At 70.2% G+C, this 51831-nt stretch carries 45 protein-coding genes and 1 pseudogene; 21 read left to right on the top strand and 25 right to left on the bottom strand.

The features are described 5' to 3' along the window. Positions 1-516: 516 nt before the first annotated feature. Both AB0M47_RS22225 and metH read right to left on the bottom strand, forming a co-directional pair. Positions 517-843, bottom strand: a complete 327-nt coding sequence (locus AB0M47_RS22225; RefSeq protein WP_363416779.1) for a hypothetical protein — start codon at positions 841-843, stop codon at positions 517-519. Between the two features lie 37 nt (positions 844-880). After that, complete coding sequence (gene metH, locus AB0M47_RS22230) at positions 881-4414, bottom strand: methionine synthase (RefSeq protein ID WP_363416782.1); 3534 nt, start codon at positions 4412-4414, stop codon at positions 881-883. A gap of 124 nt (positions 4415-4538) precedes the next feature. On the opposite strand from metH, the gene AB0M47_RS22235 reads away from it, so the two are divergent. The 3 genes from AB0M47_RS22235 (at position 4539) to AB0M47_RS22245 (ending at position 6802) form a co-directional block, all read left to right on the top strand. Further along, complete coding sequence (locus tag AB0M47_RS22235) at positions 4539-5420, top strand: PAC2 family protein (RefSeq protein WP_253761825.1); 882 nt, start codon at positions 4539-4541, stop codon at positions 5418-5420. A gap of 115 nt (positions 5421-5535) precedes the next feature. Then, positions 5536-6360, top strand: a complete 825-nt coding sequence (locus tag AB0M47_RS22240; protein WP_363416785.1) for a GntR family transcriptional regulator — start codon at positions 5536-5538, stop codon at positions 6358-6360. A gap of 49 nt (positions 6361-6409) precedes the next feature. Next, complete coding sequence (locus AB0M47_RS22245; RefSeq protein WP_363416788.1) at positions 6410-6802, top strand: Hsp20/alpha crystallin family protein; 393 nt, start codon at positions 6410-6412, stop codon at positions 6800-6802. On the opposite strand, the gene AB0M47_RS22250 is transcribed toward AB0M47_RS22245, so the two are convergent. Further along, a complete protein-coding gene (locus AB0M47_RS22250; protein ID WP_363416791.1) occupies positions 6803-7984 on the bottom strand; it encodes an MFS transporter in 1182 nt (393 codons plus the stop codon). A 202-nt stretch (positions 7985-8186) separates the two neighbouring features. Beyond that, the gene (gene mshC, locus AB0M47_RS22255; RefSeq protein WP_363416794.1) at positions 8187-9425 is read right to left on the bottom strand and encodes a cysteine--1-D-myo-inosityl 2-amino-2-deoxy-alpha-D-glucopyranoside ligase; all 1239 of its coding nucleotides are present in this window, start codon (positions 9423-9425) and stop codon (positions 8187-8189) included. A gap of 100 nt (positions 9426-9525) precedes the next feature. On the opposite strand from mshC, the gene AB0M47_RS22260 reads away from it, so the two are divergent. Further along, positions 9526-10098, top strand: coding sequence for a DUF3090 domain-containing protein (locus tag AB0M47_RS22260; protein ID WP_253761819.1), 573 nt, complete (start codon positions 9526-9528; stop codon positions 10096-10098). Beyond that, positions 10079-10846, top strand: coding sequence for an SCO1664 family protein (locus AB0M47_RS22265; RefSeq protein ID WP_363416797.1), 768 nt, complete (start codon positions 10079-10081; stop codon positions 10844-10846). The genes AB0M47_RS22260 and AB0M47_RS22265 overlap by 20 nt, the downstream gene beginning before the upstream one ends. On the opposite strand, the gene AB0M47_RS22270 is transcribed toward AB0M47_RS22265, so the two are convergent. Beyond that, entirely contained in the window at positions 10824-11345 is a 522-nt protein-coding gene (locus AB0M47_RS22270; RefSeq protein ID WP_363416800.1) for a GNAT family N-acetyltransferase, read from the bottom strand. The genes AB0M47_RS22265 and AB0M47_RS22270 overlap by 23 nt on opposite strands. Positions 11346-11397: 52 nt before the next feature. Between AB0M47_RS22270 and AB0M47_RS22275 the strand changes: the two genes are divergently transcribed. Beyond that, positions 11398-11934 (top strand): helix-turn-helix domain-containing protein, encoded by a 537-nt coding sequence (locus AB0M47_RS22275; protein WP_363416803.1) that lies wholly within the window; start codon positions 11398-11400, stop codon positions 11932-11934. Positions 11935-11936: 2 nt separating this feature from the next. Then, positions 11937-12770 carry an MOSC N-terminal beta barrel domain-containing protein gene (locus AB0M47_RS22280; RefSeq protein WP_363416806.1) on the top strand — a complete coding sequence of 278 codons (834 nt, stop codon included), beginning with the start codon at positions 11937-11939 and terminating at the stop codon, positions 12768-12770. Here AB0M47_RS22280 and AB0M47_RS22285 read toward each other — a convergent pair. From AB0M47_RS22285 to AB0M47_RS22335, 11 genes are all read right to left on the bottom strand, one after another. After that, on the bottom strand, positions 12763-13701 hold the full coding sequence (locus tag AB0M47_RS22285) for a trypsin-like peptidase domain-containing protein (RefSeq protein WP_363416809.1): 939 nt from the start codon (positions 13699-13701) through the stop codon (positions 12763-12765). The two genes, AB0M47_RS22280 and AB0M47_RS22285, sit on opposite strands and share 8 nt — an antisense overlap. A 61-nt stretch (positions 13702-13762) precedes the next feature. Further along, positions 13763-14446: an MSMEG_4193 family putative phosphomutase gene (locus tag AB0M47_RS22290; RefSeq protein WP_363416812.1), complete on the bottom strand. Its 684-nt coding sequence runs from the start codon at positions 14444-14446 to the stop codon at positions 13763-13765. Between the two features lie 19 nt (positions 14447-14465). After that, entirely contained in the window at positions 14466-15305 is an 840-nt protein-coding gene (locus AB0M47_RS22295) for an undecaprenyl-diphosphate phosphatase (protein ID WP_363416815.1), read from the bottom strand. Next, entirely contained in the window at positions 15306-16373 is a 1068-nt protein-coding gene (locus tag AB0M47_RS22300) for an LLM class F420-dependent oxidoreductase (RefSeq protein ID WP_253761811.1), read from the bottom strand. A gap of 76 nt (positions 16374-16449) precedes the next feature. Beyond that, on the bottom strand, positions 16450-16641 hold the full coding sequence (locus AB0M47_RS22305) for a DUF5703 family protein (protein WP_253761810.1): 192 nt from the start codon (positions 16639-16641) through the stop codon (positions 16450-16452). 40 nt (positions 16642-16681) lie between these two features. Next, on the bottom strand, positions 16682-17635 hold the full coding sequence (locus tag AB0M47_RS22310) for an aldo/keto reductase (protein ID WP_253761809.1): 954 nt from the start codon (positions 17633-17635) through the stop codon (positions 16682-16684). 79 nt (positions 17636-17714) lie between these two features. Beyond that, complete coding sequence (locus AB0M47_RS22315) at positions 17715-18356, bottom strand: hypothetical protein (RefSeq protein WP_363416820.1); 642 nt, start codon at positions 18354-18356, stop codon at positions 17715-17717. A 42-nt stretch (positions 18357-18398) separates the two neighbouring features. Beyond that, complete coding sequence (locus AB0M47_RS22320) at positions 18399-19688, bottom strand: M20/M25/M40 family metallo-hydrolase (protein ID WP_363416823.1); 1290 nt, start codon at positions 19686-19688, stop codon at positions 18399-18401. 67 nt (positions 19689-19755) lie between these two features. Continuing rightward, positions 19756-20583 (bottom strand): SGNH/GDSL hydrolase family protein, encoded by an 828-nt coding sequence (locus AB0M47_RS22325; RefSeq protein WP_363416826.1) that lies wholly within the window; start codon positions 20581-20583, stop codon positions 19756-19758. 88 nt (positions 20584-20671) lie between these two features. Next, entirely contained in the window at positions 20672-20803 is a 132-nt protein-coding gene (locus AB0M47_RS22330; RefSeq protein WP_363416829.1) for a hypothetical protein, read from the bottom strand. A 153-nt stretch (positions 20804-20956) separates the two neighbouring features. Then, positions 20957-21769, bottom strand: a complete 813-nt coding sequence (locus AB0M47_RS22335; RefSeq protein WP_363416831.1) for a DUF6042 family protein — start codon at positions 21767-21769, stop codon at positions 20957-20959. Between the two features lie 311 nt (positions 21770-22080). Here AB0M47_RS22335 and AB0M47_RS22340 point away from each other — a divergent pair, with 311 nt between their 5' ends. Beyond that, entirely contained in the window at positions 22081-24021 is a 1941-nt protein-coding gene (locus tag AB0M47_RS22340; RefSeq protein WP_363416834.1) for a cellulase family glycosylhydrolase, read from the top strand. Positions 24022-24101: 80 nt separating this feature from the next. Here the strand turns inward: AB0M47_RS22340 and AB0M47_RS22345 are convergent, their stop codons facing one another. Further along, entirely contained in the window at positions 24102-25160 is a 1059-nt protein-coding gene (locus AB0M47_RS22345) for a LacI family DNA-binding transcriptional regulator (RefSeq protein ID WP_363416837.1), read from the bottom strand. 186 nt (positions 25161-25346) lie between these two features. Here AB0M47_RS22345 and AB0M47_RS22350 point away from each other — a divergent pair, with 186 nt between their 5' ends. From AB0M47_RS22350 to AB0M47_RS22370, 5 genes are all read left to right on the top strand, one after another. Continuing rightward, on the top strand, positions 25347-26993 hold the full coding sequence (locus AB0M47_RS22350; protein ID WP_363416840.1) for an ABC transporter substrate-binding protein: 1647 nt from the start codon (positions 25347-25349) through the stop codon (positions 26991-26993). A 68-nt stretch (positions 26994-27061) separates the two neighbouring features. Continuing rightward, positions 27062-28057: an ABC transporter permease gene (locus tag AB0M47_RS22355; protein ID WP_253761800.1), complete on the top strand. Its 996-nt coding sequence runs from the start codon at positions 27062-27064 to the stop codon at positions 28055-28057. Further along, the gene (locus AB0M47_RS22360; protein WP_363416843.1) at positions 28054-28932 is read left to right on the top strand and encodes an ABC transporter permease; all 879 of its coding nucleotides are present in this window, start codon (positions 28054-28056) and stop codon (positions 28930-28932) included. The genes AB0M47_RS22355 and AB0M47_RS22360 overlap by 4 nt, the downstream gene beginning before the upstream one ends. A gap of 70 nt (positions 28933-29002) precedes the next feature. Then, on the top strand, positions 29003-29974 hold the full coding sequence (locus tag AB0M47_RS22365) for an ABC transporter ATP-binding protein (RefSeq protein WP_363416846.1): 972 nt from the start codon (positions 29003-29005) through the stop codon (positions 29972-29974). Further along, the gene (locus AB0M47_RS22370; RefSeq protein WP_363416849.1) at positions 29971-30912 is read left to right on the top strand and encodes an ABC transporter ATP-binding protein; all 942 of its coding nucleotides are present in this window, start codon (positions 29971-29973) and stop codon (positions 30910-30912) included. The genes AB0M47_RS22365 and AB0M47_RS22370 overlap by 4 nt, the downstream gene beginning before the upstream one ends. A gap of 179 nt (positions 30913-31091) precedes the next feature. Here the strand turns inward: AB0M47_RS22370 and AB0M47_RS22375 are convergent, their stop codons facing one another. Further along, entirely contained in the window at positions 31092-31346 is a 255-nt protein-coding gene (locus tag AB0M47_RS22375) for a Smr/MutS family protein (RefSeq protein ID WP_253763911.1), read from the bottom strand. A gap of 75 nt (positions 31347-31421) precedes the next feature. Between AB0M47_RS22375 and AB0M47_RS22380 the strand changes: the two genes are divergently transcribed. The 6 genes from AB0M47_RS22380 to AB0M47_RS22405 all read left to right on the top strand — a co-directional run bounded on the left by AB0M47_RS22380 (position 31422) and on the right by AB0M47_RS22405 (position 41564). Continuing rightward, on the top strand, positions 31422-32996 hold the full coding sequence (locus AB0M47_RS22380) for a tetratricopeptide repeat protein (RefSeq protein WP_363416852.1): 1575 nt from the start codon (positions 31422-31424) through the stop codon (positions 32994-32996). Positions 32997-33171: 175 nt separating this feature from the next. Next, positions 33172-35742, top strand: a complete 2571-nt coding sequence (locus AB0M47_RS22385; protein WP_363416855.1) for a fibronectin type III domain-containing protein — start codon at positions 33172-33174, stop codon at positions 35740-35742. Positions 35743-35777: 35 nt separating this feature from the next. Continuing rightward, complete coding sequence (locus AB0M47_RS22390; protein WP_363416858.1) at positions 35778-36773, top strand: MoxR family ATPase; 996 nt, start codon at positions 35778-35780, stop codon at positions 36771-36773. A 14-nt stretch (positions 36774-36787) separates the two neighbouring features. Next, a complete protein-coding gene (locus AB0M47_RS22395) occupies positions 36788-38011 on the top strand; it encodes a DUF58 domain-containing protein (RefSeq protein ID WP_363416882.1) in 1224 nt (407 codons plus the stop codon). Then, complete coding sequence (locus AB0M47_RS22400) at positions 38005-40275, top strand: transglutaminaseTgpA domain-containing protein (protein WP_363416861.1); 2271 nt, start codon at positions 38005-38007, stop codon at positions 40273-40275. The genes AB0M47_RS22395 and AB0M47_RS22400 overlap by 7 nt, the downstream gene beginning before the upstream one ends. 14 nt (positions 40276-40289) lie before the next feature. Then, entirely contained in the window at positions 40290-41564 is a 1275-nt protein-coding gene (locus AB0M47_RS22405) for a protein kinase (protein ID WP_363416863.1), read from the top strand. Positions 41565-41570: 6 nt separating this feature from the next. Here AB0M47_RS22405 and AB0M47_RS22410 read toward each other — a convergent pair whose 3' ends face one another. Further along, positions 41571-41978, bottom strand: coding sequence for a roadblock/LC7 domain-containing protein (locus AB0M47_RS22410; protein ID WP_308197842.1), 408 nt, complete (start codon positions 41976-41978; stop codon positions 41571-41573). Between the two features lie 31 nt (positions 41979-42009). Further along, positions 42010-42972: an ATP-binding protein gene (locus tag AB0M47_RS22415; RefSeq protein ID WP_363416866.1), complete on the bottom strand. Its 963-nt coding sequence runs from the start codon at positions 42970-42972 to the stop codon at positions 42010-42012. A 357-nt stretch (positions 42973-43329) separates the two neighbouring features. Here AB0M47_RS22415 and AB0M47_RS22420 point away from each other — a divergent pair, with 357 nt between their 5' ends. Both AB0M47_RS22420 and AB0M47_RS22425 read left to right on the top strand, forming a co-directional pair. Beyond that, positions 43330-45174 (top strand): chorismate-binding protein, encoded by a 1845-nt coding sequence (locus AB0M47_RS22420; RefSeq protein ID WP_363416869.1) that lies wholly within the window; start codon positions 43330-43332, stop codon positions 45172-45174. 183 nt (positions 45175-45357) lie between these two features. Continuing rightward, on the top strand, positions 45358-46179 hold the full coding sequence (locus AB0M47_RS22425) for a metal-dependent hydrolase (RefSeq protein ID WP_363416872.1): 822 nt from the start codon (positions 45358-45360) through the stop codon (positions 46177-46179). A 252-nt stretch (positions 46180-46431) separates the two neighbouring features. Here the strand turns inward: AB0M47_RS22425 and AB0M47_RS22430 are convergent, their stop codons facing one another. From AB0M47_RS22430 to AB0M47_RS22450, 5 genes and pseudogenes are all read right to left on the bottom strand, one after another. After that, the gene (locus AB0M47_RS22430) at positions 46432-48096 is read right to left on the bottom strand and encodes a bifunctional 3'-5' exonuclease/DNA polymerase (protein ID WP_363416875.1); all 1665 of its coding nucleotides are present in this window, start codon (positions 48094-48096) and stop codon (positions 46432-46434) included. 77 nt (positions 48097-48173) lie between these two features. Next, positions 48174-48971, bottom strand: coding sequence for a carbohydrate ABC transporter permease (locus AB0M47_RS22435; RefSeq protein WP_363416885.1), 798 nt, complete (start codon positions 48969-48971; stop codon positions 48174-48176). 138 nt (positions 48972-49109) lie between these two features. After that, complete coding sequence (locus tag AB0M47_RS22440) at positions 49110-50024, bottom strand: sugar ABC transporter permease (protein WP_360000969.1); 915 nt, start codon at positions 50022-50024, stop codon at positions 49110-49112. Positions 50025-50042: 18 nt separating this feature from the next. Next, on the bottom strand, positions 50043-51470 hold the full coding sequence (gene ngcE, locus AB0M47_RS22445; RefSeq protein WP_363416879.1) for an N-acetylglucosamine/diacetylchitobiose ABC transporter substrate-binding protein: 1428 nt from the start codon (positions 51468-51470) through the stop codon (positions 50043-50045). 169 nt (positions 51471-51639) lie between these two features. Continuing rightward, a pseudogene (locus AB0M47_RS22450) lies at positions 51640-51831 on the bottom strand (RpiR family transcriptional regulator); the annotation flags it as partial.

The following is a 51831-nucleotide window of genomic DNA, read 5'->3' on the forward strand; positions in this document are numbered from 1 at the left end:
CGCTGAACGCGTTCGCCATCACCTTCAGCGACCGATTCCCGGCAGCTGAAACCTACTGAGGAAACCGCCGGAAACACCGTTAACGAGATAGTCCCCGCATGGTCGGCACAGTCTGGAATGGCGAGGTCTGCCCCGTGTGCGGCGGCGCACTCCGTCTTCTTGGCCTCTTCCTCTGCGGTCGGGAGGAAGACGGGCGGAACGTCTGCAAGACGCCGCTGCACTGTCAACCGTGTGGACGAACGTGGAGCCGTTGGGCCGACCGCCCGGAGGACCGCCTCGAGGAGGAGGGGGTACTCACCCCGGAGATGCTTTCTCCCTCCAAGAAGCACCGTCGAGGGCGAACTGAACCCTGATGCGTTCGATGTGAACGAACGATCATGGAACGTGGACCTTGGTTCTCAGCTCAGATGAGCTGCGACGCTAGGCCGTCGGCGTTCGCAGCCATTCGCCGATGTGCGGGCCGATTGTCACTCAGTTGGACGCTCAACCAGGCCGGTGTATCCGCACGACGAAGCCTTAGGCATGGTGCTCGGCCGCATGCGTCTCGGCCCATGTAACGGCTGCCTCTTGGCTCGCTGCTGGCGCAGAGTCTCGTAGGCAGGCTGGACATCTCGCAAACCAATGCCCATCCCATAGCCAGCTGTGCGGTACGCCAGGCGGAAGCCAGCTCGGGGACCAATCTACAGCGAACGCATACATGACGTTCGCGGCCACGGCCTCAGCCAGCGTTTCGATCGTGCGATCGTCCATCTCAAGTTCGTGCAGCGCGCGGAAGGCGGCCATCTCGGCATGAACGTTATCGGTCAGCAGCTCGGTGATCCGCTGCCCTCTCTCGTCGATCACACCGTCACCTTGCAGTGTCGGGCTGGCTGGAAGCCGCTCACTTGGCGTTGTAGTAGTTCGCCTCCGGGTGGTGCACGATGATCGCGTCCGTCGCCTGCTCCGGGTGCAGCTGGAACTCCTCGGACAACTCCACCCCGATCCGGCTGGCGTCCAAAAGCGACACGATCTTCGCGCGGTCCTCCAGGTCCGGGCAGGCCGGGTAGCCGAAGGCGTACCGGCAGCCGCGGTAGTCGTTGCGCAGCACGCCCGCCAGGTCGGCCGGGTCGGACGAACCGACCGTGTCGCCCGAGGGCAGCACCAGCTCGGCGCGGATCCGGGCGTGCCAGTATTCCGCGAGCGCCTCGGTCAGCTGCACGGACAGGCCGTGGACTTCGAGGTAGTCGCGGTATTGGTTGCCGGCGAACAGCTTGTTGGCGTACTCGCTGATGGTGTGGCCGACCGTCACCAGTTGCAGCGCCAGGACGTCGAGGCCGAGGTCGCGCGGGCGGAAGAAGTCGGCCAGGCACAGGCGACGCTCTTGGCGCTGGCGCGGGAACGTGAAGCGGGCGCGTTCGCTGTGCCCGTTCTCGTCCAGCACGATCAGGTCGTTGCCTTCCGAGTACGCCGGGAAGTAGCCGTACACGACGGCGGATTCCAGGACCTGCTCGGTGGCGAAGCGCTCCAGCCAGTAGCGCAGCCGGGGCCGGCCTTCGGTTTCGACGAGTTCTTCGTAGGACGGTCCTTGGCCGGCACGGGCGCCCCGCAGGCCCCACTGGCCCAGGAACAGTGCTCGCTCGTCCAGCATCGACGCGTAGTCGGCGACCGGGATGCCCTTGACGACCCGGGTGCCGAAGAACGGCGGCTTCGGCACGTCCACGTCGGTCGCGACGTCACTGCGTACCGTGTCGTCGTCGAGACCGGGCAGCTCGGACGTGACCACCGCGCGGTGCTTGGCCCGGCGTTCCCGGCGGGCCGCCAGCGCGGCTTCGCGGGCCGGGTCGACCACGGCGGTCCCCGTACGCTTGGCGGTCATCACCCGGTCCATGAGGGCGAGCCCTTCGAAGGCGTCGCGGGCGTAGTGGACCTCGCCGCCGTCGAACAGGTCGCGCAGGTCGTCCTCGACGTAGGAGCGGGTCAGCGCCGCTCCACCGAGCATGACCGGCCAGCGGCTGTGCAGGCCGCGGGCGAGCATCTCGGCGAGATTCTCCTTCATGATGACCGTGCTCTTGACCAGCAGCCCGGACATGCCGATGACGTCGGCGCCGTGCTGCTCGGCGGCGTCGAGGATCGCGTTGATCGGCTGCTTGATGCCGAGGTTGACGACCGTATAGCCGTTGTTGGACAAGATGATGTCGACGAGGTTCTTGCCGATGTCGTGGACGTCGCCGCGCACGGTCGCGAGCACGATCGTGCCCTTGCCGGACGAGTCCGACTTCTCCATGCGCGGTTCCAGGTACGCCACGGCGTTCTTCATGACCTCGGCGGACTGCAACACGAACGGCAGCTGCATCCGGCCGGAGCCGAACAGGTCGCCGACGGTCTTCATGCCTTCGAGCAGGATCTCGTTGACGATGTCCAATGCGGACTTGTACGCGAGCGCGGCGTCGAGGTCGGCTTCCAGACCGTTGCGCTCGCCGTCGACGATCCGGCGCTGCAGGCGCTCCTCCAACGGCAGCGCCGCCAGCTCCTCCGCGCGGGTGGCGCGGGCCGAGGCGGCGTCCACTCCTTCGAACAGGTCGATGTAGCGCTGCAGCGGGTCGTACTCCACCGAACCGTCGGCGGCGAAGCGGCGGCGGTCGTAGACGAGGTCCAACGCGACCTGGAGCTGCTCCTCCGGGATGCGGGCGATCGGCAGGATCTTCGACGCGTGCACGATCGCGCTGGTCAACCCGGCCTGCTGGCACTCGTTGAGGAACACCGAGTTCAGCACCTGCCGGGCCGCCGGGTTGAGACCGAACGACACGTTCGAGATGCCCAGCGTGAAGTTCACCCCGGGATACCGGACCGCGATCTCCTTGATCGCCTCGATCGTCTCGATGCCGTCGCGGCGAGTCTCCTCCTGACCGGTCGCGATCGGGAAGGTGAGCGCGTCGATGAAGATGTCCTCACGACGCAGTCCCCACTGGCCGGTCAGGTCGTCGATGAGCCGCGCCGCGATCCGGACCTTCCAGTCCCGCGTACGCGCCTGGCCCTCCTCGTCGATGGTCAGCGCGACCACGGCGGCGCCGTGCTCCCGGACCACCGGCATGACCCGGGCGTAGCGGGAGGTCGGGCCGTCGCCGTCCTCGAAGTTCACCGAGTTGATGATCGAGCGGCCGCCCAGCATCTCCAGACCCGCCTCGAGCACCGCCGGCTCGGTCGAGTCCAGCATGATCGGCAGCGTCGACGCGGTGGCGAACCGGCCCGCCAGCTCCCGCATGTCCACCGCGCCGTCCCGGCCGACATAGTCGACGCACAGGTCGAGCAGGTGCGAACCGTCGCGGGCCTGCTGCCGCGCGATCTCGATGCACGCGTTGTAGTCACCGGCGAGCATCGCCTCACGGAACGCCTTGGAACCGTTCGCGTTGGTCCGCTCCCCCACCATCAACAGGCTCGCGTCCTGCTGGAACGGCACGTGGTGGTAGAGGCTGGCCAGGCCGCCCTCCGGCTGCGGGCCGCGCTCCGCCGGCGCCGTGCCGTGCAGCTCGTCCACGACCGCCGCCAGGTGCTCCGGGGTCGTGCCGCAGCAGCCACCGATCAGCCGCGCGCCGTAGTCGTTGACGAACCGGCCCAGCGCCTCGGTCAGCTCCGCCGGGGTCAGCGGATAGCGCGCGCCGTCGGCGGTCAGCTCGGGCAGGCCCGCGTTCGGCATCACCGACAGCGGCACCCTCGAGTGCTGCGCCAGATACCGCAGATGCTCGGTCATCTCGGCCGGGCCCGTCGCGCAGTTCAGACCGATCAGGTCGATGCCCAGCGGCTCCAACGCGGTCAACGCCGCGCCGATCTCACTGCCCAGCAGCATGGTCCCGGTCGTCTCGACCGTCACCTGGCAGACCAGCGCGACCGCCCGCCCACTCGCGGCGATCGCCCGCTTCGCGCCGATCACCGCGGCCTTCGTCTGCAACAGGTCCTGACACGTCTCCACGAGGATCGCGTCCGCGCCGCCGTCCACCAGTCCGCGCACATTCTCCTGGTACGCGTCCCGCAGCGTCGCGTACGGCACGTGGCCGAGGGTGGGCAGCTTCGTGCCCGGTCCGACGGAGCCGATCACGAAGCGGGGGCGGTCAGGGGTGCTGAACCCGTGCGCCACCTCCTTCGCGATCTGCGCACCGGTCAGCGAGTACTCGTAGATCCGCTCGCTGATCCCGTACTCGCCCAACGCCGCGAAGTTCGCCCCGAACGTGTTCGTCTCGACGCAGTCCGAGCCCGCCGCGAAGTACGCCTCGTGCACCGACCGGACGATGTCGGGCCGGGTCACGTTGAGCACCTCGTTGCAGCCCTCGAACCCGGAGAAGTCGTCCAGCGTCGGGTTGGCCGCCTGCAGCATGGTCCCCATCGCACCGTCGGCGATGAGAATCCGATCACGCAGAGCAGCAAGGAAGGCGTTGGTCACCCGGCAAGCCTAGCCAACCGTCCAGACGACTCCGAGCAGGGCACAGGACGCTCCCACAGAGCGAGCAGCCCGCGACACGATCACGACAGGGTGCCGCGTCGGTCCCGCGGACTAGGGTGTAGGGGTGAGCGAGTTCGACGGACTGCCGACCCTGCGCAACCCGGTGGCACTGGCCGCCTTCGAGGGGTGGAACGACGCGGCCGACGCGGCCAGCAGCGCCCTCGACCACCTCGAACAGGTCTGGGACGCCAAGGAGGTGGCGGCGATCGACCCCGAGGACTACTACGACTTCCAGGTCACCCGGCCGCACATCAGCCTGATTGACGGCGACACCCGGCGCATCGAGTGGCCGACCACCCGATTCCTCGTGGCCAGCCCGCCCGGGGCCGACCGCGACGTCGTCCTGATCCGCGGGATCGAACCCAACATGCGCTGGCGCGGCTTCTGCGCCGACGTGCTGGAGCTGTGCCACAGCCTGGAGGTCAGCCGGATCGTGCTGCTCGGCGCGCTGCTGGCCGACGTGCCCTACAGCCGGCCCCTGCCGATCAGCGGGAGCTCGCCCAACGCCGAGGCCATGGAGCGCTACAACCTGCTGCCCACCCGCTACGAGGGCCCGACCGGCATCGTCGGGGTGATGCACGACGCCGCGCAGACGGCCGAGCTGGAGTCGCTGTCGTTCTGGGTGCACGTCCCCCACTACGCCAACAATCCGCCCTGTCCCAAGGCGACCCTCGCGCTGCTGCACCGCATCGAGGAGGTGCTCGACCTGCCGGTGCCGGTCGGCGACCTCGCCGAGGAGGCGGCCGAGTGGGAGGACAAGGTGCGCGCCGCCGGCGAGCAGGACGCCGAACTGGGCGAATACCTGCGGGAGCTGGAGGAACGCGCCGGCGACGCCGGCCTGCAGCCGCTGTCGGGTGACGAGATCGCCAGCGAGTTCGAGAAGTATCTGCGTCGCCGCGGCGGCGGCAACTCGGGCCCGGCCGGCCCCACCGCAGGACTGTTCTGACACATCCGTTCTAAAGCGCGTACTCGCCGTTGGGCGAATTGCGTGCTTTAGAACGCCACGCCTAAAGAATCCTAGGAATCTAGGTATTCGGACATTAGTGCGGCACAATCCGGTTGTGACAGAGGTGAGCACTTCCGGGATCAATCCGGGCGTCGCCGAGTACCCGCATCGGCAGATCGCCGACGCGTTGCGCGCCCGCATCCGCCGCGGTGACTGGGCCGCCGGCGAACGGCTGCCCAGCATCCCCGCCATGGCGACGATGTTCGGCGTGGCGAAGCAGACCATCCAGCGCACCGTCGACCAGCTGCGCGTCGAAGGGCTGCTCATCACCAAGCCCGGCTCCGGCACCTACGTCCGGGGCACACGCCGCCGGCTCAACCGTCTCGCGCGCGGCCGCTACGGCGCGCACCGCGGCTACCACGCCGACCTGGCCGCGCGGTACCGCCAGCAACTCGTGTCGGTCGGTCGCGAGGCCGCGCCGGCCGAGGTCACCGACGCGTTCGGGGTCCCCGACAACACGATCCTGGTGGTACGCCGTTATCTCGTCCGTACGCTGGACACCACGGTGTCGCAGGTGACCGTCGAGGTCGGCGCGTCCTGGTTCCTGCCGTCCGATGTCGACGGCTCCGGGATCGAGCGCGCGGAGGCCTTCGGCCGTCCCCTCTATCAGGAGGTCGAGGAGGTCACCGGGCGGCGGTACGCCACCGCCACCGACGTGCTCAGCGCGCGGCTGCCCACCCGGGACGAGTCGGAGCTGCTGGCGATGCGGCCCGATACGCCGGTGCTGCACCTGCTGCACATCGCGTACGACGACAAGCACCGCCCGATCGAGGTCGCCCAGTCGACCTGGCCCGGACCGATGACGACGCTGACCGAGGACTACCAGATCCCGGCGCCCCGCCCGGAGCCCGACGACGATCCCGGCCTGGTCCTGGGCTGAGTTACGGCTTCCCGCCCGCCGGGTACAGGGTCGTGCGGAGGTGGGAACGATGACGAACGAGACCGTGGAGGTACGCCCGACCGAGCGCGGCTGGGAGGTGGTGGCCGCCCTGCCCGGGGTCGCGCCGGAGGAGGTCGCCGTCGAGGTGGCCGACCGTGAACTGCGCATCGTCGTGGCGTCCGAGGACGACACCACGCCGGCCGCCCTCGACCACCGGGTGAAGCTGCCCGGCGACGTGGACCCGGACCACGTGGACGCGACGATGGACCACGGACTGCTCACCGTGCGGCTGCCGCGATCGGAGACGCTCCCCGAGCCGATCCCGGGTCAGATCAAGACCGCCGACGAGCAGCTCGACCAGGCCCGCGAACCGGCTGGCGGCTACCCCACCGGCGAGGACGCCACCGGCAAGAACATGGCCGCCGGCGTACCCGTCTGGTAGTCAGGCGGCGGCGGGCTCGGCGACCGGACGCCGGTCGGCGGGGGTGATCGGCACGGACAGCACCGCGAACAGCGCGGCGAGACCGATGCCCACGGCGTAGCCGTTGCCGGCGATGAGCGCGCCGATCAGGCCGGGCGTGAGCGCACCGACGATGTTCTGCACCATGTTGTGTACGCCGAGCGCCCGCCCGGCCCACGCCGACCCGGCCAGTTCGGCGACCGCGGTGAAGGCGAAGCCGTTGCCCGCCATGGCGAGGACGAGCGCGCTGATCAGCAGACCGGGGCTGATCCCCGCGTCCAGTTTGATGGCGACCGCCGCCAGCAGTCCGACCAGTCCGTTGACCACCGCCAGCTGGCGCATCGGGCGCAGCCGGCTGCCGACGGCGTCCGACCACCGTCCACACGCGACCCGGCACAGCGCCCCGAAGATCTGTACGCCCGCCAGCAGCTGGCCGGCGAGGGCGGCGTCCCAGCCGCGCTCGGCGACGAGATAGTCGTAGGTGAACGCCGCGGTGGTGAACTGCGGCACGACGAGCAGCATGGCCGCGCCGTGGATGCGCCACAGATCCGGCAGCCGGTACGGGTTGCGCCCGTCGGCCGGGCCCGATGCCGCACCGCGCGGCGGGTCGACCACGAAGATCGCCACCACCACCGAGGTCACCAGGCACACCGCCGCCAGTACGCCCAACGCCCCCGACAGGCCGTGCGCGGCGGCCACCGGCGGCAGCGCCAGCGCCGCGACCGCGATGCCCAGCGGCTGCGCGGCCTGCCGGAACGCCATCGCCACACCCCGGCGCTCGGGCGGGAACCAGCCCAGGACCACCTTGCCGCTGGCCGAGTTGGCCGACGAACCGAGCGCCCCGGCCAGGCCCAGCAGCACCCCGGTGACCGGGATCGACGGGTGGGTCAGCGCGGCGATCGCCAGGACGACGCCGGCCAGCCCCTGCCCCAGCGACATGGTGATCCGCTCGCCGAACCGGTCGGCGATCCAGCCCCAGGCCACCAGCGTGAACAGCATGCCCGCGCTGGGCGCACCGACGATGAGCCCGGCCTCGCCGAGACTGAGCCCGTGCCCCCGGAGGACCGGCACGAGCACCGGCAGCCCGTACATGAAGACACAGCTGGCGCCTTGCGCCGCCATGCCTAAGGCCAGCATGGACCAGGGGCGGGGGGCTGAGCTCATGATCTCGACGCTATGTCCGTCGTCTCACAAGTCAAGACAGCTATCCCGACATATGGGACAGCTGTGGCTCAGCTCACCGCCGCTCCGCCGGTTGATCATGGATTTTGCCCCCTCGACACACCGTCGAGTCGGCAGTTAACTCCATGATCAACGCGACTGGCGGGGCGGGGGGCGGGGGCGGGGGTGGGGTGGGAAGAGGGGGTTAGAGGTAGACGCCGAGGAGGGCGTCGACGGTCGAGGACATCAGCTCCGGCGCGTCCGGGTCGCCGCCCTCGCCGCTCAGTGCCCCGTCGACCCATTCGTCGATCAGCGCCAGCGCCTTCGGGGTGTCCAGATCGTCGGTCAGCGCCGCGCGTACGCCCGCCAGCAGAGCGGCGCCCGACGGGCCGGACGGCGCCGACGCGGCCGCACGCCAGCGGGCCAGGCGCTGTTCCGCCGCCTTGAGCAGGTCGTCGGTCCACTGGCGGTCGGCGCGGTAGTGGTCGGCGACCAGCGCGAGCCGCACCGCGTTCGAGTCGATGTGGTCGGCGCGCAGGCGGGACACGAACACCAGGTTGCCCCGGGACTTGCTCATCTTCTCGCCGTGCAGCCCGATCATCCCGGCGTGCACGTAGTGCTGGGCGAACGGCTCGGCCCCGGAGAGCACCTCGGCGTGCGCGGCCGAACACTCGTGATGCGGGAACAGCAGGTCGTTGCCGCCGCCCTGAACCTCGATGGTGTCACCGATCAGGGTCATCGCGATGACTGCGCATTCGATGTGCCAGCCGGGCCGGCCCGGGCCCAGCGCGCCACCCGGCCACGACGGCTCGTCGGGGCGTACGCCGCGCCACAGCAACGGGTCGAGGGCGTCGCGCTTGCCCGCGCGCTCCGGGTCGCCGCCGCGCTCGGCGAAGAAGACGAGCATCTGTTCGCGCGACAGGTTGGACTCGTAGCCGAATCGGGGCGCGGCGCTGATGTCGAAGTAGACGTCGCCGGTGCCGTCCTCGAGCCGGTACGCCACTCCGCGCTCCAGCAGTTCCTGCACGCGCTCGGCGATGACCGGGATGGACTCGACCGCGCCGACGTAGTGCTCCGGCGGGATGATCCGCAGCGCTTCCATGTCCTCGCGGAACAGCGCCGTCTCCCGCATCGCCAGCACGACCCAGTCCTCGTGGTCGCGGGCGGCCCGCTCCAGCAGCGGATCGTCGATGTCGGTGACGTTCTGGACGTAGACGACCTCGTGCCCGGCGTCGCGCCACAGGCGGTTCACCAGGTCGAAGGTGATCATCGTGGCAGCATGCCCGAGGTGCGTCGCGTCGTACGGCGTGATGCCGCAGACATAGAGCCCGGCGCGGCCGTTCGGCTGACTCGGGAACTTGTCGCGACGGGCCGAATCGAACAGATACAGCGACTGGCCCGCGCCGGGCAGGCGGGGGACCTCGGGAGCGGACCACGATTCCATCCCGCCAGCCTAACCGGCCTCCCGAGAGGCCCCACCTGGGTGCGTCGGGAACAAGCGCGCCGGGTGCACGGTTGGGAATTCGGGAGGCTAAGGTCGGAGCATGACTCATCAGGTGTTCGCGTTCGACCCGCCCGAGCGGTTCGTGGCCGGCACCGTGGGTCCGCCCGGGGAGCGGACTTTCTACCTGCAGGCGCGCGGCGGGGGCCGGGTGGTCAGTGTCGCGCTGGAAAAGGTGCAGGTGTCGTTGCTCGCCGAGAAGCTCGAGGAGCTGCTCGCCGAGGCGCACAGCCGGTTCGGGCTCAAGCTGCCCGACTCGTCGGCGATGGTCGACAACGAGCCGCTGGACTCCCCGGTCGAGGAGGAGTTCCGGGTCGGCACGCTCGGTTTGGCGTACGACGTCGAGGAGAGCTCGGTCATCATCGAGGCGATCGCCGTCGAGGAGGCCGAATTCGACGCCGACGCCGAGACCGACTCCCCCGAGGACGAGGTCGCCGAGATCCCCGACCATCTCGACCGGCTGCGGGTTCGCCTGACGCCGCAAGGCGTACGGGACTTCGTGGACCGCGCGAAGCGGGTGCTCGCCGCCGGCCGCCCGCCGTGCCCGCTGTGCGGCCAGCCGCTCGACCCCGCCGGCCACCTCTGCCCCCGGAACAATGGCTACCACCGCAGGTGACCTCAGCCTTCTCACCGACGGTGAGATGGAGATCGAGGGCCGTCTGGTCGACGCCTCCAACACCACGCTCCGCGTGATCCTCACCCATGAGGGCGCCGAGGCCCGCGCGGTTTACAAGCCGGTACGCGGTGAGGCCCCGCTCTGGGACTTCCCGGACGGTACGCTCGCCGGTCGCGAAGTGGCCGCGTACCTGGTGAGCGAGGCACTGGGCTGGAACGTCGTGCCGCCGACGGTGCTGCGTGACGGGCCGCTCGGCCCCGGCATGTGCCAGCTGTGGATCGACGAGCTCGACGAGCCGCCGGTCGGTTTCATCCCCGCGTACGCCTTGCCCGAGGGCTGGTTCCCGATCGCGAGCGCCCGGGACGAGGACGGCGACGCGTTCCTGCTGGCGCACGCGGATCTGCCGGCCCTGGCGCGGATGGCGCTGTTCGACGCGGTCGTCAACAACGCCGATCGCAAGGGCGGCCATGTGCTCGCCGCCGGCGACCGGGTGTACGGCGTGGACCACGGGATCTGCTTCCACAGCGAACCCAAGCTACGCACCGTGTTGTGGGGGTTCGCCGGGCGCGAGATCCCCGACGACCTCCGGGCCGACTTGAAAGGCCTGAGCCTCGACGGGCTGCTCGACGATCACCTGACCGTCACGGAGATCTCGGCGCTGGCCGACCGGATCGGGGCGCTGACGACGCTGGGCGTCTTCCCGCAACCCGACCCGGACCGGCGCGTCATCCCCTGGCCGCCGATCTGACGATCTCCCAGGTCTTGGCGTCGACCTGGCGAAGTCCCGCTTTCTCCACCACGCGCACTGACGCGGGGTTGTCCATGGAGAACACGGCGTAGATCCGGGTCAGGCCGAGCTCGTCGAATCCGAGGCGCACCATCAGAAGCGCCGCCTGGGTCGCCACTCCCCGGCCCCAGTAGTCCGGGTGGACGACGTAGCCGAGTTCGGCCGACGAACCTTCGAGCGTCAGCCCGATCGAGCCGATCACCCTCCCGACAGTGTCATTCCCAGCCGGCCCTTCGTCCTCACTCCCGGCTCGAGCGTTCGGGCCGGCAATGACGATGGCGCGCTCGCGGCGCACCCCGTCGTTGTCGGCAGCGAGTTGGGTCAGGAAGGCGCGGACCTCCGCCACCGTCGGCACCTGGGTGGAGTCGACGGTCGGCTGGACAAGCGGATGCGCCGCGAAGGCGTGGAACTGCTCGGCGTCGCCAGGAGTCAGCTCACGAAGCTCTACATCGATAGCCATGTTCGAAACAGTACGCTCGAAACACTACGCTCGAAAGGGTAGACTTTCCGACATGGACGCCCGGACGATGCGCGCGCTCGCCCATCCGACCCGCCTCGCCCTGCTGGAGGTGCTCAACATCCACCCCAGCCTCACCGCGACCGAGGCGAGCGAGCTGATCGGGATCTCCCCCACCAACTGCGCCTTCCATCTGCGTACCCTCGGCCGCTACGGGTTCGTCGAGGAGATCGACACCGGACCGGGTCGCCGCCGCCCCTGGCGCATCAAACAGGCCGACATCCGGTTCTCCGACGCCGACGGTGAGGCCGCGGGCGCGCTCGCCGACGTCATGCTCGACCACTGGCTCACCCGCATCCGCGCCGTCCAGGCCCGGCGCCACTCGCTGCCCGCCGAATGGCAGGAGGCCCTGGGCGGTTCGCAGACCATCGTGTACGCCACGCCGGAAGAGACCGGGCAGCTGGTCGAAGACCTGCGCACCCTGCTGAGCCGGTACGCCGACCGCGCCCGCGACCCGGATCAGCGCCCCGACGGCGCAGAACCGGTCGAAATGCTGGTGTTCACGCAGTTGTTCGACGCCCTATCCTCGTGATCATGCGGCTGGCGAGCATCCACCTCTATCCGGTGAAGTCCCTCGGCGGCGTAGCCGTCGACGAGGCCGCGGTCGAGCCGTGGGGGCTGCGCCACGACCGGCGCTGGCTCGTACTCAACCCGGACGGCACCTACCTCACCGCCCGCGACGAGCACCGCATGCTCGGCGTGGCAGCGATCCCGGCCGCCGGATCGTTGACGCTGACCGGATTGGACGGCAGCCGGCTCACCGTCGCCGAGCCGGCCGACGGCGACCTCGTCCCGACCACGATGTCGCGGCTGGCCCAGATCCGCCTCGCGCCGCCCGAGGCACACGACTGGTTGTCCGTCCAGTTCGGACGATCGCTGCGCCTGGGCTGGCTCGACGACCCGCACCGGCGCCCGGTCGCCGAAGACCACGGCGGACTGCCCGGCGACCCGCTCAACCTCTCCGACGCCGGTCCGCTGCTCGTCGCCACCACCGCCTCGATGCGCAGGCTCAACGACTGGATCGCCGAAGGCGCGGTCGAACGGGGCGAACAGGTGCCCGAGCCGCTGCCGATCAGCCGATTCCGGCCGAACCTCGTCGTCGACGACTCCCCCGGCGCACCGGCCGAACCGTTCGCCGAAGACGACTGGCAGCGCGTACGCGTCGGGACGGTGGACTTCCGGTTCGCCGAGATCTGCGACCGTTGCGTGCTCACCACGATCGACGCGGCCACCTACCGGACGGGCAAGGAGCCCATCCGCACCCTGTCCCGGTTCCGCAAACGGGACGGCAAGACCTGGTTCGGCGTACGCCTCATCCCGCTCACCGACGGCGTCCTGCGGGTCGGCGACGAGGTGACCGTCAGCTGAGTTCGGTAGGGACCGCGACGACGTCGACGAAGGCGCCCCGGCGCAGCACGGTCAACGACAAGCGCTGCCCGATCGCCGGCCCGAGCATGAGCCGCTGGACGTCCTGGACGCCCTGCACCGGTCTGCCGCCCGCGGTGACGAGGATGTCGCCGAGGTAGATCCCGGCGACCCCGGCCGGGCTGCCAGGGACGACCTCCACGACCCGCAGCCCCCGGCGCTGACCCAGGCGCTCGGCGATCGGCGGGGGCAGCGGAACCGGCACACCAGCGACGCCCAGCCACGCTCGGCGTACCTTTCCATGGCTGACGAGATCGGCGATGATCTGGCGGGTGTTGCCGTTGATCGGCACGGCGAGGCCGACGCCGATCCCCGCGACCGCCGTGTTGACGCCCACGACCCGCCCGCGCGCGTCGGCGAGCGCGCCCCCGGAGTTGCCGGGGTTGAGCGCGGCGTCGGTCTGGATCACGTCGTCGATGAGCCGGTTGCGGCGCCCGTCGTAGACGGGCAGCGACCGGCCGAGCGCGCTGACCACCCCGGCCGTGACCGAACCGGCCAGGCCGAGCGGATTGCCGACGGCGACCACCAGCTGGCCGACGCGCAGCTCGTTCGCGTCGCCGAGGGTGGCCGGCGGCGAGGCGGTGCTGCCGACCCGGACCACGGCCAGGTCGGCGAGCGGGTCCGCGCCGACCACGTCGAACCGGGTCTCCTCGCCGTCGCCGAACTCGGCCGTGCCCGCCTGCGCGCCGGCGACCACGTGCGCGCTGGTCAGCAAGAATCCGTCGGCGGTGAACAGGACGGCCGACCCGGCGCCTTCGCCCCGCGGCGTCCGCACGGTGAGGCTGGCGACGCTGGGCAGGACGGTGGCCGCCACCGTGGTCACCACCCGGGAGTACGCGTCCAGCGCGTCCGTCTCACGGTTGTCAGCATCCATGCATCGAGGAACGTCGGCGGCGGCGCGGATCGTCCGGCTGTCCGCCGACAGCGAAAAGCGCTCAGGCGCCGCCGCCGACCGAGGCGTCCCCGGCCGGGACCTCACCGGTGGCTGGGCGTTTGGCCGGGACCAGACCCTGGAGATCCCCACCGGTGTCCGACAGCCGCAGCACGAACGGCCGGCTTGGGGTGTAGCGGATCGCGGTGATCGACCCGGGGTCGACCGAGATCCGCTGGAACAGGTCCAGATGCAGGCCGAGCGCGTCGGCGACGATCGCCTTGATGACGTCGCCGTGGCTGGACGCGACCCAGATCGCCTCCGCGCCGTGCTCCGCCTCGACACGGGCGTCCCAGCTGCGTACCGCGGCCACGGCCCGGGTCGCCATCGCCGCCATCGACTCGCCGCCCGGGAAGGTCACCGCCGCCGGATGCTGCTGGACCGTGGCCCACAAGGGGTCCTTGGCCAGCTCCGACAGCTTGCGGCCGACCCAGGCGCCGTAGCCGCACTCGGTCAGCCCGGCCTCGACGACCGGGGCGACGCCGGGCAGGGCGAGTTCGAGCGTCTGGCGGCAGCGTTTGAGCGGGCTGGTCACGACGGCCGCCAGCGGCAGCCCCGCGAGCCGCCGCCCGACCGCCTCGGCCTGCTGACGGCCCCGCTCGTCCAACTCCACGGGCAGGTCGCCGGCCAGGACGCCGTCGGCGTTCGCCGTCGTACGCCCGTGCCTCAGCAGCAGAACGATGGTCACGGCAGAAGTCTAGTTTTTCTCAGTACGCCGTGATCGCCCCGGTGACGAGCAACGCCATGATGCCGAATCCGAGCGCGACGCGGTACCAGACGAACACCATGATCGAGTGGTGGGCGACGTACTTGAGCAACCACGCGATCGCCGCGTACGCCACCACGAAGCTCACCAGCGTGCCGACCACCAGCGCGACGGTGGACACCGACGGGCCGGAGATCGCGTCCTTCAGCTCGTAGAGGCCGGCGGCGGTCAACGCCGGGATGCCGAGCAGGAACGACAGCCGGGTGGCCGTCACTCGATCGAGGTCACGCAGCAGACCGGCGGTGATCGTCGCACCGGACCGGGAGACGCCGGGGATCAGCGACAGACACTGCGTGAACCCGATGATGATCGAGTCCTTCATCGTCAGGCCCTGCTCACCCTTGACCTGCGTGGCCGCGTGCTCGGCGAACGCCATCGGGATGCTCCACAGGATCAGGGCGGCCGCGACGACCCAGAGGCTGCGCAGGCCGCCCTTGATCAGATCCTGGGCGAGGAAGCCGACGATCCCCACCGGGATCGACCCCACGATGACGTACCAGGCGAACCGCCAGTCGGGCTCCTGCCGGGCCGACGACGAGAACAGCCCCGACACCCAGGCCTTGATCAGCCGGGCGATGTCCTTGAAGAAGTAGATGATGGCGGCGAAGATCGCGCCGATCTGGATGACCGCCGTGTACGCGGTCACCGCCTCGTCCTTGATGTCGAGCCCCAGCAGTTGCTCGGTGATGGTCAGGTGACCGGTCGACGACACCGGAAGGAATTCGGTGATCCCCTCCACGACGCCGAGCACCACCGACTGCCAGACCTCGATCTCCGACATCTACTCTCCCACTCCCGAAAGCTCCAACGCCTCTGCGAGGGTACGCAGTGTCGCCATCCCCGATTCCGCGTCCGCGGCGAAGAGCGACACCGAGAGCGTAGTCACCCCGGCGGCGGCGTAGTCACGCAGCCGGGCCGCGATCCTCTCCTTCGGACCGATCAAACTGGTGCGGTCGATGAACTCGAACGGGATCGCCGCCGCCGCATCACGATGACGCTTGGCCAGATACAGGTCCTGGACCTCGGCCGCGGCCTCGCCGTAGCCCATCCGGGTCGCGAGCTGGTTGTAGAAGTTCTGCTCGCGGCTGCCCATGCCGCCCACGTAAAGGGCGGCGTACCAACGGATCAGCTCGGCGCAGTTGGCCAGGCCCTCGGGCGAGTCGTCGTCGCCGACCACCACCGGGACGCTGGGCACGACGTCGAAGCCGTCCAGCGTCTTGCCCACCTTCGCGCGGCCCTTGGCGATGGAGGCCAGCTGCTCCTCGGCGTACTCGGGGGCGAGGAAGATGGCCAGCCAGCCGTCGGCGATCTCGCCCGCCAGTTCGAGGTTCTTCGGGCCGATCGCGGCGAGGTAGATCGGCACGTGGTCGCGCGGCGGGTGGAAGCTGAGCTTCAACGCCTTGCCGGGGCCGTCCGGCAGCGGAAGCTCATAGTGCGCGCCGTGGTACTCGACAGTCTTCCGGCCGAGCGCCAGCTTCACGATGTCGACGAACTCACGCGTACGCGCCAGCGGCTTGCCGTAGCGGACGCCGTGCCAGCCCTCGGAGACCTGCGGGCCGGAGACGCCCAGGCCCAGCCGGAATCGGCCGCGGCTCAACGCGTCGATGGTCGCGGCGGTCATCGCGGTCGCGGCCGGCGTACGCGCCGGGATCTGCATGACGGCGGTGCCGACGTCGATCCGCTCGGTCTGCCCGGCGATCCAGGCCAGCATGCTGGGCGAGTCCGAGCCGTACGCCTCCGCCGCCCACACGACGGCATAGCCGAGCCGGTCGGCCTCCTGGGCGAGGGCGAGGTGATCCGCCGGGGTGGACCACGCGGTCTGGTAGCCGAGGCTGAGTCCAAGCTTCATGCCGACATGCTACTGGCGAGTAGCCTCAGGGCGAAGCCACCCGGCGGACGCGAGTCCAACGCCTTATCGTGTGTCGTCAGGTGGACAGGCCGGGCATCAGGCCGCCGATGGTCGGCCGGCGCAGCACGACCCGGCGCGTGCCGTCTTTAAGCAGCTGAAGCCGGTCCAGCTCCCAGCCGTTGTACTCCGCCTGCAACGTCAGCCGCACCGCGGCGGTCATCCTGTCGACATCCGGTGGCAACCGCAGCGGTGCGTATTCGTAGTCCATAGCCCGATCCTGCGCCTGCTGGGCGAAAGCGACAAGTACCTCAAGCCGGTTCGATCGCCGAGACGTCGTCGAGCGCCCGGCTGATCTGAGGCGGCAGCTCCAGCTCCTCACAGCGCAGTGCTTCGCCCAGCTGATCCGCCGTACGCGCGCCCAGCACCGGAGCGGTCACGCCGGGCCGATCGCGCAGCCAGGCCAACGCCACCTGAGCGGGTGACACCCCGAGGCCGTGGGCAGCGGTGAGCACCGCCTCGACGACCGCCGAGCACCGCGGATCCAGGTACGCGAGCACGAACTGCTCATATTGGGCCGAAGCCGCCCGGGAGTCGGCCGGCCGCCCATTGCGGTACTTGCCGGTCAGCACGCCCCGGCCCAACGGCGACCACGGCATCACACCGACGCCGAGCGCCTCGCAGGCCGCCAGCGCCTCCCGTTCGGCGCTCCGTTCGAGCAGGGAGTACTCGAACCCGGCCGCCACGATCGGGGCGCGCTGCGGCCAGGCCTGCTGCCACGTCGCCGCGCGGGCGATCTGCCAGCCCGCGAAGTTGGCCACCCCGGCGTACCTGACCTTGCCGGTCGACACAGCGTGGTCGACCGCCGCCATCGTCTCCTCGAACGGGGTCGCCGGGTCGTAACCGTGGACCTGCCAGATGTCCAGGTAGTCGGTGCCGAGCCGGCGCAGGGTCACGTCCAGGCTGCGCAGCAGATGGCCGCGGGAACTGTCCCGGCGGCGAGCGCCGTGCGAGCGTACGCCCGCCTTGCCCACGATCAGCAGCTCGTCCCGGGGCACCATCGCGTCCAGGAGGGTGCCCAGGACCGCTTCGGCCTCGCCGTCGGCGTACACGTCGGCCGTGTCGACCAGGGTTCCTCCGGCGTCCACAAAGGACTTCAGCTGCGCGCCGGCGTCATCGGGGTCGGTGTCGTGACCCCAAGTCATCGTGCCGAGGGCCAGCCGGGAGACCGACAGCCCGCTGCGGCCGAGCGGACGCTGCTGCATGAGGTGAACGATATTCGCTCCGGGCGCGTCGCGTCACTGCCGTCCGTTCAGACGGCAGTGACAGACGGTGACTCCAACCTCAGTGCTCGTGGTCGTGGTCGTCGTCCTCGGCGTGCAGGTGCTCGTCCATCCGGCCGATGAGCCGGTCAGAACCCGACAGAGTGAACGGGCCCGCGCCGTCGCTCTCCTCGAACGTCTCCGGGTCCAGCGGCTCGTCCACCTCGGCCACCGCCACCAGGCCGTCCAGCGGCTCCAGCTCCGGAATGTCCAGGGCCGACAGTGAGCCGTCGCCCGCCTGGAGGAGTTCGACCAGCGCCTCGCTGACCGACTCGACCGCGCCGGAGTCCTCGCCCATCGCGGTGTCCCGCGCTTCCTGGCCCGCCTTCAGCAAAGCGGTCACACTGGGTACGCGATAGTCGCGCCGCTGCCGCACCGAGATCACCCGGGGGTGCGGGTCGTCGCCGGCGGCCGTCTCCTCGCCGAAGAACTGGTCCGCCTTGTCCACGTCGATGCTGTCGACGTTCCACGGCGTGACCTCGCCGAACACGTCCAGCAACGCGTCGTCGTACGCCACCGAGGAATTGTTCAGGGCGACGTAGGTGCGCCAGACCTCGTCGTCGTCGATCTTGCCACCGGCGGCGCGAACCGCCGCGAGGTGTTCACGCGCCGCGGTGATGACCGCCTCCAGGGCGGCGTCGACCTGGGCGTCGGTGTAGCTCATGGGCTTGTCCCCTTCGGACTCTCAACGGGTTCTCGGCGGCGGTCAGCTGCTACGGAGCAGGCGGTCCAGCACTCTCACGCCGAACTCTAGTCCCTCCGTCGGGACGCGCTCGTCAATGCCGTGGAACAGCGCGGCGAAGTCGAGGTCAGCGGGCAGCTTCAACGGGGAGAAACCGAAGCAGCGCATACCCAGCGTCGCGAACGCCTTGGCGTCGGTGCCACCCGAAAGCATGTACGGCACCGGGCGCGCCCCGGCGTCCTCGGCGCGCAGCGCCGCCGCAATCGCGTCGACCAGCGGGCCGTCGAAGGTCGTCTCCAACGCCTCCTGGTGGTGCACCGTCTCGATCTCGATCTGCTCGCCGACGATCGACCGGAGCTGCTCCTGGAACTCGTCGGCGAAGCCGGGCAGCGTACGGCAGTCGATCGTCGCGCTGGCCTTGCCGGGGATGACGTTGTCCTTGTATCCGGCCGCGAGACGCGTCGGGTTGGCGGTGTTGCGGATGGTCGCGCCGACGATCCGGGCGATCGGCCCCAACTTGGCGATCGCCTTCTCCGGGTCGGGGTCCAGCTCGACGCCCAGCACCTCGGAGACGTGATCGAGGAACGCCCGCACGGTCGGCGTCACCACGACCGGGAACTGCGTACGCCCCAGCTTGGCGACGGCCTCGCACAGCGCGGTCACCGCGTTGTCGTCGTTGACGAAGGAGCCGTGACCGGGACGTCCGGAGGCGTGCAGCCTCAGCCAGTCGATCCCCTTCTCGGCCGTCTGGATCAGGTAGAGACGCAGGTCCGGCGCGACCGTCACGGAATAGCCGCCGACCTCGCCGATCGCCTCGGTGCAGCCCTCGAACAGCTCGGGGTGCCGCTGCACGAGGAAGTGGGCGCCGTAGTCGCCGCCGGCCTCCTCGTCGGCGGTGAAGGCCAGGACGATGTCGCGCGGCGGCACATACCCCTCCGCCTGCCAGCCGCTGACCGTCGCCAGGGCCATCGCGTCGAAGTCCTTCATGTCGATCGCGCCCCGGCCCCAGACGTAGCCGTCCTTGACCTCGCCGCTGAGCGGGTGGACCGACCATTCGCCCGGGTCGGACGGCACGACATCGAGGTGTCCGTGGACCAGCAGCGCACCGCGCGAGGAGTCCCGGCCGGGGATGCGGGCGACCAGATTCGTCCGGCCCGGCGCCGACTCCAGGACCGTCGGCTCGATCCCGGCCTCGCTCAGCACGGTCGCGACGTACTCGGCCGCCTTGCGCTCACCCGCGCTCGTGTCGAGGTCGCCGGTGTTGGTCGAGTCGATCCGGATCAGGTTGCTGCACAGGTCCACGACGTTCGTCATGGATCATTCCTACCGTAAGCAGGCCGGAGTCCATACCCCGGCCTGCTACCGAATGATCACCAGACGATCACCAGCCGAATCCGGCGGCGTACGTGACGCTCGCCAGCACGGCCTGCCCGGCGGTGTTCGGGTGGAAGTAGTCCCAGCCGGAGACCTGGGACAGCTGGAACGGGTAGTTGAACACCGCGTTGTCGTCGAAGTCGCAGTTCGTCCCGTACGCCGCGCACGCGTCGGCGAGCTGGGCGTTGAAGTCGACGACCCGCTGGCGTACGCGCGCCCGCCGGTCGACGTCGGCCTGCGCGGTCGAGGTCGGGTTGGCCAGCAGCGACTGGCAGATGCCGAACAGGTTCCAGGTGCTCACGGCGGAGCCGCTGACGTGGCCGACGTTCCAGAGCTGCCAGACGTTGGGGATGGAGATCACGGCGACCTTGGCGGTGGGCAGCCCGGCCTTGATCCGGTTGAGCGCCGAGTCGATCGACGTCCGGAACGCGGCCACCGAGGTCATCGACGACTCGCTGCCGGTGCAGGCGTCGTTCGCGCCGATCAGGATCGTGACGTACTGGACGCCCTGGCCGACCGCCGTGCCGGCCTGGCCGTACATGTCGGCGACCTTGGCCCCCGACTTCGCGTCGTTGTAGTTCTTCCCGGAGATCGCGGAGTTCTTGGCCAGGATCCGGGAGTACTGGCTGTTGACGGACGAATAGGTGCCGGTGCTCCAGGACCGCGCCGGGCAGTCGACGTACCAGCCGCAGGCGTTGAACCCACGGGTGATGGAGTCGCCCATGCTCGCGATCGAGTTGGGCGGCGGGCCGGGGTCGGCGGCGGCGGGCGAGGCGAGCAGGACGGCCGCGACGAGGCCGGCGAAAAGGGCGAGGGACTTGCGCGGTATGCGCATCGGGGGCCTGCCTTTCCTGTCGGGACGGGGGTTACCAGACAGTAACCTCGGTGTGTCCCCCATCACAAGAGTTACACCCATGAATTCATCAGCCGAAGCCGGCGGCGAAGCTCACCAGGCCGAGCACCGTACGCAGCACCGCCAGCGCCAGGTCGACGGACCAGCATGACTCTCCCCCATGGACACTGAACGGGCCTAAATGGACGCTGAACGTGATCAAGTCGTCACGCTAAGGGATCACTCCTGGGGTCACTGGCGGGACACGCCGTCGATCATGCGCTCGCGGAGTCGATCAGGGGGCTCGGGACACGACACGCCGGTCGATCACGACCGTACGTTCATGATCGCGCGGAAGGGTAGCGGGGCGACGCCGTCAGATCATGTGTTCGGGGGCGATCAGCTCGTCCATGTCGTAGACCTGGGCCAGCCGCGAGTGGTCGGCCCGGATCACGAACGCCTCGTCGAGCCCGACCGTCAGCAGGTTGACCCCCGACTCCACCGCGATCCACGACTCCTCGGCGGCGATCAGGTCCAACGCCAGCCGGGTCGCGGCCGGAGTCAGGCCGATCTCGTCACCCAGCCGCCGCAACGTGAGCCAGACCGTCTTGCCACCACCATCCGGGGCCTGTTCCTCGGCGAGCCGGCGCAAACCGATCCCGGCCAGGACGCCGCGTTCGAGCATCTGCGCGGCGGCTTCCTCGGCCGCCTCCTGCGGGGTGAGCGGCAGGATGTCGAGCGGGTTCGCCGCGAACTGAGTGACCAGCCAGGCTTCCCCGCCCGGACCGGTCAGCACGTCGAGCACGCCGAGGGCGACGAGGCAGTCCACGAGCTGGCGCAGCGTCAGCGGCACCGGGATGCCCGCCCGTGAGCAGCATTCGGTGAACGTCTCGATCCGCCGCGTACGCGCCTCGACCACCTGGTCGTAGTGGGAGCGGACCTCGTCCTCGGAGTGCCCGGGCGACTGCTCGAACCACTCCTCCACCGGGCCGGGGTCGCACCACACCGGCTCGTCCCAGGGCAGGCCGAGTTCGGCCCGGTCGTACCAGGACCGCGGAAATCGCGGCGGCCCGTCGTCGTCGGGGACGACCCGCAGGCTGGCGACGGCGCAGGGCAGCCAGCGCACCCAGGACGGGTGCATCGGAGCCAGCCTCCACAGTGGCTGCTCCTCCTCCGGTTCCCAGCCCACGACCGCTTCTCTCCCCAGGACCGTCCCTTGTCGTCAGTCGCGAAAGATACCGCAGATGTCTGACATCGCCGCCGAACCAGACCGCCGGCCCCGTTGATCATGGAGTTGGCACCCTCGCCACGCCGCCGACACCACAGTTAACTCCATGATCAACGCGGAAAAGGGTGGGGTGGGAGGGGTGGGAGGGGGGGGACAACCGGTTAAGTGGGGAGGGGCGGCGGGGAGGGCCGTATGGCTAGCGTGTTGACACTTAAACGGTTCAGTGCTGTGATCGCAGGCACGCCCATCCCTCACGATCACGGGAGCACTCCATGCACCGTCCCCTCCAGGTCCTCACCGGTGAGCCGCTGCTCGGCGTCAACTTCTGGTCCCGGGTCGGCGGACCCCGCATGTGGACCCGCTACGACCCGGCGGTCGTGGCCAAAGAGCTGCAGGTCCTCGCCGACCACGGGCTCACCGTCACCCGGAGCTTCTTCTTCTGGCCGGACGCCATGCCCACGCCGGACCGGCTCGACGAGGACGTCATGGCGCGCTTCGGCGACTTCCTGGACCAGCACTCGGCGTACGGGCTGAGCACGATCCCGACCCTGATCGTGGGCCACATGTCCGGGGAGAACTGGGACCCGGCCTGGCGCGGCGGTCGCGACCTCTACGGCGACGTGTGGCTCGTCGGCCGCCAGGCGTGGTTCGCCGAGCAGGTCGCCCGCCGGTTCGCCGGGCATCCGGCGGTCAGCGGCTGGCTGCTGTCCAACGAGATGCCGCTCTACGGCGGGCGGGGCACCGTCGAGACCGTGTCGACCTGGGCGCAGCTCCTTGTCGCCGGGCTACGTGCGGGCGGCGCGACACAGCCGGTCTCGATCGGCGACGGCGCCTGGACGATCGAGCAGAGCGGCGTCGAGAGCGGCTTCCGGCTGGCCGAGCTGGGTCCGTTGCAGGACTGGATCGGCCCGCACGTCTACCCGATGGGCGACGACCAGGTACGCCAGCACTGGCGGGCGGCGTACACGTGCGAACTGGCGCACGTGGCGGGCAAGCCGGTGGTGCTGGAGGAGTTCGGCGCTTCCAGCGACTTCGTCTCCGACGACAACGTCGGGCACTGGTACCGCCAGCTGCTGCACACGTCGCTGCTGGCCGGCTCGACCGGCTGGGTCGGCTGGAACAACACCGACTTCGACGACCTGTTCGACGAGGCGCCGTACTCGCATCACCCGTTCGAACTGCACTTCGGGGTCACCGACGTGCACGGGCAGCCCAAGGCGTCGCTGCGGGAGATGGCGGCGTTCCGGCAGATCCTCGACGCCGTCGACCTGCCGCGCTGCGTACGGGAGGACAGCCAGGTCGGGCTGGTGCTCACCTCGCACGCCGACACGGCGTACCAGTTCACCGACGAGCGGGAGCGGCGCGTCACGTTCGGCGCGGTCGAGCAGGCGTACCTGGGGCTGCGGTCGGCCGACCTGCCGCCCGCGCTGATCCGGCAGAGCTCGAAGGACGCGCCCGGTGGGATCGCCGACGGCTGCCGGCTCTACGTCCTGCCCAGCCTCAAGCAGCTCACCGCGCCCGGCTGGCGGCGGCTGGAGCAGCTGGCCGAGGCGGGCGCGACGGTCTTCGTGTCCTACTGCGACGGTGGTACCGACAACCAGCGCGGCCCCTGGTACGCCGGCGTCGACCGGATCTTCGGCGTCCGCCACGAACTGCGCTACGGCCTGGTCGACCGGGTCGAGGGCCCTTCCGTCCGGTTCACCGTCACCCAGGACTTCGGCGGGCTGCGGACCGGCGACGCGCTCGACTTCGTGGTGGGCGGCAACGAGCACGTGCGGGCGTACCTGCCGGTGCAGGCGGTCGACGCCGAGGTGCTCGCGGTGGATCCGTTCGGCCGGCCGGCTCTGCTGCGCCGGGCGGTCGGCGCCGGCGGAATCGTCTTCTGCGCGTACCCCTTGGAAGCCATGGCGGCCGCGACGCCGCACGTCAACCCGGACGCCACCGGCCGGCTCTATGCCGCGCTGGCCGAGCTGGCGGGCGTGCGGCCCGCGGTCCGCGTGGCCGATCCGCGCGTGTTCGTGGACGCCTTGCGCCACGCGGACGGCGACCGGTTCGTCTGGCTGATCAACGCGGCGGACGAGCCGGTCACGGTCGCGCCGGTCCGTGCCGACGGCGCCCCGGCCGGGCTGCGCGATCTCGCCGCCGGTCACGAGGTGGCCGAGGTCGAACTACAAGCTTTTGGGGTACGCGTTCTCCGAGACACGGCGCGGTGATGGCTGACGCGGCGTGAACCGGATGGGCTTAGTCCCCCGTGATGACACAGCGGTGCACCGCTCCGCCTAGTGGGCAGGACCTAGTCCTGCCCACTAGGCGGGGCGGTGCTGCCCCGGGGCACCAACCTGGGTGTCGCGTCCTGAGCGGTGGCCGAGGTGGTGCCGTCGACGATCTCCAGCAGGCGTTCCGCCGCGTGCGATCCGTAGGCCGCGATGTCCCGGCTGACCGCCGACAGCTGCGGGTGCACCAGCTGGCACAGCGGCGAGTCGTCCCAGGCGACGACGGACAGCTCGCGCGGGATGTCGACACCCATCTCGTGCGCCACCGCGACGCCGGCCACCGCCATCACGTCGTTGTCGTAGATCACCGCCGTCGGCATGGGCCGCCGCGACAGCAGCGCCCGGGTCATACGCGCGCCCTCCTCGCCGGTGTAGTCGGCGTACACGGTGGCGACCTCGGGCAGGCCGAGCCGTTCGGCGGTGGCCGCGACCCCGCGATCGCGCAGCGCGGTGTGGTAGAGCCCCGGCAGCCCGGCGACCCGGGCGATGCGCCGATGGCCGAGCGCCGCCAGGTACTCCACGACCTCGGTGACGGCGCCGGTGTCGTCGCTCCAGATGCCGGGCAGCGTGCCCAGTCCCTCCGGCCCGCCGATCACCACGCACGGCATCCCGAGCCCTTCCAGCAGCGGCACCCGCGGGTCGTCGCGACGCAGGTCGACCAGGATGACGCCGTCGACCCGGCGCTGCGCCCACCACTGCCGGTACGCCGCCATCTCCTTCTCCTGGTCGTCGGTGACCTGGAGCAGCAGCCCGACGTCGCGAGCCGACAGGGTCGCCTCGATGCCGGAGATGAGCTGCATGAAGAAGGACTCGATGCCGAGCGTCCGGGCCGGCCGGTCGACGATCAGCCCGAGTACGCCGGTCCGCCCGTCGGACAGCGCACGCGCCGCGCTGCTGGGATGCCAGCCCAGGTCCCGGGCGATGGTGAGGATCCGTTGTCGGGTCGCGTCGGACACGCCGGGCTTGCCGTTCAGCGCATAGGAGACCGCGCCTTTGGAGACGCCGGCCGCCTTGGCGATGTCGCCGATGGTCTTCCGGGGTGCGCCGACTCGGGCCGGGCTGGAGCTGCCGCTGTGCATCGCTCCATCTTGCGGCCAAGAACCGGTTAAGGCAAACAGGCTTACGATAAGCGGTCAATGCCTATCTGTCATGAGCTATTGACACTTAAGCGGTTCAGTGCTGTGATCGCAGACACCTGACGGTCATCTCCGCGAAACATCCGCCGATCTCTGGGAGCGCTTCCCAGACCCCTCACTGGAGACGCCATGAGTCTGAGCAGAAGGCAGTTCCTCGGCACCACCGCCGGCGCCGGCATCGCGGCCTTCCTCGCCGCGTGCGCGGAGGAGTCGGCCAAGCCCCCGGCCGAGCGCATCCTCAACGTGTTCGCCGGCGCCTCGGGCCAGTTCACCGAGAACTACAACCAGTTCGCGCCGACCCCGCTGAACGGCACCCGCGGCCTCATCTACGAGCCGCTCTTCTTCTTCAACCAGGCCAAGGCCGACGACGTCCAGCCGCTGCTGGCCACCAAGTACGAGTTCGGCGACGGCGGCAAGACGCTGACCTTCACCCTGCGCGAAGGCGTGCAGTGGAACGACGGCAAGCCGTTCACCGCCGAGGACGTGGCCTTCAACTTCCTCTACCGCAAGAACAACCCGGCGCTGAACGCCAACGGCACCAACATCGTCGACGCCACCGTGGTCGACGCCAAGACCGTGAAGATCACCTTCAAGGACGCGGTCTACACCGAGCTGTGGAACATCGCCGGCCGCACCTACATGGTTCCCAAGCACATCTGGGAGCCGATCGCCGACCCGACCAAGGAGGTCAACGCGAACCCCGTCGGGACCGGCCCGTTCGTCAAGGACTCCTTCGCCGCGCAGAGCTACGTGCTCAAGAAGAACCCGAAGTACTGGGACAGCGGCAAGCCGAAGATCGCCGGGCTGCGCTTCTGGTCCTTCACCGGCAACGACGCGGCCACCACCGCGCTGGCCTCCGGGCAGCTCGACTGGGCCGGCATCTTCATCCCGGACATCCAGAGCCAGTTCATCAGCAAGGACTCCGCGCACAACAAGTTCAAGAACGAGTCCTTCCTCTACGTCACCAACCTGATCCCCAACCTGACCAAGCCGCTGTTCGCCGACCCGGCCGTCCGGCAGGCGATCAACGTGGCGCTGGACCGCCAGAAGATCATCAAGCTGGCCTTCGCCGACCTCGGGGCGATCCCCAGCCCGTTGCAGCTGGTGGTGCCGACCTTCGCCGGCTACGTCTCGCCCAAGCACGCCGAGGCCAAGGTCGAGTACAACCCCGACAAGGCAAAGCAGCTGCTGGAGGGCGCCGGTTGGGCCAAGGGCGCCGACGGAATCTACGCCAAGAACGGCAAGAAGCTCTCCTTCACCTGCAGCCTGGTGACCGGCTGGACCGACTACGAGGCCACCATGCAGGTGGTGCAGCAGCTGCTCAAGGAGGTCGGCATCGAGTTCAAGCCGAACGCCTTGTCCTACAACGCCTTCATCGCGGCGTTGCAGAGCGGCGACTTCGACATGGCGATCTACAACGCGTGGGGCGGGCCGAGCCCGTACTTCATGTACTACAACATCTGCAGCACCAAGAGCATCCCGCCGGCGAACCAGAACAACGCCCGCTGGAAGAACGCGAAGGTGGACGCGGCCCTGGCCGCCATCGCCGCCACCCCGCCGGACCAGACCGACGCGATCAAGCAGCAGATCTACGCGATCCAGGACGAGATCGTGGCCGACACCCCGTACATCCCGATCCAGCAGTCCAGTTCGCTGGCCGAGTTCCGCACCCTGCACGCCACCGGCTGGCCGTCGGAGGAGAACCCGTACGCGCTCGCGCTGCCGTTCTCCGAGCCCGACTGCGGCATCGTCGCGAAGAACCTGAACCCCGCGTAGCCCCGTGCGGCCCGACCCCGGCGACGGCCGGGGCCGGGCCGCGTCGCGCGTCGAGAAAGGAGGCATGGATGCGATTCGTCCTGCGCAAACTGGGGTTCTACGCGATCGCGGCCTGGGCGGCGGTCACCCTCAACTTCTTCATCCCCCGCCTGATCAAGGGCAACCCGGTCGACCTGTTCCTGTCCCGGGTGCAGGCCACCTCACCGCCGCCGCCGGAGTACCGGCGCGCGCTGGAGCTCCAGTTCGGGGTGACCGACGACCCGCTGTGGGTGCAGTACTTCGGCTACCTGAAGAACCTCGCGCACGGCAACTTCGGCCTGTCGATCGCCAACTATCCGGTGCCGGTGAGCACGGTCATCGCGCAGTCGCTGCCGTGGACGCTGGTCCTCGTCGGCGTCAGCCTGACCATCACCGTCGCGCTGGGCGTCGGCCTCGGCGCGCTGGCCGGCTGGAAGCGCGGCACCTGGATCGACGGCCTGATCCCGTCGACCACCTTCCTCGCCGCCATCCCGTACTTCTGGCTGGCGCTCATCCTGCTCTTCCTGCTCGGCTCCACGCTCGGCTGGTTCCCGCTGAACTTCGGCTACGACGTCGCCACCTTCGCCGGACCGGAGGCGAGCGGGGCCTTCCTGAGCAGCGCGATCTATCACGGGACGCTGCCCGCGTTGACCATCGTGCTGTCCGGCGTCGCGGGCTGGATGCTCGGCATGCGCAACATGATGGTCTCCACGATGGCCGAGGACTACGTCGTCATGGCCGAGGCCAAGGGCCTGTCGCCGCGCCGGGTGATGCTCTCCTACGCCGCCCGCAACGCCGTCCTGCCGAGCGTCGCCGGGTTCGCCATCTCGCTCGGCTTCGTGGTCAGCGGCCAGATCGCCACCGAGATTGTCTTCAACTACCCCGGCATCGGCTTCGCCCTCATCCAGGCGGTCAACAGCGCCGACTACCCGCTGATGCAGGGCATCTTCCTGATCATCTCGCTGGCCGTGCTCGGGGCGAACCTGCTGGTCGACCTGCTCTACGGCGTCATCGACCCGCGTACGCGACAGGAGGCCCGCGCGTGACCGCCGTGCTCGCCACTCCCACCGCGCCGGTGACCGACGTTCCGCGTACGCGTCGCCGCCCGTCCGGCAAACTGCTGGCGGGACTGGGCATCGCCGGAGCGTTCGTGCTGCTGTCCGTCCTCGGTCCCCTGCTCACCGGTGACCCCGACGGACTGAGCTACGACCAGCTCCAAGCGCCGTCGGGCGCGCACTGGCTCGGCACCACCAACACCGGTCAGGACGTGCTCGCCCAGCTGATGTCGGCCACCCGCGGCTCGCTGACGATCGGCGTACTGGTCGGGGTGTTCGCCACCGCCTTCTCGTTGATCGTCGGCGTCGTCGGCGGCTACCTGGGCGGCTGGCTCGACGAGTCGTTCTCCCTGCTCAGCAACGTCTTCCTGGTGCTGCCCGGGCTGCCGCTGGTCATCCTGATCACCGACTACACCGAGACCAAGGGTCTGCTGATGATCGCGGCGATCATCAGCGTCACCGCCTGGGCCGGACCGGCTCGCGTCCTGCGGGCGCAGACGCTGTCGCTGCGCAACCGGGACTACGTCGACGCCGCCCGGGTCGCCGGGGAGCCCGGCTGGCGCATCGTCGCCTTCGAGATCCTGCCCAACCTCGCCCCCATCGTGGCCGCCCAGTTCGTCTTCGCGGTGCTCGGCGGCGTACTCGTCGAGGTCGGGCTCGCCTTCCTCGGCCTGGCCGGCGGGGCCTCCGGCTCCTGGGGCGGGATGCTCTACTACGCGCTCTCCGCCTCGGCGCTGCCCCGGGGCGCCTGGTGGTGGTTCGTGCCGCCCGGCCTGTTCTGCGCGCTGCTCGGCACCGGGCTGTCGCTGATCAACTTCGCCATCGACGAGCGGGTCAACCCGCGGCTGCGCAAGGAGGCCTCGTGATCGGAACGATCAGCGGCAGGCACAGTCGGCCCTTCATCGGGGCGCCGGCCGCCGTTTGGCCGGTGAACAGATGAGCGACGTCGTGCTCAGCGTCAAGGATCTGACCGTCGACTATGGACGGCATAATCCGGTCCGGGCGGTCCGCCAGGTCAGCTTCGACCTCGCCCGCGGCGAAGTGCTCGGCATCGCCGGGGAGAGCGGCTGCGGCAAGTCCACCTTGGCGTACGCGATCACCCGGCTGTTGCGTCCGCCCGCCCGGCTGACCGGCGGCTCGATCACCTTCACCGGACCCGGTGAAGACCCCGTCGACGTCCTGGGGCTGGCGGGTGACGCCTTGCGCGCCTTCCGCTGGCGGCGCATCGCGATGGTGTTCCAGTCGGCGATGAACTCGCTGAACCCCGTGATGACGGTACGCAAACAGGTAGCCGACGTCTTCGCCACCCATGAACCCGACCTGCCCCGCAAGGCGGTCGAGGAGCGCTGCGAAGAACTCCTCGACCTCGTCGGCATCGACCGGGCACGGCTTTCGGCGTACCCGCATGAACTTTCGGGCGGGATGCGGCAGCGCGTGACCATCGCGATGGCACTGGCCCTGCGACCGGATGTGATCGTCATGGACGAGCCCACGACGGCGCTGGACGTGGTCGTGCAGCGCGACATCCTGGACGAGATCGATCGCCTGCGCGAGCTGTTCGGCTTCGCGGTCGTCTTCATCACCCACGATCTGTCGCTGTTGCTGGAGATCAGCGACCGGCTGGCCGTCATGTACGCGGGCCGGTTCGTGGAGACCGGGACGTCGCGGGAGATCCTCGACAATCCGCACCACCCTTACACCCAGGGCCTGCTGCGGTCGTTCCCGAGCCTGCGCGGCGATCGCGAAGCGCTGCGCGGCATCCCCGGTACGCCGCCCGACCTGGCCCGGCTCACGGGCGGCTGCCCGTTCGCCCCACGCTGCCCGCACGCCTTCGAGCCCTGTTCCACCGAGCCGGCGCTGCTGGACGGTGTGGCGTGCCACTTCGTAGAGGAGAGGGTGACGGCGTGACCAGCCTGGAAGTCCAGAACCTGAGCAAGGTCTTCACCGTGCGCGATCATGGCAAGCGCACTCGGCTGACGGCCGTGGACGACGTCTCCTTCGCCTTGCGGTCCGGCGAGACCGTCGCGCTCGTCGGGGAGAGCGGCAGCGGCAAGTCGACCATCGCACGGATGCTGGCCCGGCTCACCCGGCCGACCTCCGGCCGCGTCCTGCTCGACGGGCGACCGCCGGGGCCGAAACGCGCCTATCGCGGGCAGGTCCAGATGGTGTTCCAGGACCCGTTCGCCTCCCTGAACCCGGCCCACTCCATCGGCTACCACCTGCGCCGGCCGTTGCTCCTGCATGGGCGTGCCCAACGCGGCACCGCCGCCGAGGGCGCGGTCGACCTGCTACGCCGCGTCAACCTGACCCCACCGGACCAGGTCGCCCACCGGTACCCACACGAGCTGTCGGGCGGCCAGCGGCAGCGAGTCGCCATCGCCCGCGCGCTCGCCCCCGGGCCGCGCATCCTGCTCGCCGACGAGCCGGTCTCGATGCTCGACGTGTCGATCCGGCTGGAGATCCTGCACCTGATCGACGAGCTGAAACGTGAGGAGGACCTGGCCGTCCTCTACGTCACGCACGACCTCGCCACTGCCCGCTACTTCGCGACGTCGATCATGGTCATGTACCGGGGTCAGATCGTCGAGAGCGGCCCGAGCGACGACGTCATCCTGCGCCCCGCCCACCCCTACACCCAGCTGCTCGCGGCGGCCGCGCCCGACCCGTCGACCGTGCGACCCGCCCGGGAATCCCTGGTCGTACGCGGCGGGAAACCGCCCGCGACCGGCTGCCTGTTTCGCAACCGGTGCCCGCACGCCATGCCGCAGTGCGCGGAATCGGTGCCGACCTTCGGCGTCGCCGGGTCGGAGTCGCACTCCGCTCGGTGCTGGCTCCTCGCCCCCTGACACGGCTTCCTCGCCCCCGCGGCGGGCGCGCTTTCCGGGCGGGCGGGTTTCCGGCTCCCGGGCGGGCGGGTTCCGGGTTTCCAGCGGATCAGGGTTATGCCTGCGATCTTGGGCCAAGATTCCAGGCATAACCCTGATCTGGCGCCGATCGCGGCGGGTATTACGGAGGGCGGCTGGCCCTATTTGTGGCGGAAGTGCACGAAGATGCGGCCGAAGTTCTTGGAGTCCTTCTCCACCCGGTGGTAGAGCGCCTTGATCTCCTTCTGGTCGAGGAAGCGCAGGACCTTCTTCTTGAGCTGGCCCGAACCCTTCCCCGGGATGATCTCCACCAGGGTGGCCTTCTTCGCGATCGCCTCGCGCACGATGCCGTTGAGCGCGCGATCGATTTCGCCGCCCTTGTTAAAGATGTCGTGCAGGTCCAATACGAGCTTCATCGTCCGCCAGCTTAGTCCGTCCCGCCTGTGGACGACGGGCTGGTGAATCTTGCGCCGACGCGGCAGCATGTACGCGTGCCGCAGCCGACCCACCTCCCCGACGTCTGGGCGCAGGCCCGTGCCCTGCGCGACCGAGGCGACCTCGCTTCGGCCCGCATGCTGCTCGAAGACAGCCTCGACAGCGCGACCTTCCAGTACGGCGAGGACCATCCGGACATTCTCGCCACGGCTCTGCTGCTGGCGACGCTGCATCGGCGGGCCGGCGACCCGTCCACGGCGCGGCGCGTACTGGAGGAGGCGCTGCAGGCCGGTCTGCTGCGGCTCGACGAGTCCGAGCCGGTGCTGCTGCGGATCAGTTTCGAACTGGCGAACGTCGCCGACGCGCTCGGCAACAAGCACGAGGCGCGCAAGCACTACGCGCGGGTGGCGACGCACGGCGGAGGCGTCGAAGGGCTCGAGGACCAGGTACGCGAGGCGATCGCCTGGCTCGGCCCGCAGAGCCCGCCGGCTCCGGCGCAGCCCGTGCCCGGCCAGCCCGGCATGGGCCAGCCCGGCATGGGCCAGCCCGGCATGGGCCAGCCCGGCATGGGCCAGCCCGGCATGGGCCAGCCCGGCATGGGCCAGCCTGGCATGGGCCAGCCTGGTGGTGGACAGCCCGGTGGTGGACAGCCCGGTGGTGGGCAGCCGGTGCCGGGGCAGCCGTACAGCCCGGCGCCCGGTGTGCTGGCCGTGCCGCCGCCGGTCCATCCGGGCCAGGTCGGTCAGCCCGCCCACCCTGGACAGGCGGGTCAGCCCGCCTACCCGGGTCCGGCCGTGCACCCCGGCCAGCCGGGCCAGCCCGTCCACCCTGGACAGTCCGGACAGCCCGTCCACCCTGGACAGTCCGGACAGCCCGGCCAGGCAGGACAGTCGGGGCAGTCGGGGCAGCCGGGGCAGCCGGTTCACGCCGGGCAGCCGGGGTTGCCGCAACGCGCGCCGCAGGACGGCCCGATGATGGCCGATCAGGTGCCGAGCGCCGCGTTGGCGGAGCGGACCGACATGCTGCCCGTACCGGTGCAGCACGCTCCCCTGCCGTCCCTGAGCGGCCCCGTACGCTACGCGCAGAACCCGGTCGACGAGTCCGCCGACCTCGAGCCGATCGCGCCGCCGCCGATCCCGGTGGCCCAGCCGTCGCAGGTCTTCACCGCCGCTCCGTCGGTCATCGTGGAGAAGCGCGGCCGGGGCGCGATGGCGGCGGCGGTCGCGGCCGCACTGGTCGCCGTGGTGGCCGCGGGCGTCGTCGTGGTCCTGATGCTCAGCCGGGGCACTACGCCGTCCGGCACCGGGCCGCAGACCACCGAGTCGCAGCAGTCGACGGGTGCGCCGCGCGGTGCGGCCACCAACCTGACGATCAGCGACCGGGGCGATTCCATCACGTTGCGCTGGACCGATCCGGCGGGCGGTTCGGCCGGGTTCGCCGTGAAGATGGGCGCCAGCCGCGACGCGATGAAGCTCGTGACCGGCAACCTCGGGGCGAAGCCCACGTTCACGATCACTGGACTCAATGCCAAGTTCTCCTATTGTTTCAGCGTCGTGACGATTTACTCGGGTGCGGAGATCTATGAATCGACGCCCGTATGCACGACGCGAGGCAGCGCGAAGCCCAGCTGAGCATCGCTTTCGCCGCGCCGGGTGAGTACTCGGTCAGTCCGGACGACATTGTCCACAGACGGACAACCGCGCCTTTTCGATGTCGGCGCGGGGACCTATGATGACGTCCGGCTTCAGGGAGGAACGCCATACGAGCGTGCCGGCTGAGCCGGCTCGCGAAGGGGGAGGGCGAACCATGGTGGATCTGTCACCCGGCGCCATCGGACGCCGTGCCCGCACCAAGGGTGGCATCGTCACGATCGCGACGGTGCTGGCCCTGGTCGCGGGGGTGGCGTTGACGTGGTTCGGGCTGGGGGCGAAAGACCACGCCGCGGCGAACTACGACTCCAGCTCCTGGCTGTGGAGTTCGCTCAAGGGCGAGATGGCCCGGGTCAACGGCGTCACCGGACGGGTCGACACCCGGATGGGCGTGCCGAACTCGGCCGGTCACACCTTGCAGGTCAGCCAGACCGACCGCTTCCTCGTGCTGCGTGACGTCAACACCGGCAAGCTCGACGCCTTCGACCTCGCCACCCTGCAGTCGTCCGGCACGGCTGGCAGCACGTCCGGTCTCGGGGTGACGGTGGCGCTCAACGGCGATGCCGCGTTCCTCATCGACCCGGCGCAGGGCGTGGTCCGCCAGATCGATCCGCGGACGCTGGCCGGGGTCGGCGAGCCCATCCACTTCCCGCCGGGCATCACCGGCGGCACCTTCGACGGCAAGGGCCGGCTCTGGATCGCCATCCCCGAGGAGGGGACGATCGCCGCGATCGAGCCGACCGGACCGGCGCCCACGGCCGGCGGCACCGGCGGCGGCGCCTCGCCGACGACCGTGAAGACCGTGACCGTGGCCGACCGCAGCCACGACCTCGTCGTCTCCACTCTGGACAGCGGCGTGGCGGTGCTCGACCGCACCAACGGCAAACTGACCACCGTCATCGACGAGCAGCAGCGCCAGGTCGGCCTCGACCTGCAGGGCACCGGCGCGCTGCCGACCCGGACCAACGGGCCCGACGTGCCCGTCACCGTGGTCGACGGCAAGCACGTCTTCGTCGTCGCCGGGGAGAAGGTCACCGACTTCACCGTGCCGGGGGCCGGCGCGAAGCTCAAGCCCGCGGTCGCCTGGTCGGGCCGGTTCTACGTCGCCGACGAGACCAACGGCGCGATCTACGTCCTCGACCGCGACGGCAAGCTGCTGGACACCATCGCCTTCAAGGAGGCCAACGGGCCGATCGACCTGGAGGTCCGGGAGAACCGGCTGTTCATCAACGCGCCCAACGCCGCGTCGGCGCGGGTGGTCGACGACAACGGCGACGTGAAGGTCGTCGACAAGTTCGTCAACGACGTCCTCGGCGGCGAGCCGCCGAAACTGCCGCCGCCTCCGCCGCCCACCCCGCCGGTCGGCAAGCCGGGCGCGGTCAAGAACCTCAAGGCGGTCGCGGGCAACACGCAGGCCCGGGTCACCTGGGGCCGGGCGTCGGAGAACGGCTCGCCGATCCTCAAGTACGTCGTGGAGGGCAACGGCCAGACCTTCCAGGTGGGCGCGGACCAACGCTCGCTGGTGATCACCGGGCTGGTCAACGGCCAGAAGTACAGCTTCACGGTGTGGGCGGTCAACGCCAAGGGCACCGGGCCCAAGCGGACGAGCAACACGGTCACGCCGAGCTTCGAGGTCCCCGACCCGCCGCTGACCGTCAAGGCGGTCGAGAAGCCGGACGGCACCGTCGCGGTCACCTGGGACAAGGCCAACGGCCAGGGGCACAACGTCGCCCGCTACGAGGTGACCGCGGTGTCCAACGGCGTCAACGCGCCGATCGGCACCTCCACCACGAACGCCCTGACCGTCAAGGCCGGTGACCTCGAATACGGCACCCAGTACACGTTCAGCGTGATCACCGTCAACGACATCGGCGTCGCCTCGAAGGCGTCGGTCGTCAGCAACACGGTGGTTCCGTTCGCCAAGCCGGCCGCGGTGAAGAGCCTGTCCGCCACGACCGTCACCAGCGCCAAGGGCACCATCAAGGTGAGCTGGACGCCGGGCTCGGACAACGGCCGCCCGATCACCGAATACCAGGTGACCGTCAACGGCACGACGAAGTCCACGACCGGGCTCAGCCTCACCTGGAACGGGCTCGCCGACGGCGCGACCGTCCAGGTCTCCGTGGTGGCGGTCAACGAGGCCGGGAGCGGCCCGGCCGCGAAGGACACGGCCAAGACGCTGGCCGCGCCGGTGCGCAGCGCCGAGAGCGCCAGCACCACGTACTCGGCGGTGGCGGTCGCCGCGACCTTCACCGGTGACGCCGTCACCTGCAAGCTGACGATCGCCGGGCAGTCGTCGGTCACCGACACCTCCTGCGCCAACGGCAGCAAGCTCAGCGTCGGCGTGAACCGGGCGGACAAGGCGTACTCGTGGACGCTGGTGGTCAGCAACGCGGCCGGCTCCTACACCGCCTCCGGCACCGCCCGGACGACCAAGCTGTCCGCCACCTCGCAGTGCAACGGCTGTTCCGAGGGCGTCTACGAGTACAAGGACAACGGCGACGGCTACCTCGAGCAGACCAACGGCTGCTGTGCCAACGGCGTCTACCATCGGGACGGTCAGTCGATCAACCCGATCTGCCGGGGCTCGGGCGTGAGCATCAACGCCGCCGGAGAGAACAACAACCGGCGCAGCACCGGTTGGGTCATGGTCAACGACCCGTACTACATCCCGCTCGCGTACACCGACATCTCCGACGGAGAGTTCGGCAACCTACCAGCCTGTTGACCTAGCCCCGACCACGACGACACACGAGGGATGACGTGAACCAGCCCCAGCCGCCGCTGACCCCCGCGCAGGTCACCGCGTTCGCCGACCTGGCCGCCCGGCTCACCGGAGCCGTCGGAACGGTCGTCCTCGGCAAGCCCGAGGTGGTGCGGCTGGGGCTGATCTGCCTGTTCGCGCAGGGGCACGTCCTGCTGGAGGACGTGCCCGGCGTGGGCAAGACGACGCTGGCCCGCGCCATGGCCAGCGCCGTCCAGGGGCAGTGGCGGCGCGTGCAGTTCACGCCGGACCTGCTGCCCTCCGACGTCACCGGCGTCACGATCTTCAACCAGGCGTCGCGTGGATTCGAGTTCCACCCGGGCCCGATCTTCGCCAACATCGTGATCGCCGACGAGATCAACCGCGCCTCGCCGAAGACGCAGTCCGCGCTGCTGGAGGTGATGGAGGAGCGCACGGTCACCGTCGACGGCGTACGCCACGCGGTGCCGCGCCCGTTCCTCGTGGTCGCCACGCAGAACCCGGTCGAGATGGACGGCACCTACCGGCTGCCGGAGGCGCAGCTCGACCGGTTCCTCATGAAGCTGTCCGTCGGCTATCCGAGCGAACTGGTCGAGATCGAGGTTCTGCGCGGGGCCAACATCCGCTCGCCCGAGGCCATCGAGCCGGTCTGCTCCACCGACACGGTCGCCGAGGCGATCCGGCTGGCCCAGCGCGTGCACACCGCCGACCCGCTCTACGCGTACGCGGTGCGCCTGGCCGCCGCGACCCGCGACCACAAGCACGTCCGGGTCGGGGTCAGCCCCCGTGGCGTGATCGCGTTGACGCGAGCGGCGGCGGCGTACGCCTTGACCGAGGGCCGTGGCTTCGTCCTGCCGGAGGACTTCAAGGCTCTGGTGGAGCCGGTGTTCGCGCACCGCATCCTGCTCACCCCGGACGCGCAGCTGCGTGGGGTGACCGCCGCTGAGGTTTTGCAGGACGCGATCGAGTCGGTGCCGGTGCCGTTGCCCGGTCAGGCTGACTCGCGGTCCCGATGAGGTTCGCGGCTCGCCTGCCGATCACGCCGCGTGGCCTCGGCCTGGGCGTCGGCGGGGTGCTGCTGGCGCTGGCCGGGATCCGATTCGGCTATCCCGAGCTGGTGGTGGTCGGCGCGACCGCGCTCGTCGCGATCGGCTGCGCGCTCACCTACGGCGTCTGGCGGCCTCGGCTGGAGGTGGACCGGTCGGTCGACCCCGACCGGGTCGGCCGCGGCGAGGGCAGCCATGTCGTCCTGACGGTCCGCAATTCCAGCCGGCTGCTCGCGGCGAGCCTGGTCGCCGAGGATTCCTGCGGTCGCCTGGGTGTGGATGGGCAGACGGTCCACGACAAGGTCGCGGTCGCCGTGCCGGTGCTGCGGCTGCGCGCCGGCGCGACCATGGACGTCGGCTATCCGGTGCCGACCGGGCGGCGGGGCGTGATCCAGGTCGGCCCGCTGCGGGTGACCCGGCGCGACCCGCTGGGTCTGCTGTCGCTGGGCCGCGACCACGGCGGTTCCGCCTCGATCTGGGTGCATCCGCGCATCCATCCGCTGCAGGCGGTCCCGGCCGGTGTCAGCCGCAGCATGGACGGCCGCATCGACCGGGTTCCCCACGGCAGCATCACGTTCGACACGTTGCGCGAATACGTGATGGGCGACGAGTTGCGGCACGTGCATTGGCGGACCAGCGCCAAGGTCGGCGAACTGATGGTGCGCGAGCACCTCGACACCAGCCTGCCCCGGATCGTCGTGCTGTTGGACGACCGGGCCGAATCATGGACTGCGCCGGCCGAGCCCGACGGCGAGATCGCCGCCTTCGAGGGGGCCTGCGAGGCGGCCGCGTCGGTCATCGCGGCCGCGGTCCGCGAGGACCTGCCCATCGTGTTGCACACCGTCGGCGGGCGGGCCGTCGCCGGTCACCGGGGCAGCGCTCAACCGCAGCTCGACGCCCTCGCGGAGGTCGCACCATCGGCTACCGCCGATGAGCCAGACACTGTGGACAGTCGGCTCGCCAACGCGGCCAATCGGCTGCGCCAGCATCGGCCCGGTGACACGCTCGTCTACCTCACGGGCATCGGCGGAGTGGCGGATCTCGGGCTGGTCGGAGCATTGCGCGGCACCTTCGCCACCGTGGTAACTGGGATCCTCGGCCCGATCGGACCCGACGAGCCACACCCAGGTGGCGCGGGGATGCTGTTCCTACGCGCCGAGGACGGCGCCGAGTTCGCCGCCGAGTGGGAGGGGGTCGGCCGATGGTGAGGCTGGTCCGCGCGCTCGGCGTACCGGTGGTGCTGGCGGCGATGATCGTCCTGGCCGGGTGGACGCTCGGCGGCATCTACGACGGTCCGCTGCTGTTCCAGCTCGTCGCCGGGGCGGGCGTGGCCAGTGTGCTGCTCGCCGTGGCGGTGCGGCGGCTGCCGTCCTACACCGACGCTCCCCTGTCGGTGCTCGGGCTGCTGGCGTACCTGGCGCTGGCGGTGTGGCTGTCGGCGAAGCAGGCCGAGGTCCCCGGCAGCCTGCCCGAGGTCGCCGCCGACGCCGTGGCCAACGGCGTACCCCGGCTGCTGACCGCGCTCGTGCCGATCGAACCGCAGCCCGACACCGTGGTCATCCCCGTCATCGCCGCCTGGCTGGCCGGGCTCACCTCAGCCGAACTCGCCGGGCGGGCCCGGCGCACGCTGCTAAGCCTGCTCCCGCCGACGCTGCTCTACGGCGGCGCGTTGTTCCTCGTCGGGCCGCATCGCGGCGGGCTGAGCACCGGCCTGATCTTCGGCGGGCTGGCCATCGCCGCCCTGGCGCTCACCGGCACCAGCGCCGCGCGGGCCGCCGCGCCCGATCCGGTGCGGACCGACCGCATCGACTCCGTCACCCGGCGCGCGTTGCAGGTCCGGGCCGCAGTCGCCGCGTTGGCCGGAGTCACCGTGATCGTCGCCGTCGCCGCCCTGCTAGGACCGGGGCTGGCCGGGGTGGTCGACAAGGCGCCGGTCGACCCCCGGGCGTACGTGACGCCACCGCAACTCGACGCGCTCGACCAGAACCCGCTGATCCGGCTCTCCGGTTGGGCGGTGAACCCGACCGAGCACCTGCTCGACACGAACCTCAGCGCCGACAGCGCCATCCGGCTCGCGGTGCTCCCCGACTACGACGGCGTGACCTGGCACGTCTCCGGCGAGTACCGGCCCGCCGCGCGTACGCTGCCGTCGCCGCCCGCCCCGCCGGCCGCGGCTGCCGGTGCGGAGCAGACCCTCGTCAAGGACGCCACGGTCACCCAGGAGATCACCGTGGTCGGCCTCGCCGGCAAGCTGCTGCCCGCGGTCGCCAGCGCGCGCCGCGTCGACGGCCTGCGGGTCAGCGTCGACGTCGAGAGCGGCACGCTCATGCTGCCCACCGGCCTCACGCCGGGCATGTCGTACGCCGTGACGTCGGTGCAGGCGCAGCCGGACGAGAACACGCTGCCCACCGCGGACGTGCCGACTGGACCGGAGGTCAGCCGCTACCTGACCGTCGGCAGCGGCACCCTGCCGGAGCGGATGCAGCAGCTCGTCCAGCGGCTGTCCGCCGACAACTCCGCGGCGTACTCCCGCGCGTCGGCGATCGAGCAGTTCCTGGCCAACCACTACCGCCTCGACGGCGGGGCGCCGAGCGGGCATGCCCTGCCCAACCTCGACTACTTCCTATTCGGCGACAAGACCGGCTACGGCGGCGGGAAGGGGACCGCCGAGCAGTTCGCCGCGGCGTACGCCGTCCTCGCCCGGATGATGGGCCTGCCCGCCCGGGTGGTCGTCGGGTTCCACGCGAAGAAGGGCGCCTCGAAGGTGCTCGCCTCCGACGCGTACGCCTGGCCGGAGGTCCTGTTCGCGGGCGTCGGCTGGGTGGCGTTCGATCCACTGCCCCGGCCGGGTCAGCAGCCTGAACCGCTGGAGGAGCAGTTCAAGCCGAAGCCGGAGCCGTCCACCGACCCGCCTTCGCAGGAGCCGCTGCCGACCGAGTCGGTCTCCGCCTCGGCCGCCGCCCCGTCCGGGTCGGGTGGCTCGGCTGCCGCCGCCGGCTCGGTGCTGCCGATGGTCGGAGCGGGCGCGGGTGGCCTGTTCGTCCTGGTGCTGGTCGGTCTGGTGCTGGCCCTGCTGATCGCCCGCCGGGCTCTGCGACGCCGGCGGCTCGACGAGGGCAGCCCGGCCGACCGGGTGGCCGGGGCCTGGCTCGAGGTCTCCGACGCGCTGCGCCTGGCCGGTCAGGGCAGTCCCCGGCATCTGACCGCGGCCGAGGTCGTGACCTTCGCCGGGGAGGCGGCGGCCCCACCGGGCCGCAAACACGTCCGGTTGCCGGCGCCCCGGCTCGACGACCTCGCCTGGCTGGTCAACGCGGCCGAGTTCAGCGCGGGCCGGCTGGCCGAGGACGACGCGCACCGGGCTCGGGCGAGCGCGACGGCGTACGTCGGCGAGCTTCGCTCCCGCCGCTCGTGGTGGCGGCGGCTCATCTGGTCCATTCATCCGGGGCCACTTCGGTGGCACCGGCGAGGATAAGGCAGACTCCTCTCATGCTCGGGTTCGCCGCGGGTACCCCGATAGCAGGCCGCTACCTCCTCGTGGAGCGTCTAGCGGCGTCGCCTGGTGCGCAGATCTGGTCGGCCTTCGACGACGTGCTGGGTCGCCCGGTCGCGGTCAAGTTCTTCCCGACCGCCGCCGGTGACGAGCACAGCCTCATCGCGCTGCGAGCCCGGGCTCGCGCGGCCGCCCGGGTCAGCCATCCGCACCTGGTCGGCGTCCTCGACGTGGGCGAGGCGTTCACCGTGGACGGCGCGCCCACGCCGTTCGTCGTGCTGAGCTTGATCGACGGCGAGCTGCTCGGCGACCGGTTGACCGCCGGGTCGCTGTCGGCGACCGAGGCGGCGCAGATCGGCGCGCACGTCGGTCAGGCGCTGACCGCGCTGCATCGGCGCGGCCTCACTCACGGCGAAGTGGACGCCGGCAACGTCATGCTCACCGGGACCGGTGCCGTGCTGCTGGGCGTGGTCGGTTCGGCCCAGCTCGGCTGGGACACCGAGGCGGCCAGCGAATACGACGACGTCCGCGCCCTCGGCCAGCTCGTGGAGTCGAGCGTCCGCGAAGTGCCCGCAGCGCTTGCCGCCGTCTGCGAAAGAGCCACCCGCGTCGGTCAGACCGCCGGCGACCTGGCCACGGCGTACGCCGCCCTGACCACGGCCGCCCCCGCGCCGGCCGTCCGCCCCCGGTACGCACCCAGCCGCCGCCGCGTGGGGCTGGCCGCCGTCGGCCTGGCCGGGGCTGTCGTCGCGGCCGGGGTCGGCGGAGTGACCGCCGGCGCCCTGCCGTCGCTGCTGCCCACCGGCGCCGAGCCGAGCGAGTGGACCGGGTCCACTCCCGGGTCGGCCCCGCGAAGCAGCGCGCACACGGTTCCGGGCAGTGAGTCCCCGCGCCCGGCCGGTTCCACGTCACCGGTGCCGCCCGGCAGCAGCACCACCCCTGGCCAGAGCGTCTCGCCGAGCCCGAGCGGGTCGCCGACGCCCGATCCCGCCGCGGTCAAGACTGCCCTGGGCGCGTTGCGCGACAGTGTCACCGCCGGCCGTTCGCTGGGCGAGATCACGGCAGATGTCGCGCAGCGGCTCGACGCCCAGATCGGCGACATGATCATCGACGTGCAGCTGGCCAAGAAGATCAAGGGCAAGCTGCAGGCTTTCCGCAACCGGGTGAGCCTCGCCGAGAAGAGCGGCGACATCACCCCGGTACGCACGACCGCGCTGCGGGCCGCCGTCGACGACGTCGAGAAGGTCAACGCCGCCGAGAAGGCCGACTGACCGGGCTCACCAGGTGGCGCCGAGCTCGTCGTGCAGTTGCGGGGTGAGCATGTCACCGGCCGCCTTGACCAGCCGGACCATCTCGAAGCCGATGACCCCGAGGTCGGCCGCCCGCACCGCGAGCACCACCAGGACGGCCGATTCGCTGACCGACATGATCAGCAGATAGCCCCGGTCCATCTCGACCACGGTCTGCGACACCGCGCAGGAGAGCGTGAGTTCCGCCGCGCCGCGCGCGATGCTGTGCAGTCCGGCCGTGATCGCCGCCAGTTCCAGCGCGCGGTCGTGCGCCAGCGACTGCGCGGCGACCAGCGGAAGCCCGTCGGCCGAGACCACGGCGGCGTGCGCCACGCCCGCGGTCCGGTCCACGAATCCGCTGATGAGCCAATGCAGCCGCTGGGCCGACGGGCTCAACGTGTCGACCACCATCAAGTGCTCCGATCGATCAGTTGTCGCGCAGGCCGTCGTAGAGCCGGGTGAGCACGCGCTCGGTCGCGGGGTCGGCCGCGATGGGCTGCTCCACGGGCTCCGGCTGTCCGGTCGACGGCGGCAGGCTCGCCATCGGCACCCGGGACGGCAGCAGAATGGTGTGTTCCTCGACCGGCTCGCCCGCGGGCAGGCGCATGGTCGTATCGACGTCGAACGGCTCGCCGGTGGTGAGCCGGACGGCGGCCGTCAGGTCGCGTTTGCGGGGTTCCAGGACGGCCTCCGGCAGATCGACGGTGGCGCGGATGCCCCCGGCCGCCTCCGCGAGGGTCACCCGCAGATCGTGCCGTGCGGCGAGGTGGCCGATGACGACCAGCCCCATGCGTTCGGTGACCGAGGCGTCCACCTCGGGCGGGTCGGCGAGCAACTCGTTCAGCTCGTCCCGGACCTCGGCGCGCATACCGATGCCCTGATCGGTGATGATCACCCGGGCGCCCCGCGTGGACCGCTCCCCCGTCACCCGGACGACGCTGGTCGGCGGCGAGTAGCCGACCGCGTTCTCCAGCAGTTCGGCGAGCAGATGGACCAGATCGGCCGCGACCACACCCGAGACCTGTACGCCGTCCTCGACCTCGGCCCGCACCCGCTGGTACTGCTCGTTCTCCGAGACCGCCGCGAGCACCAGCGCCGCCAGCGGCACCGGTTCCCGGCCACGCCGCCGGGCCGAACCGCCGGCGAGGACGAGCAGGTTCTCGTTCGTCCGCCGCATCCGGGCGGTCAGTCGCTCCAGCCGGAACAGCGCCGCCAGGCGCTCCGGGTCGCGTTCGTCGCGTTCGAGTTCCTCGACCACCTTGAGCTGTCGTTCCACCAGCGACTGACTGCGCCGCGCGAGGTTGACGACGATGTCGTTCACGTGCCCCCGGCTGACCGCCCCGCCGCTGTCCTCATCGGACGCGGGCGCGTCGGATCGCCTACTGCGCAACCTCCCCAACATGACCGCCGCCCCTCCGGTTGTCGTGTCTGCGCAACGGCGCCACCCGGCCGGCAGGCGCCCACCCCACGAGCGCCGCCCCAGGGCTCGCAGGATGCCGGTATGGTAACCCCCATCGGCCGAAAAGCCGACGATGAGCCAACCATCTGACATAAAACGACGGAAGATGTCGCGGTCACGATCATCTTTCTGCTAGCTTTCTGGCATGTTCGCGCGACAGAGCTGGTGGCCCGCCATTCCGGCGGCCTGAAGCTCGCGCATCCACGATGCGGCCGCCTCGGTGAGGCGGCCGTCGGTGTTTCCGGGGCAGACCGCCGGACCGGGCGGCCCACAGCCTGGGAGACCCGCATGACCGACCTGCCCGACCTGCCTGAGCTGCTCCACGGCGCCCGCCCGTACGCCCTGCTGCGCCGCGAAGGCGCCGACCACGTCGAAGTCCTCATCGGACAGATTCAGACCGCGCCGTCCACCGGCCTGATCCCCCTCGACCCCGGTACGCCCACCCTCGCCCTCCTCCCGCACCGGCAGATCGCCGAACGCGGTTTCGCCGCGCTGGACGACGGCGAGCCCCTGCTGTGCCTCGTGGCCGCCGAACGCGGGCGCGCCACCCTGCCGGACGTGCTGGCCGCGCTGCCCGACGACATCGGCGTCGTCGACGACCTCGGATTCGACATCGCCGACGACGAGTACGCCCAGATCGTCGGCCGCGTCCTCGACGAGGAGATCGGCCGCGGCGAGGGCTCCAACTTCGTCATCCACCGCACGCGTCAAGCGAGGGCAGCCGACGAACGGCGTACGGCGTTGGCGTGCCTGCGCCGGTTGCTGCGTACGGAGACGGGGGCGTACTGGACGTTCCTGGTGTTCACCGGAACCGAGTTCTTCGTCGGGGCCAGCCCCGAGCGGCACGTCTCCAGCGATGCCGGGATGGTCATGATGAATCCCATCTCCGGCACCTACCGCCATCCCGCCGCCGGACCCGACCGGGACGGCCTGCTCCGGTTCCTCGCCGACCCGAAGGAAGTCAACGAGCTGGCGATGGTGCTCGACGAGGAACTGAAGATGATGGCCGTCGTCGCCGACGGCGGCGGCCAGGTCGTCGGCCCGTACCTCAAGGAGATGGCGCACCTGGCCCACACCGAGTACCTGCTGGCCGGGCGCGGTTCGCTCGACATCCGCGAGGTGCTGCGCGAGACCATGTTCGCGCCGACCGTCACCGGCAGCCCCATCGAGAACGCCTGCCGCGTCATCGCCCGGCACGAGCAACGCGGCCGCGGCTACTACGGCGGTGTCGTCGCGCTCCTCGACCACGACGACACCGGCACGCCCCGGCTCGACTCCACGATCCTCATCCGGACCGCGCGGATCGGCGGCGGACTCGTGCGGGTTCCGGTGGGCGCCACCTTGGTACGCGATTCCACGCCGGACGGCGAAGTGGCCGAGACGCACGCCAAGGCGGCCGGCGTACTGGCCGCGCTGGGTCTCGTGCCCGCGAAGGCCACCCCGGCCGGGGCGCCGACCCGGTTCGCCGACGATCCCGCGGTCATCCGTACGCTGGCCGCCCGCAACGACCGGCTCTCGCCGTTCTGGCTCGCCGACCGGACCCAGGCGACGTTCGCGCGCCCGTTCGAGGGGCGCACCTGCGTCATCGTGGACGCCGAGGACACCTTCACCGGCATGCTCGCCCACATGCTCCGCTCGCTGGGGATGACGGTCACGCTTCAGGCGTACAAGTCGGTCGTGGAGAGCATCGACGCGGACCTGGTCGTGGCCGGGCCCGGACCGGGCGATCCCGCGGACCCGGCGCTGGCCAACGCGGCCGCGCTGCGCCGCGTGATCCGGCGGCGGCTCGCGGATCGCAAGCCGCTGCTCGCCGTGTGCCTGGGGCATCAGGTGCTGGCCCAGGAACTTGGGCTGACCCTGCATCGGCGCGAAGTGCCGGCGCAGGGCCTGCCGGTCGACGCCGACCTGTTCGGCACGGTACGCCGAGTCGGCTACTACTCGACGTTCACCGCCCTCGCCTCTGATGTGGACGGTGTCGAGCTGGCCGCCGGACAGGACGGATTCGTGCACGCGCTCCGCGCCCCCCGGTACGCCGGAGTCCAATTCCATCCGGAGTCGGTGCTGACCGAGGACGGGCCGGGCATTCTCACGTCGCTGATCGCCGATCTGCTGGCAGTGGAGCCGGTGCACTAGAAATCCACCGTCGTCAGCTGTGACCTACGCCGGCCCACCGTCCTCCCGGCCAACGCCGGATCGAGCGGGGGCCGGCGATACATCCACCTTGGAGGTCCGGCTGATTGCGTTGGGACAAGTGTTCTGGCAAAGTGTGCGCGACCCGTGATCTCGGAGTCATCCAATGGGGAGGAATCAGCCACCATGATGGGGCGTTCGCACGCGCTTTCCGGCGCCGCCACCTGGCTCGCCGGATCCGTGGTGATGGAGCAGGTCTTCGACTATCCACACCAGTCGCCGCTCTATCTGGCCCTCGGCACCGCGATGTGCGCCGGCGGCGCGCTCCTGCCCGACCTGGACCTCTCCGGCAAGGTGACCACCAACCAGGGCGGCGCGACCGTGGCGCACACGTTCGGCCCGGTCTCCATGTTCATCTCCGAGGTCATCGAGAAGCTCTCGCTCGGCATCTACACCGCGACCCGGCTCAGCCACGACCCCAAGCGGGACTACGGGCACCGCACGTTCACCCACACGCTGCCGTTCGTCCTGCTGATGGGCTGGGGCGCGAGCTTCCTGTGCCAGCGGTTCGGCAAGTGGGCCGTGCTGCCGATCCTGTTCTTCATGATCGGGCTGGCCCTGCGCGGCGTCTTCGAGCACTGGGCGAAGCGGGCCGGCTGGGTCATCACGACCGCTGTCGCGGCTGCCGCCTCCTGGTACACCTTCGAGAACCTCGACTCGGGCCGAGGCTATCCGCTCATCGGGTTCGCCGTCGGCGTGGGCTGTTTCGTGCACCTCATGGGCGACATCGTGACCAGCGCCGGCGTACCGATCCTGTGGCCCATCCCGACCGGCTTCAAGAAGATCCGGCTGTGGCGGATGATCGGTGTGCCCAACTCCATCTCGGTCGAGGTCGGCGGCAAGGTCGAGACGCTCGTGCTCTCCACCATCTTCATCATCGTCTCGTTCGGCGCCGGAGCATGGCTGGCCGGCGGCGCGATCCTGCGAAGATTCGGCATCGACATCTGACGCTTCGTCCGCATGATGCCCGTCGCTGTCGCGGCGGGCATCGTCGTCTGCGCGCTCCCCCGACCGGCGCCTTCACAACCGGCGCCTCCACGACCGGCGCTCCCACGACCGGCGCCTCCGCGACCGGCACAGGTGATCTAGGCGCGAAATGGCGGCCATGGCGACCCTTTCTCGCCTAGATCAACAAGCGCGACGCGATCTTGAACAGAAAACGCCGTCAGAGCCGCGTTTTCCGTTCAAGATCACCCCAAGTCAGGAAGGCTTGGCGTCCGAGTACGCCCCGACGACCTTGGCGTCCATGAGGAAGTGGACGCCCGTCGACCCGAACAGCAGCCGCCCGGCCTCGTCGGCGCACTCCTGGAGCAGCCCGGCGACGAAGTCGGCGCACTCTAGAGAGCAGTCGAGGATCACCTCGTCGTGCTGGAAGAACACGAGTTCGGCGTCGACGTCCCAGAGCCGGGAGCGGACGAGGGCGAGCAGGGTCGCGGCCCATTCGGCGGCGGTCGCCTGGATCACGAAGTTGCGGGTGAACCGGCCCCGGGCGCGCTGACCCGCCGACGTACGCAGGTCCCCGTCGCGGCTGTTGAACCAGTCGCCCTCGGATTCGGGGGCGGCCCCGGGCCGGGGACACGTCCGGCCGAGCCAGGAGCGCACCAGACCCCCGCTCTCCCCCGTACGCGCGGCGTCCTCCACGACCGCCCAGGCGCGCGGATAGCGCCCTTTGAGGACGGCGAGCGCCGGGGCCGCCTGGCCGCCGGTCTGCCCGTACATCGCGCCCAGGAGGGCGATCTTCGCGGTGCCACGGTCGGCGAACCCCTCCAGCCCGGTGTAGATGTCGCCCGGCCCGGCCGCCTTGCACAGCCCGGGATCGCGGGACACCGCCGCGAGGATGCGTGGTTCGAGCTGACCGGCGTCGGCGACGACCAGGCGACGGCCGGGATCGGCGCGTACCGCCCCTCGCAGCACGGCCGGGATCTGGAGCGCGCCGCCACCCCGGGTCGCCCAGCGGCCGCTGACCACCCCGCCCGGCACGTACGCCGGATGGAACCGGCCCTCCCGAACCCACTGCTGCCGCCACGACCAGCCGTGCGCGGTCCAGATCCGGTACAGCTCCTTGTAGTGCAGGATCGGCTCGATCGCCGGGTGCTCCACCTGTTTGAGCACCCACGCCCGGGTGTTCGGCACGTCGATGCCCGCCTTGCGCAGCGCCCGCCGCAGCTCGGCCGGCGAATCGGGATGCAGCCCTGGGCTCGCCAGCGACTCGCAGATCTGCTCGGTCAGCTCGACCAGCTTCTGCGGCGGCCCACCGGCCGGTCGGCGCGCGCCCAGCAGGTCGGTGAGCAGCTGGTCGTGGGTCGGCGCGTGCCACGGCAGCCCCGCCCGCGCCATCTCGACGGCGATCAGCGCGCTGGCCGACTCGGCCGCGACCAGCATGCGGAACCGCGCCGGGTCGGTCGTGGCCGCCATCCGCTTCAGCTGGGCGGCGTACACCCCGGTGACCTGCTCGATGGTGGCCTCGGCAACCGCGCTGGGCTCGCCGAACAGGGCCCCTTGCGCGTCGCCGGGCGGTGCGGCTTGGCGTACCGGAGGATCGGGGGGCACCGGCCCGCCGGTCAGCCGCGCCCACGCGGCCGCCATCGACCGAGGCGCGCCCCACTCACCCTCCGCTCCGACCAGCAGGGCTTCGGTCATCTCCAGGTCATGACACCGTGGTACGCGCACCGCAGCGTCCAGGATCGCCGGGTAGGTCGTCTCCGAACTCGGCCACACCCAACGTGCCTCGGGCTGGGCGCGAAGCTCGGCGGCCAGCTCGGTGACGCGGCGTGGCTCCGCCGTCGGAGCGCCGTCCGGCCCGAGCGGCTGGACGACGGCACCCCCCGACTGGTCCGGTGCGACGGCGACGATCACGCTGCTCATTCTGCGTTCCCCGTACGACAAACGAGCCGACCTCCACCGGAGATCGGCTCGTTCGAGGGGATAGGTGAGTTGCTGAGTTACTTCACCGCGCCGGCGGTGAGGCCCGCCTGGATCTGCCGCTGCATGACGGCGTAGATGATGATCATCGGGAGGATCGCGATGGTGATCGCCGCGAACAGTGCGCCCCAGTCGGACTTGAAGCCGGCCGCGACTGAGATCGAGGCGATGCCCTGGGTGAGCACCCAGTTCCCCTGGTACTCCTCACCGCCCGGGATCAGGTAGAGCGGCAGGAGGTACTGCGCCCACTGCCCGATGATGTTGAAGATGCCGACGCTGATCAGGCCCGACTTGGCCATCGGCAGCATGACGCGGAAGAACAGCTTCATGTGCCCGGCGCCGTCGATCATCGCCGCCTCGGCCACCGACGTCGGCAGCGTCTTGAAGAAGGCGCTGAGGAAGAAGACGGTGAACGGCAGCGAGTACGAGATGTAGACCAGGATCAGGCCGGTCTTCGTGCCGAGCAGGCCCAGGTCGCGTACCACGAAGAAGAGCGGCACCAGAGCGAGGAAGACCGGGAAGGCCAGACCGGAGACGAACAGGTAGTAGATGAACCCGCGCCCGAAGAACTTGTACCGCGCGAGCACGTACGCCGCCATCGAGCCGAGCAGCATCGTGCCGAAGGTGCTGATCGCCACCACGATCACGCTGTTGAGCATGTAGGTGCCGATGTGCGCGGTGTTCCAGGCCCGCTCCCAGTTGTCCCACCGCAGCTTCGACGGCAGGGTCCAGGGGCTGCTGAAGATCTCCTCCGGCGACTTGAAGGAGGACAGGAAGACCCAGACGAGCGGACCGAGGATGATGATCGACCAGATCATCAGCGAGAGGCTGCTGAGCCGTGAGAAGAAACGGATCTCCCGCTTCTGGCGGCCGGCCGTCGTCTGCGTGGCCGGGCTCCCGGAGGCCGGCCTGCGGTCCTGTGCGGGGGTGGTGTTCGTCGTCATCGCGGTTCCCACTCAGTACTCGATGGTTTCGCGCTTGGTGACACGCAGTGTCAGCGCGGCGAAGGTCAGCGTCAAGAAGAAGAGGACGACACCGATCGCCGACGCGTAGCCGAGCTTGCTCTTGGACGCCGCGTAGTAGAGCTCGGTCGCCAGTGTCGTGGTCGCTCCGTCCGGACCGCCGTAACCGCCGTCCTGCGCCAGCACGTTGACCAGCGCGAAGAAGTCGAACGCGGCGATGCCGAGGTAGACCCAGGCGACCTGGATCGTGTCCCACAGCAGCGGCAGCGTGACCCGGAAGAACAGCGAGAAGCGGGACGCGCCGTCGAGCTCGGCGGCCTCATAGATCTCCGCGGGGATGCTGGACATCCCCGCCGAGAAGAGCACGACGTAGAAGCCCACCGCCTGCCAGATGGCGACGAACATGATCGACCACAACGCGGTGTTCTTGTTGACCAGCAGGGCGATCGGGTCCAGCCCGATCTTCGTGAGCACCCCGTTGACCAGGCCGGTGTTGTCCGGACGGTAGACCGTCTGGAACATCACGCCGACGATGGCGACGGCCAGGACCTGGGGGAGGAAGAACACCACCCGGTAGAACTTCGACCCCCAGACCCCGGTCCGCACTCCACCCTTGGAGCCACCGCCCACGTTCAGCAGGAACGCGAAGAACAGGGCGATCGCGATGGTGATCAGTGGCAGCGCGACAAGCAACTCGAGGTGGTGCGTGATTGCCTGCCAGAAGCGGTCGTCGTCGAACAACTGCTTGTAGTTGTCGAAGCCGATCCACCTCGGCGGAACCGCAAAGCCTCGCCACGCGGTCATCGAGATGTAGAACGTTCGCAACGTTGGATAGATGACGAACGTTACATACAAGAGGACCGGCAGGAAGAGAAAGCCCGCCACGAACGGGTACTTGCCGTGCCGCATGACCCCAACGCTCCTAAATCAGCGCTTGAACTTGGTGATGGACGCGTCCTTCTTGATGGCGTCCGCCTTCTTCTGGATCCGCTCGGCCCACGCCTTGCCGTCGATGCGGCCGAACATGAGCTCGTTGGTGGCGGCGCGGGCCTCCTTGTCGAGGTCCTGGTACCAGCCGTCGAAGAAGAGGGTAACGACATCCTTGCCCGCCGCGGCAAGAGCCGCCTGCGAGCTCTTGACACCGGCCGGGAAGGCGAAGCCGTCCGAGGCACCCGCGACCACGGTCGGCGCGTGCGCCTCGGTGATCTCGGTGAACGCGCGGCCGCTCTTCTTGGACAGCATCTGACGCATGAACTCCAGGCCCGCCGCCTTGTTGGCAGCCGACTTCGAGACGAAGTAGCCCTCACCGGCCGCCGAACGAACGGCCGCCGGCGACAGCTTGTCGGAGCCGTCGTACGCCGGGACCGGCGCCAGCTGGTACTCGAAGTCCTTCGGCGTGGTGGCGGCCTGCTCGCCCTCCAGCCAGTCACCCGACGGGTACATCGCCAGCTTGTACTGGTTCTGCTGGAGCTGCACCTCGGTGTGCTTGAGGCCCTCGAACGCCGGGTTGATGTAACCCTTCGACGCCAGGGTGCCCCACGCGGAGGCGGCCTTGACGACGGCGTCGTTGGTCCACGCGCCGTCCTCGAGGTTGTCGATGTTCTTCAGGATGTCGCCGCCGCCGATCTTGGCGGCCTGGACCAGGATCACGTTCCACTGGTAGTACGCGGCGTTGGCGCCCGCGTAGCCGTACGGCGTGATGCCCTTGGCCTTGATCTTCGCGCACAGGTCCAGGAAGCCGGCCCAGTCCTTCGGGGCCTCCCAGCCGTTGTCCTTGAACAACTTGCCGGAGTGCCAGATGCCGAACACGGTCGACACGTAGTACAGCACGAACGGCTTGCCGTTGAACGAACCCGCGTCGACGGTGCCGGCGAACACGGTGTCGCGGACCTTCTTGTTCGGGTCGTCGACCGACGGCGCGTCCCACAGCTCGGTCAGGTCGGCGAGCTGCTCGTCGGCGACCAGTGCGCCGAAGTCCATCGACTTGGTGCCGGAGTTGTTCACGAACTCCGGCGGGTTGCCGCCCTGGAACCGCGGCTGCAGCAGCGCCGTGATGTCCTGGGTGGCCGTGTGCTTGACGGTCGCCTTCGGCCACGCGGCCTTGAAGTTCGGCTCGAGGCCGTCCGTCGCGTACTTCTGGCCGTAGCCACCGTCGAAGATGACGACCTCGACGGTCGCGTCTTCCTTCATGCCGAACGGGTTGGTCGGGGTCTTGGCCGTGCCGCCGGTGTCGCCGCCCTTGTCGTCGTCACTGCAGGCGGCCAGGAAGCTGACGGCGGGCACGGCGAGCGCGCCGGCCACCGCGGCACGGCGCAGAACCGTGCGGCGGTTCAGCTCAGAGGGGGAGTTGGACATCTTTGTCTCCTCGGTACGGGTCAGGCGATGGGCCGGAGACGTCCGGCACACCGCGACTCGAGGTAAGGGTTGGCGTTCGTCCCCAAGAGGACGGTCATGAAACACATCCCCGAAGGGACCTCGACGCGGTGCGGCGTCGGCGCCGCGTCGAAGACTGAGCGGAGGTCCTTCATTCGGCGACCTCCTTGATCCGATGGGCCTCCACCGCACGAGCCGTACGCTGAAAGGCCGCGTGCGAGCGCTCATGCGTGCGCTGCGCCACCGCGATGTACAACAGGTCCAGCACCACCAGCTGCGGATGCCGCGCCGACAACGCGTCCGGTCGGAAGGTCGTGGCCTGCGTCGCCGTCAACAGCACGAT

It is taken from the genome of Hamadaea sp. NPDC051192, from assembly GCF_040682475.1.
Lineage (GTDB): Bacteria > Actinomycetota > Actinomycetes > Mycobacteriales > Micromonosporaceae > Hamadaea > Hamadaea flava.

Bases quoted from the DNA above. Each gene is read 5' to 3' on its own strand.
- AB0M47_RS22245 (WP_363416788.1), top strand. From the start codon at position 6,410: ATGACGAACGAGACCGTGGAGGTACGCCCGACCGAGCGCGGCTGGGAG.
- AB0M47_RS22260 (WP_253761819.1), top strand. From the start codon at position 9,526: ATGACTCATCAGGTGTTCGCGTTCGACCCGCCCGAGCGGTTCGTGGCC.
- mshC (WP_363416794.1), bottom strand. From the start codon at position 9,425: ATGGAATCGTGGTCCGCTCCCGAGGTCCCCCGCCTGCCCGGCGCGGGC.
- AB0M47_RS22340 (WP_363416834.1), top strand. From the start codon at position 22,081: ATGCACCGTCCCCTCCAGGTCCTCACCGGTGAGCCGCTGCTCGGCGTC.
- AB0M47_RS22425 (WP_363416872.1), top strand. From the start codon at position 45,358: ATGATGGGGCGTTCGCACGCGCTTTCCGGCGCCGCCACCTGGCTCGCC.
- AB0M47_RS22405 (WP_363416863.1), top strand. From the start codon at position 40,290: ATGCTCGGGTTCGCCGCGGGTACCCCGATAGCAGGCCGCTACCTCCTC.
- AB0M47_RS22440 (WP_360000969.1), bottom strand. From the start codon at position 50,024: ATGCGGCACGGCAAGTACCCGTTCGTGGCGGGCTTTCTCTTCCTGCCG.
- AB0M47_RS22270 (WP_363416800.1), bottom strand. From the start codon at position 11,345: ATGGCTATCGATGTAGAGCTTCGTGAGCTGACTCCTGGCGACGCCGAG.
- AB0M47_RS22300 (WP_253761811.1), bottom strand. From the start codon at position 16,373: ATGAAGCTTGGACTCAGCCTCGGCTACCAGACCGCGTGGTCCACCCCG.
- AB0M47_RS22310 (WP_253761809.1), bottom strand. From the start codon at position 17,635: ATGCAGCAGCGTCCGCTCGGCCGCAGCGGGCTGTCGGTCTCCCGGCTG.
- AB0M47_RS22385 (WP_363416855.1), top strand. From the start codon at position 33,172: ATGGTGGATCTGTCACCCGGCGCCATCGGACGCCGTGCCCGCACCAAG.
- AB0M47_RS22430 (WP_363416875.1), bottom strand. From the start codon at position 48,096: ATGAGCAGCGTGATCGTCGCCGTCGCACCGGACCAGTCGGGGGGTGCC.
- AB0M47_RS22435 (WP_363416885.1), bottom strand. From the start codon at position 48,971: ATGATCTGGTCGATCATCATCCTCGGTCCGCTCGTCTGGGTCTTCCTG.
- AB0M47_RS22365 (WP_363416846.1), top strand. From the start codon at position 29,003: ATGAGCGACGTCGTGCTCAGCGTCAAGGATCTGACCGTCGACTATGGA.
- AB0M47_RS22375 (WP_253763911.1), bottom strand. From the start codon at position 31,346: ATGAAGCTCGTATTGGACCTGCACGACATCTTTAACAAGGGCGGCGAA.
- AB0M47_RS22420 (WP_363416869.1), top strand. From the start codon at position 43,330: ATGACCGACCTGCCCGACCTGCCTGAGCTGCTCCACGGCGCCCGCCCG.
- AB0M47_RS22400 (WP_363416861.1), top strand. From the start codon at position 38,005: ATGGTGAGGCTGGTCCGCGCGCTCGGCGTACCGGTGGTGCTGGCGGCG.
- AB0M47_RS22295 (WP_363416815.1), bottom strand. From the start codon at position 15,305: ATGTCGGAGATCGAGGTCTGGCAGTCGGTGGTGCTCGGCGTCGTGGAG.
- AB0M47_RS22350 (WP_363416840.1), top strand. From the start codon at position 25,347: ATGAGTCTGAGCAGAAGGCAGTTCCTCGGCACCACCGCCGGCGCCGGC.
- AB0M47_RS22325 (WP_363416826.1), bottom strand. From the start codon at position 20,583: ATGCGCATACCGCGCAAGTCCCTCGCCCTTTTCGCCGGCCTCGTCGCG.
- AB0M47_RS22305 (WP_253761810.1), bottom strand. From the start codon at position 16,641: ATGGACTACGAATACGCACCGCTGCGGTTGCCACCGGATGTCGACAGG.
- AB0M47_RS22320 (WP_363416823.1), bottom strand. From the start codon at position 19,688: ATGACGAACGTCGTGGACCTGTGCAGCAACCTGATCCGGATCGACTCG.
- AB0M47_RS22275 (WP_363416803.1), top strand. From the start codon at position 11,398: ATGGACGCCCGGACGATGCGCGCGCTCGCCCATCCGACCCGCCTCGCC.
- AB0M47_RS22355 (WP_253761800.1), top strand. From the start codon at position 27,062: ATGCGATTCGTCCTGCGCAAACTGGGGTTCTACGCGATCGCGGCCTGG.
- AB0M47_RS22285 (WP_363416809.1), bottom strand. From the start codon at position 13,701: ATGGATGCTGACAACCGTGAGACGGACGCGCTGGACGCGTACTCCCGG.
- AB0M47_RS22250 (WP_363416791.1), bottom strand. From the start codon at position 7,984: ATGAGCTCAGCCCCCCGCCCCTGGTCCATGCTGGCCTTAGGCATGGCG.
- AB0M47_RS22345 (WP_363416837.1), bottom strand. From the start codon at position 25,160: ATGCACAGCGGCAGCTCCAGCCCGGCCCGAGTCGGCGCACCCCGGAAG.
- AB0M47_RS22280 (WP_363416806.1), top strand. From the start codon at position 11,937: ATGCGGCTGGCGAGCATCCACCTCTATCCGGTGAAGTCCCTCGGCGGC.
- AB0M47_RS22265 (WP_363416797.1), top strand. From the start codon at position 10,079: ATGGCTACCACCGCAGGTGACCTCAGCCTTCTCACCGACGGTGAGATG.
- ngcE (WP_363416879.1), bottom strand. From the start codon at position 51,470: ATGTCCAACTCCCCCTCTGAGCTGAACCGCCGCACGGTTCTGCGCCGT.
- AB0M47_RS22315 (WP_363416820.1), bottom strand. From the start codon at position 18,356: ATGAGCTACACCGACGCCCAGGTCGACGCCGCCCTGGAGGCGGTCATC.